General features: G+C 32.1%; 53 protein-coding genes and 1 tRNA gene (1 of these 54 running past the window's edge). 10 read left to right on the plus strand and 44 right to left on the minus strand.

The annotated features are described in order from the left end of the window. Window positions 1-386 precede the first annotated feature (386 nt). A complete protein-coding gene (locus DWV06_RS10155; protein WP_115482079.1) occupies window positions 387-1619 on the plus strand; it encodes an IS110 family RNA-guided transposase in 1233 nt (410 codons plus the stop codon). A 154-nt stretch (window positions 1620-1773) separates the two neighbouring features. Here the strand turns inward: DWV06_RS10155 and leuC are convergent, their stop codons facing one another. Next, window positions 1774-3027: a 3-isopropylmalate dehydratase large subunit gene (gene leuC, locus DWV06_RS10160; protein WP_115482080.1), complete on the minus strand. Its 1254-nt coding sequence runs from the start codon at window positions 3025-3027 to the stop codon at window positions 1774-1776. Window positions 3028-3143: 116 nt separating this feature from the next. On the opposite strand from leuC, the gene DWV06_RS10165 reads away from it, so the two are divergent. Beyond that, on the plus strand, window positions 3144-4052 hold the full coding sequence (locus DWV06_RS10165) for a LysR family transcriptional regulator (protein WP_115482081.1): 909 nt from the start codon (window positions 3144-3146) through the stop codon (window positions 4050-4052). A gap of 78 nt (window positions 4053-4130) precedes the next feature. Here the strand turns inward: DWV06_RS10165 and ilvC are convergent, their stop codons facing one another. The 4 genes from ilvC to DWV06_RS10185 form a co-directional block, all read right to left on the minus strand. After that, on the minus strand, window positions 4131-5141 hold the full coding sequence (gene ilvC, locus DWV06_RS10170; protein ID WP_115482082.1) for a ketol-acid reductoisomerase: 1011 nt from the start codon (window positions 5139-5141) through the stop codon (window positions 4131-4133). Window positions 5142-5204: 63 nt separating this feature from the next. Further along, window positions 5205-5717 carry an acetolactate synthase small subunit gene (ilvN, locus tag DWV06_RS10175; RefSeq protein ID WP_115482083.1) on the minus strand — a complete coding sequence of 171 codons (513 nt, stop codon included), beginning with the start codon at window positions 5715-5717 and terminating at the stop codon, window positions 5205-5207. A 158-nt stretch (window positions 5718-5875) separates the two neighbouring features. Then, window positions 5876-6760: an AraC family transcriptional regulator gene (locus DWV06_RS10180; protein WP_115482084.1), complete on the minus strand. Its 885-nt coding sequence runs from the start codon at window positions 6758-6760 to the stop codon at window positions 5876-5878. A gap of 72 nt (window positions 6761-6832) precedes the next feature. Then, window positions 6833-7789 (minus strand): Na/Pi cotransporter family protein, encoded by a 957-nt coding sequence (locus tag DWV06_RS10185; protein ID WP_115482135.1) that lies wholly within the window; start codon window positions 7787-7789, stop codon window positions 6833-6835. Window positions 7790-8074: 285 nt separating this feature from the next. Between DWV06_RS10185 and DWV06_RS10190 the strand changes: the two genes are divergently transcribed. Then, window positions 8075-8476 carry a hypothetical protein gene (locus DWV06_RS10190; protein WP_115482085.1) on the plus strand — a complete coding sequence of 134 codons (402 nt, stop codon included), beginning with the start codon at window positions 8075-8077 and terminating at the stop codon, window positions 8474-8476. Between the two features lie 158 nt (window positions 8477-8634). Here DWV06_RS10190 and DWV06_RS10195 read toward each other — a convergent pair whose 3' ends face one another. Continuing rightward, window positions 8635-9156, minus strand: a complete 522-nt coding sequence (locus DWV06_RS10195) for an acyltransferase (protein ID WP_115482086.1) — start codon at window positions 9154-9156, stop codon at window positions 8635-8637. A 467-nt stretch (window positions 9157-9623) separates the two neighbouring features. Here DWV06_RS10195 and DWV06_RS10200 point away from each other — a divergent pair, with 467 nt between their 5' ends. Then, window positions 9624-10070, plus strand: coding sequence for a hypothetical protein (locus DWV06_RS10200; RefSeq protein WP_115482087.1), 447 nt, complete (start codon window positions 9624-9626; stop codon window positions 10068-10070). A gap of 159 nt (window positions 10071-10229) precedes the next feature. On the opposite strand, the gene DWV06_RS10205 is transcribed toward DWV06_RS10200, so the two are convergent. The 15 genes from DWV06_RS10205 to DWV06_RS10275 all read right to left on the minus strand — a co-directional run bounded on the left by DWV06_RS10205 (window position 10230) and on the right by DWV06_RS10275 (window position 26523). Continuing rightward, window positions 10230-11240: a GGGtGRT protein gene (locus DWV06_RS10205; protein ID WP_115482088.1), complete on the minus strand. Its 1011-nt coding sequence runs from the start codon at window positions 11238-11240 to the stop codon at window positions 10230-10232. A gap of 14 nt (window positions 11241-11254) precedes the next feature. After that, the gene (locus tag DWV06_RS10210; RefSeq protein ID WP_115482089.1) at window positions 11255-11947 is read right to left on the minus strand and encodes an iron-sulfur cluster assembly scaffold protein; all 693 of its coding nucleotides are present in this window, start codon (window positions 11945-11947) and stop codon (window positions 11255-11257) included. 193 nt (window positions 11948-12140) lie between these two features. Continuing rightward, window positions 12141-12800, minus strand: coding sequence for a hydrogenase nickel incorporation protein HypB (gene hypB / locus DWV06_RS10215; RefSeq protein WP_115482090.1), 660 nt, complete (start codon window positions 12798-12800; stop codon window positions 12141-12143). Window positions 12801-12863: 63 nt separating this feature from the next. Continuing rightward, window positions 12864-13214 carry a hydrogenase maturation nickel metallochaperone HypA gene (locus DWV06_RS10220; RefSeq protein ID WP_115482091.1) on the minus strand — a complete coding sequence of 117 codons (351 nt, stop codon included), beginning with the start codon at window positions 13212-13214 and terminating at the stop codon, window positions 12864-12866. A 26-nt stretch (window positions 13215-13240) separates the two neighbouring features. Beyond that, on the minus strand, window positions 13241-14812 hold the full coding sequence (locus DWV06_RS10225) for a putative ABC exporter domain-containing protein (RefSeq protein ID WP_115482092.1): 1572 nt from the start codon (window positions 14810-14812) through the stop codon (window positions 13241-13243). Continuing rightward, complete coding sequence (locus DWV06_RS10230; protein ID WP_115482093.1) at window positions 14812-15513, minus strand: ABC transporter ATP-binding protein; 702 nt, start codon at window positions 15511-15513, stop codon at window positions 14812-14814. Before DWV06_RS10230 ends, DWV06_RS10225 begins: the two co-directional genes overlap by 1 nt. 93 nt (window positions 15514-15606) lie before the next feature. Next, on the minus strand, window positions 15607-16272 hold the full coding sequence (locus tag DWV06_RS10235) for an acyltransferase (protein ID WP_115482094.1): 666 nt from the start codon (window positions 16270-16272) through the stop codon (window positions 15607-15609). A gap of 26 nt (window positions 16273-16298) precedes the next feature. After that, window positions 16299-18302 (minus strand): DNA topoisomerase, encoded by a 2004-nt coding sequence (locus tag DWV06_RS10240; RefSeq protein ID WP_115482095.1) that lies wholly within the window; start codon window positions 18300-18302, stop codon window positions 16299-16301. Between the two features lie 81 nt (window positions 18303-18383). Beyond that, complete coding sequence (locus DWV06_RS10245; protein ID WP_115482096.1) at window positions 18384-19739, minus strand: ATP-binding protein; 1356 nt, start codon at window positions 19737-19739, stop codon at window positions 18384-18386. A 144-nt stretch (window positions 19740-19883) separates the two neighbouring features. Next, window positions 19884-21890: a methyl-accepting chemotaxis protein gene (locus DWV06_RS10250; RefSeq protein ID WP_235828939.1), complete on the minus strand. Its 2007-nt coding sequence runs from the start codon at window positions 21888-21890 to the stop codon at window positions 19884-19886. A 222-nt stretch (window positions 21891-22112) separates the two neighbouring features. Beyond that, complete coding sequence (gene asd, locus DWV06_RS10255) at window positions 22113-23198, minus strand: aspartate-semialdehyde dehydrogenase (protein ID WP_115482097.1); 1086 nt, start codon at window positions 23196-23198, stop codon at window positions 22113-22115. A 131-nt stretch (window positions 23199-23329) separates the two neighbouring features. Then, entirely contained in the window at window positions 23330-24721 is a 1392-nt protein-coding gene (argH, locus tag DWV06_RS10260) for an argininosuccinate lyase (protein WP_115482098.1), read from the minus strand. 101 nt (window positions 24722-24822) lie between these two features. Next, on the minus strand, window positions 24823-25440 hold the full coding sequence (locus DWV06_RS10265; protein ID WP_115482099.1) for an epoxyqueuosine reductase QueH: 618 nt from the start codon (window positions 25438-25440) through the stop codon (window positions 24823-24825). Further along, complete coding sequence (locus DWV06_RS10270) at window positions 25433-26041, minus strand: 4'-phosphopantetheinyl transferase family protein (protein WP_115482100.1); 609 nt, start codon at window positions 26039-26041, stop codon at window positions 25433-25435. The genes DWV06_RS10265 and DWV06_RS10270 overlap by 8 nt, the downstream gene beginning before the upstream one ends. A 23-nt stretch (window positions 26042-26064) precedes the next feature. Next, window positions 26065-26523: a hypothetical protein gene (locus DWV06_RS10275; protein ID WP_115482101.1), complete on the minus strand. Its 459-nt coding sequence runs from the start codon at window positions 26521-26523 to the stop codon at window positions 26065-26067. Window positions 26524-26713: 190 nt separating this feature from the next. On the opposite strand from DWV06_RS10275, the gene DWV06_RS10280 reads away from it, so the two are divergent. Further along, window positions 26714-26786 (plus strand) — tRNA-Thr (locus DWV06_RS10280). A gap of 52 nt (window positions 26787-26838) precedes the next feature. On the opposite strand, the gene DWV06_RS10285 is transcribed toward DWV06_RS10280, so the two are convergent. The 15 genes from DWV06_RS10285 to dapF form a co-directional block, all read right to left on the minus strand. Then, complete coding sequence (locus tag DWV06_RS10285) at window positions 26839-27414, minus strand: serine O-acetyltransferase (RefSeq protein WP_115482102.1); 576 nt, start codon at window positions 27412-27414, stop codon at window positions 26839-26841. Window positions 27415-27443: 29 nt separating this feature from the next. Continuing rightward, the gene (locus DWV06_RS10290) at window positions 27444-28508 is read right to left on the minus strand and encodes an acyltransferase (protein WP_115482103.1); all 1065 of its coding nucleotides are present in this window, start codon (window positions 28506-28508) and stop codon (window positions 27444-27446) included. Window positions 28509-28688: 180 nt separating this feature from the next. Continuing rightward, window positions 28689-28916 carry a hypothetical protein gene (locus DWV06_RS10295; RefSeq protein ID WP_193726016.1) on the minus strand — a complete coding sequence of 76 codons (228 nt, stop codon included), beginning with the start codon at window positions 28914-28916 and terminating at the stop codon, window positions 28689-28691. A 12-nt stretch (window positions 28917-28928) separates the two neighbouring features. Continuing rightward, on the minus strand, window positions 28929-29768 hold the full coding sequence (locus tag DWV06_RS10300) for a mechanosensitive ion channel family protein (RefSeq protein ID WP_115482104.1): 840 nt from the start codon (window positions 29766-29768) through the stop codon (window positions 28929-28931). 35 nt (window positions 29769-29803) lie between these two features. Beyond that, window positions 29804-31912 carry a 1,4-alpha-glucan branching enzyme gene (gene glgB / locus DWV06_RS10305; RefSeq protein ID WP_115482105.1) on the minus strand — a complete coding sequence of 703 codons (2109 nt, stop codon included), beginning with the start codon at window positions 31910-31912 and terminating at the stop codon, window positions 29804-29806. A gap of 83 nt (window positions 31913-31995) precedes the next feature. Continuing rightward, window positions 31996-33231, minus strand: a complete 1236-nt coding sequence (locus tag DWV06_RS10310; RefSeq protein ID WP_115482106.1) for a DUF1015 domain-containing protein — start codon at window positions 33229-33231, stop codon at window positions 31996-31998. 171 nt (window positions 33232-33402) lie between these two features. Further along, window positions 33403-34566, minus strand: a complete 1164-nt coding sequence (locus tag DWV06_RS10315) for a phosphoglycerate dehydrogenase (protein ID WP_115482107.1) — start codon at window positions 34564-34566, stop codon at window positions 33403-33405. Between the two features lie 18 nt (window positions 34567-34584). Further along, window positions 34585-35667 (minus strand): 3-phosphoserine/phosphohydroxythreonine transaminase, encoded by a 1083-nt coding sequence (gene serC, locus DWV06_RS10320; protein ID WP_331463313.1) that lies wholly within the window; start codon window positions 35665-35667, stop codon window positions 34585-34587. Between the two features lie 29 nt (window positions 35668-35696). Further along, window positions 35697-37379: a biosynthetic-type acetolactate synthase large subunit gene (ilvB, locus tag DWV06_RS10325; protein ID WP_115482109.1), complete on the minus strand. Its 1683-nt coding sequence runs from the start codon at window positions 37377-37379 to the stop codon at window positions 35697-35699. 47 nt (window positions 37380-37426) lie between these two features. Then, window positions 37427-39091, minus strand: a complete 1665-nt coding sequence (gene ilvD / locus DWV06_RS10330; RefSeq protein WP_115482110.1) for a dihydroxy-acid dehydratase — start codon at window positions 39089-39091, stop codon at window positions 37427-37429. A gap of 50 nt (window positions 39092-39141) precedes the next feature. Continuing rightward, window positions 39142-40227 carry a 3-isopropylmalate dehydrogenase gene (gene leuB / locus DWV06_RS10335; RefSeq protein ID WP_115482111.1) on the minus strand — a complete coding sequence of 362 codons (1086 nt, stop codon included), beginning with the start codon at window positions 40225-40227 and terminating at the stop codon, window positions 39142-39144. 250 nt (window positions 40228-40477) lie between these two features. Further along, entirely contained in the window at window positions 40478-40786 is a 309-nt protein-coding gene (gene yajC, locus DWV06_RS10340; RefSeq protein ID WP_115482112.1) for a preprotein translocase subunit YajC, read from the minus strand. A gap of 108 nt (window positions 40787-40894) precedes the next feature. After that, window positions 40895-42022, minus strand: coding sequence for a tRNA guanosine(34) transglycosylase Tgt (gene tgt / locus DWV06_RS10345; RefSeq protein WP_115482138.1), 1128 nt, complete (start codon window positions 42020-42022; stop codon window positions 40895-40897). A 359-nt stretch (window positions 42023-42381) separates the two neighbouring features. Continuing rightward, on the minus strand, window positions 42382-44148 hold the full coding sequence (gene argS / locus DWV06_RS10350) for an arginine--tRNA ligase (RefSeq protein ID WP_115482113.1): 1767 nt from the start codon (window positions 44146-44148) through the stop codon (window positions 42382-42384). Window positions 44149-44228: 80 nt separating this feature from the next. Continuing rightward, window positions 44229-45074, minus strand: coding sequence for a diaminopimelate epimerase (gene dapF / locus DWV06_RS10355; protein ID WP_115482114.1), 846 nt, complete (start codon window positions 45072-45074; stop codon window positions 44229-44231). Window positions 45075-45251: 177 nt separating this feature from the next. On the opposite strand from dapF, the gene DWV06_RS10360 reads away from it, so the two are divergent. Next, a complete protein-coding gene (locus DWV06_RS10360) occupies window positions 45252-46142 on the plus strand; it encodes an AraC family transcriptional regulator (RefSeq protein WP_115482115.1) in 891 nt (296 codons plus the stop codon). 66 nt (window positions 46143-46208) lie between these two features. Continuing rightward, window positions 46209-46961: an exodeoxyribonuclease III gene (locus DWV06_RS10365; RefSeq protein ID WP_115482116.1), complete on the plus strand. Its 753-nt coding sequence runs from the start codon at window positions 46209-46211 to the stop codon at window positions 46959-46961. A 51-nt stretch (window positions 46962-47012) separates the two neighbouring features. Here the strand turns inward: DWV06_RS10365 and DWV06_RS10370 are convergent, their stop codons facing one another. After that, window positions 47013-48065: a lactonase family protein gene (locus tag DWV06_RS10370; RefSeq protein WP_115482117.1), complete on the minus strand. Its 1053-nt coding sequence runs from the start codon at window positions 48063-48065 to the stop codon at window positions 47013-47015. A 156-nt stretch (window positions 48066-48221) separates the two neighbouring features. Between DWV06_RS10370 and DWV06_RS10375 the strand changes: the two genes are divergently transcribed. The 3 genes from DWV06_RS10375 to DWV06_RS10385 all read left to right on the plus strand — a co-directional run bounded on the left by DWV06_RS10375 (window position 48222) and on the right by DWV06_RS10385 (window position 51148). Further along, window positions 48222-49583, plus strand: a complete 1362-nt coding sequence (locus DWV06_RS10375) for an MATE family efflux transporter (RefSeq protein ID WP_115482118.1) — start codon at window positions 48222-48224, stop codon at window positions 49581-49583. 142 nt (window positions 49584-49725) lie between these two features. Continuing rightward, complete coding sequence (locus DWV06_RS10380; RefSeq protein ID WP_115482119.1) at window positions 49726-50235, plus strand: flavin reductase; 510 nt, start codon at window positions 49726-49728, stop codon at window positions 50233-50235. Window positions 50236-50257: 22 nt separating this feature from the next. Beyond that, on the plus strand, window positions 50258-51148 hold the full coding sequence (locus tag DWV06_RS10385; protein WP_115482120.1) for an RluA family pseudouridine synthase: 891 nt from the start codon (window positions 50258-50260) through the stop codon (window positions 51146-51148). Here the strand turns inward: DWV06_RS10385 and DWV06_RS10390 are convergent. From DWV06_RS10390 to DWV06_RS10420, 7 genes are all read right to left on the minus strand, one after another. Then, the gene (locus DWV06_RS10390; RefSeq protein WP_115482121.1) at window positions 51129-51629 is read right to left on the minus strand and encodes a heme-degrading domain-containing protein; all 501 of its coding nucleotides are present in this window, start codon (window positions 51627-51629) and stop codon (window positions 51129-51131) included. The genes DWV06_RS10385 and DWV06_RS10390 overlap by 20 nt on opposite strands. Window positions 51630-51643: 14 nt before the next feature. Further along, complete coding sequence (gene trpS / locus DWV06_RS10395; RefSeq protein WP_115482122.1) at window positions 51644-52648, minus strand: tryptophan--tRNA ligase; 1005 nt, start codon at window positions 52646-52648, stop codon at window positions 51644-51646. Between the two features lie 49 nt (window positions 52649-52697). Next, window positions 52698-53258 carry a DUF5662 family protein gene (locus DWV06_RS10400; protein WP_115482123.1) on the minus strand — a complete coding sequence of 187 codons (561 nt, stop codon included), beginning with the start codon at window positions 53256-53258 and terminating at the stop codon, window positions 52698-52700. A gap of 45 nt (window positions 53259-53303) precedes the next feature. Further along, the gene (locus tag DWV06_RS10405; RefSeq protein ID WP_115482124.1) at window positions 53304-54020 is read right to left on the minus strand and encodes a TraX family protein; all 717 of its coding nucleotides are present in this window, start codon (window positions 54018-54020) and stop codon (window positions 53304-53306) included. A 1-nt stretch (window position 54021) separates the two neighbouring features. Next, window positions 54022-55890: an alpha-amylase family glycosyl hydrolase gene (locus DWV06_RS10410; RefSeq protein ID WP_115482125.1), complete on the minus strand. Its 1869-nt coding sequence runs from the start codon at window positions 55888-55890 to the stop codon at window positions 54022-54024. Between the two features lie 157 nt (window positions 55891-56047). Next, complete coding sequence (locus DWV06_RS10415; protein ID WP_115482126.1) at window positions 56048-57109, minus strand: NAD(P)H-dependent flavin oxidoreductase; 1062 nt, start codon at window positions 57107-57109, stop codon at window positions 56048-56050. A 1-nt stretch (window position 57110) separates the two neighbouring features. Next, on the minus strand, window positions 57111-57671 hold the 3' end of the coding sequence (locus DWV06_RS10420) for an acetyl-CoA carboxylase carboxyltransferase subunit alpha (RefSeq protein ID WP_331463314.1). It continues 1176 nt past the right edge of the window; only the last 561 of its 1737 coding nucleotides appear in the window; the start codon falls outside the window, past its right edge; its stop codon occupies window positions 57111-57113.

Raw genomic sequence — 57671 nt, forward strand, 5'->3', positions numbered from 1 at the left:
TCCTTGTATGATATCTTTATAGGTTAAAGACGAGCATACTTTTTCCTTTCTTTTAATTTATATATTTTAATAATAGCTAATTCTTACTTCAATCGGTTTGTTGATACCCATGATATAATCAACTTAGTGTCGATCAGGTACATAGTTCTTTTTTTCCTTGTTGAACCAACATGGTTACTTCATCCGGAGTCTGTTCCCCTGGGCTGGAAGTTAACTTCAAACCAACTGGCTGTTTGTCTAAGTTCATGATCTGCCTTTTTAGCAGTGAGGTTCGCATCGGATCATCTTAGACCGAATTCTTATATGCAAGGGTGCTGATGCTCCAGTTTTCATGGGTGTTACCAAACCGATTGACCTACAAATTTATTACGAAAGAAGGTGATATTATGAACCCACTTTACGTCGGTATTGATGTCAGCAGCAAAAGTAACGTTATTTATTTTATGAAACCAGATGGTTCAAAGCACAGCAACTTTCCTGTTGCAAATTCTTTGGATGGTTCCAGACTACTTGTAAAAAGAATCATCTCTGCAATCACTTCTGAATCCCTTTCAGACGTTGTCATAGGACTAGAAGCAACTTCTGTCTATGGTGATAATCTGGTCTGCTTCTTAAGGGAAGATGGTTCTCTCATGCCATACAATAAAAAGATTTACGTTCTAAATCCTAAACAGGTCAAAAAATTTAAAGAAGCTTATAATAACCTGCCTAAAAATGATTACATAGATTCTTTTGTTATTGCAGACTGCCTGCGTTTTGGAAGAATCAACAATGAGGTCTACATGGACGATTACCGCTTCAAAGCTTTACAGAACCTTACCCGTGCCCGTTTTTTCGCTGTTCAAAACCTCACAAAGGAAAAACAGCGTTTCCTCAATCAATTATTCAAGAAGTATTCTTCTTTTACACAGGAGAAGGTATTTTCCGATACCTTCAGCACTACAGCACTGGCCATCTACGAAGAGTTTGACTCTGCTGATAAACTGGCATATATGGACTTACATGACCTTACCGAATATATTAAAAATAAAGGTAAGAACCGCTTCTCTGACCCAGATGCGGTAGCCAAAGCCATTCAGAAAGCTGCCAGAAGTTCCTATCGTTTACCTAAAACGGTAAATGATTCTGTGAACCAGGTGCTTTCTATTTCCATAAGCTCTATGAAAGCCTTACAAACTCAGATCAAAGCTTTTGATAAGGCAATAGCTGAACAGATGGAGTTAATCCCTAATACCTTGATTTCCATCAAAGGAATCGGTCCTGTTTATTCAGCCGGTATCATCGCTGAAATCGGTGACATTAATCGGTTCCACAATCATGCTGCACTTGCAAAATACGCAGGTCTGGCATGGACACAACATCAGTCCGGTGAATTTGAAGCAGAAATAACACGACAAATTCGTTCCGGCAACCGTTACTTAAAGTACTATCTCGGTGAAGCTGCATGGTCTCTTGTAAGATGCGATACAGAGTACAATGCTTTTTATCATCTCAAATTTAAAGAGGTGAACCGATTCCAACATAAACGTGCACTTGCATTAACTGCTCGTAAATTTGTGCGGTTAGTCTTTCGACTGCTGAAAGACAATTGCCTATATATCCCACCAGAGAATCGATAAGGCTCTGGTAATGCTACGCCCTGCTTCTCGAAAAAGCGGAATCGACAGGGCTTAGGTAGGTGTTTTGCGCCTTTCAGAAAATACTGAAAAAATATCATTATTTTTCTTATTTACTTCTTGACATAACACCGCTGGACTCCAATCTAATTCCTATCTATTTTGGTGCTACAATTTCACCAGTTATTGCACTTGCAGCTGCTACGGCAGGACTTGCCAAATATACTTCGGACTTCACATGCCCCATTCTTCCAACAAAATTTCTATTTGTAGTAGAAATACATCTTTCTCCTTCTGCAAGAATTCCCATATAACCACCAAGACATGGACCACAGGTTGGTGTACTTACTACAGCTCCTGCTTTTATAAATGTTTGAATCAAACCTTCTTCAATTGCCTGCATATAAATTTCCTGAGTTGCAGGTATAATAATACACCGAACATTATCTGCAACTTTATTTCCATCTAAAACTTCAGCTGCTATTCTTAAATCACTAATCCTTCCATTTGTACAAGAACCAATAACGGATTGATCGATCTTCACAACTCCTACTTCATCAATCGTTTTTGTATTCTCAGGTAAATGTGGAAATGCAACTGTTGGTTTTAATTCACTTAAATTAATCGTATATTCTTCCTCATACTCAGCATCTTCATCCGCTTCATAAATTATGAAATCTCTTTTTGAATGTTCCTTCATATAATCTATTGCTAATTCATCCACTGGAAAAATTCCATTCTTACCTCCAGCTTCAATAGCCATATTTGCAATCGTAAATCTATCATCCATGGATAGATTTTTTATGCCTTCTCCTACAAATTCCATGGAGCGATAAAGTGCACCATCTACTCCAATCATTCCAATAATATGAAGAATCACATCTTTTCCACTTACCCACTTGGAAGGTTTTCCAATCAAATTAAATTTTATCGCTGAAGGTACTTTGAACCAGGCCTTTCCAGTCGCCATCCCTGCCGCCATATCAGTACTTCCAACACCTGTTGAAAAAGCTCCTAACGCACCATAAGTACAAGTATGTGAATCTGCACCTATTATAACATCTCCGGCCACTGTAAGCCCTTGCTCCGGTAATAACGCATGTTCAATTCCCATTTTTCCGACATCAAAAAAATTACTAATTTCATGTTTACAAGCAAATTCTCTAACACATTTACAATGCTCAGCTGACTTAATATCTTTATTCGGCACAAAATGGTCTAATACAAGTGCTATTTTATCTTTATGGAAAACTCCATGTACATTCATTTTTTCCATTTCGTGAATTGCAACTGGTGATGTAATATCATTTCCTAAAACTAAATCTAAATCTGCTTCTATTAACTGACCCGCTTTCACAGTTTCTAAACCTGCATGTGCAGCTAAAATTTTCTGTGTCATTGTCATTCCCATAAGTAATCCTCCATTAACTTTTTTTATCTATTGCTATCTTATCATAGTTCTTGCTATAATTGAAATACATATTATGTATATTTATTATAACCTTATGTTATAGAAAGGAGATTGCTATGAATCAGCAATTATCATCTTATAAAGTTTTTTATACTGTTGCAAATACCGGAAATATCTCACATGCAGCCAAGCAATTATATATCAGCCAGCCTGCAATTAGCAGAACTATTCAAAGATTAGAACAATCTCTTGGTGTTATCTTATTTTCTCGTAACTCAAGAGGGGTGCAATTAACTTCAGAAGGCCTTCTCCTATACAATCATGTAAAATCTGCCTTTGATACTCTGGAACTTGGTGAAAAACAATTGCAACGTGTTTCTGATTTAGGTATTGGACAAATACATATTGGCGTAAGTACTACTTTATGTAAATACGTCTTACTTCCATACTTAAAAAAATTTATCGAGAAATTTCCTCATGTTAATATAACCATCGAATGTCAATCAACCAATCAAACATTAGAATTAATAGAACAACAAAAAATTGATGTCGCATTAATTGGGAAGCCTTCTTCTTTAAAGGGGCTCGACTTTATTCCTATTGGTGAAATTGAAGATATTTTTGTAGCTACAAAAAATTATCTTCATTTTTTAAACGAACGTGAAACTATCAATCAATCTACAAAAAAACAAAAAAACTTTTTTGAAACTGCCACTTTAATGCTTCTTGATAAAAATAATATGACTAGACAATATATCGACGATTATTTTATTAAAAACCAAATTAAAACAAATAATATACTTGAAGTTACATCTATGGATCTACTGATTGAATTTGCGAATATTGGTTTAGGTATCGCCTGTGTGATTAAAGAATTTGTAAAAAAAGATTTACAATCCGGTCATCTCATTGAAATTCCACTAAATATTCCCATACATAAAAGAGAAATCGGATTTGCATATCTTAACCAAAATAAACTTACTCATTCATTGGAACAATTTATTTCTTCTTTAACAAAAATATAGTAATCTTATTATATAATAACAAAAAACATATGGAACTTATTAACTAAGTCCATATGTTTTTCTTTTGTTTCATAATAATTAATTATCAATCAGTTTGTTGCTATCATTCCAACTATATAATTTACGAAGTTCTGTACCAACCTCTTCTAATTGATGAGTTGCTTCTCTTCTTCTCGTGGCTTTAAAATTGGGGCAACCCACTTGATTTTCTAATAACCAATTACGTGCGAACACACCTTGTTGAATATCTGATAAAACCTGTTTCATCGCTTTTTTTGTTTCATCGGTAATAATCTTTGGACCTGTAATATAATCTCCATACTCTGCAGTATTAGAAATTGAATATCTCATACCTTCAAATCCACTTTCAAATATTAAATCTACGATTAATTTCATTTCATGAATACATTCAAAGTAGGCACTTTCTGGTTCATAACCAGCTTCAACCAATGTTTCAAACCCACATTTCATAAGTGCAGTAACTCCTCCACAAAGAACAGCTTGTTCACCGAAAAGATCTGTTTCTGTTTCTTCTCTAAATGTTGTTTGAAGAACACCAGCTCTTGCTCCACCAATCGCTAAAGCATAAGCTAATCCCATATCATGAGCTTTCCCTGTAGCATCTTGAGATACAGCAATTAAACATGGAACGCCTTTACCTTCTTGATATTGACTTCTAACTGTATGTCCAGGTCCTTTTGGTGCAATCATTACAACATCAACATTTTTAGGTGCAATAATCTGATTGAAATGAATTGCAAAACCATGTGCGAACATAAGCATATTGCCTTCTTCTAAATTTGGTTCAATTGATTCTTTGTATAATGCTGCCTGTTTTTCATCATTGATCAAAATCATAATAATATCAGCTTTTTTTGCAGCTTCTGCTGCTGTATATACTTCAAACCCTTGAGCTTCAGCCTTTGCCCATGATTTACTACCTTCATAAAGTCCAATAATTACATTGCAACCTGATTCCTTTGCATTTAAAGCATGTGCATGTCCTTGGCTGCCATAACCAATGACAGCGATTGTTTTTCCCTCTAATAAAGATAGATTACAATCTTCTTGGTAAAATATTTTTGCCATTTGTTTTTCCTCCTAAAATAATTTTCTTTCAACTATATAGTTAAAGGTATTTGCCTCTAGCTTTTACTTTTGTAGATCAGCTGGAAATTGAACATCTTCTTTACCGCGAGATAATCCTGTAAGACCAGTCCTTGCCAATTCTAAAATTTCATATCCTTTCACAAGTTCCAAAAATGCATCTAACTTACTTTGATTTCCTGTAAGCTCCACAATCACAGAATCACAAGCCACATCAATAATCTTTGCTCTGAAAATATCTACCACAGTCATAATTGCTTGTCGATCTCTATCCGTAGCACTCACTTTTACTAAAATAAGCTCTCTACATACCGAGTCCTCTTCTTCTAATCTTTTTATATGTAAAACATCTTCTAACTTTCGTAATTGTTTTTCAATTTGTTCCAGTATTCTCTCATCACCACTTGCAACAATAGTTAATCTCGTGAAGCGGGGATCCGATGTAACCCCAGCGGAAAAACTATCAATGTTATATCCTCGGCGACTGAATAATCCTGAAACATGGCTTAAAAGACCTGGTGTATTTTCAACTAATACTGATAATATTTGTTTTCTCATAACAAATCCTTCTTTCTTGCTCATGTATTCCTTGCATTAAAAATTATTCTAACAATTATTAATTTCTTTGTCAAGATAACACGTTAAAATCTTGAAGCTTTTTTAATTAACCTCTAGTTTGTCCAAACATATAATTATATATTACCGTAAGTTATAAATTATTTCACTGAATCTGCACTCTTACTATCTATTCTGCATGTTTTCCTATATTTTCTGGGTGACATCCCAACGTACTTTGAAAATAAAGCATAAAATTGATTGGGATCACCATAACCTACTCTAATTGCAATTTCTGTAATAGTTAAATCGGTTTCTTCTAAAAGTGTTTGTGCTTCACCTATTCTTCTGTTAACTAAATACTGCATTGGAGAACTTCCAATTTGTTCCTTAAATACATGAGATAAATAATACATATTCATATAATATTCTTCACTCAATTCTTTTAAAGATATATCTTCACTAAGGTGTTCATCTAAATACTGTTTTATACTCTTACATAGTTCCTTTTTATTTTTCCTTTTTGGCGTAGATTTTTCTTCTATAACATTTACATAAGGATAAATAATGACTAATAAAGAAATCATCAAATGAAAACATGCCTCTTTCGATGTAGAATTATTTTTCTTATAAAGTTGATGCATTACTTCAAAAATTCCATTTATTTCTTTATATTGTTCTTGACAATGATATATTGTAGCAGCTTTTTCTGATATCAAACAATTTTTTGGTAATCCAGGTAATTCTATATCAGTTAATTCAATCCAATACATAGATATATCTGTGAAAAATTCAGGACTTGCTTCATGAACCACATTGGCATTACAAATCATTACATCTCCTGTCCGTACCCAAAATCGTTCTTTATCAATCATATAATATGCTTCACCTGAAATAATAAAATGCATTTCAACGTGATTTTCATGCTTATGCTTCATTCTAGGTCTAGAGTTTTTTCCTCCAATACTTTTAACAACTCTAAGAAATTTTGGGGGCTTTTGGGTAGGAATCAAAAAATGATTATTATCTTTATTTAATATTGTCATTTACCTATACCACTTTCTAATTATAATAATAAATTATAACAGATTATAATAGTTAAAAGCAAAATTATTTTATCACACAATTTTCCTTTCTTTTACAAAAAATTTAGTTATATCTACCAACTGGGAAATGAATGGTAATAATATCAAGGTATTAACAATATTGAATACCGTATGAAATATGGAAATTTGAATACTATTAATTCTTGAATGAGCAAAATCTGGATTTAAAGTAAATATCAATATAAAAACCGGACCTATTATAATAGCCCCAAGCAAATTAAATAGTAAATGAAAAACAGCAGCTTGTTTTGCGGTTCTATCCGTATTGATACTCGATAATAAAGCTGTAACACAAGTGCCAATATTTTGTCCCAAAGTTATAAATATAGCTGTATTCCATCCAACGAAACCATTAATAGCCATCGTTTGCAAAATACCTACACTAGCTGATGAACTCTGTATAAGTGCTGTTACAATTGCACCAGCTAATATTCCTAATAATGGATAAGTACCAAGTAATTTAAATGTAGAATAAAAAATTGAAATATGTTGTACAGGTTCCATTGCATCCGACATAAAATTAAGTCCTATAAACAAAATTCCAAATCCAACACTAATTTCAGCAATAACTTTTTTTCTGTCACTTTTTGCAAACAAAAGAAAAAATGAACCTAAACCAACTATTAATGGTGCAATGATTTCAGGTCTAAAACAAACAGTCCACTCACTTAAAGAAATTAACCAGGCTGTTATTGTTGTTCCAATATTTGCTCCCATAATCACACCAGCTGCCTGAGTCAAATTCATAATTCCTGCATTCACCATTCCTACAACCATAATTGATGTAGCAGAACTGCTTTGAATTAGAGCCGTAACAATTGCGCCTACAGCAATCCCCTTATAATGATTTGTAGTAATACTACTTATCATAGTTTTTATTCGATTTCCTGATAAATTTTCTAAACCTCCTGCCATAATTTGCATTCCATACAGAAACATACCTAGGCCACCTAAGAAACTAAAAGTCATTATAATATATTCCAATTTGCTCCTCCATTTCTTTCATTTATTAATATTTTTAAAAAAAACAATATATTTTGTAACTAACTTTAATTTATTTTAAAACTGTTCTTAAGGAATTATTAAGATTGCTTTATACATACAGTTTCTTATTTGGATATTATTGACATCTTTTCTTTTTGATGTATAATGAAGTACATCAATTCAGTAAACATAATGTTTACTTATTGTTACTATGAACATGCATTTTTGCAGGTTCATAAATAAATAATTAATTAAGAAAGAGGTAGAAACATGAAAAAATTATTTTTAGTACTTGCATTTTCAACCGTATTATTATGTGCATGCGGAGACAAGGAAAAAACAACCGAAACTAATAGTACTTCAACAGTAGAAGATGCTAACAAATCTACAAACGATTCAACTACTAAAACTCAAACAAATGATATTTCTGACACTTCAAACAACAAAACTAAATCTAACAAAACGGAAGACGCAAGTGTAACTAAACCAGAAGATAGCAAAAAATCTGATGAGAAATCTAATGAATCAAAGGATTCCAATACCACTTTAGATTCTAAAGATAAAGATTCCAATGCAACAAAGAATTCAACAGATAAAGATTCTAAGGCCACTTTAGATTCTAAAGATTCTAATGCAACAAAGAATTCAACAGATACAAAATCTGCTGAATAATTAATTATTTTATATAGAAGGCATGATAAGCTCTCATTATCAGCCTTCTATATTTATATCCTAAAAAGCTTTTGATATGTCTATAGTTAATATAATTATTTTTAAGCAAAAAAAGAAGATACAAGATTTATTAAAAACTTTTGTATCTTCTTTTTTATTTATAAGGCGTATTTCTTGTTTAAATACTCTCTTTTCTCATTAGAATCCATGTGCTTTGTATAATCACATTTATCTTTGTTCTTTTCATAATATTCGTCAATTGTTTCAATTACTCTAGCCGGTACTCCAGCTACAATTGTATTTTCAGGAACATCTTTGGTTACAATAGCACCACAACCAACTACACTATTACTACCAATTGTAACTCCTGGCATAAGAATACTATTTAACCCAATATGAACATTATCCTTAACCACAATTCGACCGAATAAGTCTGCATTCTTTAGTCTTCCATCATTCCTTAAAACCCAAGCTCCTCCATCATGGGTTATAAACTTAACCCCTTCTGTAACTCTTACATTATCACCAAGTTCAATTAAATAAGGTTCTGATCCCCAGATAACATTTTTATGTAGCTCGCAATTTTTTCCAATTGTTATTCCTTTGCGTCGTAAAATATTATTTACCTTTTCTCCTTTGGCGAGATCAAACGCTATTTTCTGCATAATTTTTTTGACCATATTTATCCCTCCATTGGAAATATATTACTATGTTATTACGTTTTTATCAAGTATCCTTAATTAATCTTAAATAATCTTTAATAATCTTTAAAAATTAACAAGAAACAACTTAATCTATATTTAGTTAAATAAAATGATTTTAAATAAAAACGATATGTTTTACATTATTTCATCTATTTGTCTACTCTTTTTATACAACAGTACATATAACAAATCTATTTTATTATAAGTTAATAATTTCACCTACTAAATATCTGTTATGGAAAAAGTAAAGCACTTAACAATTTTTATTTACAATATTATTTATATTTTCTATTATTTATTTATAAATCGATAAAGACCACAAAATCTAATTACTTAAAAGTCGATTTATATAAATAATTTAATTATAAAACTAAGTTATGAATATTGACTATATACTTTTTCATTTGTATAATACATATAAAATTATAGAAAGGTTATTATATATGGTAAAATTAATTAAATCAATTGCACTAACTCTTATTATTATGTTCTATGCAACTACATTTACTACTTTTGCTTCATCTAATTGGCAATGTGTGGAAGATCATTCATTTGGAAACACGATATACAAAGAATTCATGTTCTCTCCTCCTCATATTATTGACTATGGCGGAAAAGATGGTCTTCCAAATAATGCTACTCAAGGAGGATTCCTAGTTCACGAAGGGCAAAAGATTGTTGTTTCTATACAATTTAGTGATATCGCTGATTGTAATGGTCATTTATATAATCAAACTACTGGAAAATTTGTTTACTCTGAATTTTTTGGAGGAAGTAATTGTCCTCAAATAGTTATGACCGCTTCACAGACTGGATATTATGTTCCTGTTATAGAATGCTTAGAACGTCCATCTTTAGCAGTTGAAAGTTATATCGTTACTGTATACTAATAAATTAATTAGAGGACACAAAAATTCAAACATACCTGAAAAGCTATACATATAGAAAAGATTTCAAATAAGAATGAAGATATATACTAAAAAACATTAGATGTGTACCACAATGATACACACCTAATGCTTTTTTTAACCGTTATATTATGAACCTTTTTAGAACTTACCTTCGTTAGCTGCTTCTTCAATCGATACAGCAACAGCAACTGTAGCACCAACCATAGGATTATTACCCATTCCAATAAGTCCCATCATCTCTACGTGCGCTGGTACTGAAGATGAACCTGCAAACTGAGCATCTGAGTGCATACGTCCCATTGTATCTGTCATACCATAGGAAGCTGGTCCTGCCGCCATATTATCTGGATGAAGTGTACGTCCAGTACCACCACCGGATGCTACTGAGAAGTACTTTTTACCTTGCTCAATACACTCTTTTTTGTATGTACCTGCAACCGGATGTTGAAAACGTGTTGGATTGGTTGAATTACCTGTGATAGATACATCAACACCCTCTTTATGCATAATAGCAACACCTTCTGTTACATCATTTGCACCGTAACAGTTAACTTTTGCTCTTAAACCTTTTGAATATGATTTTCTATAAACTTCTTTCACTTCACCTTTGTAAAAATCCATATCAGTTTCTACATATGTAAAACCATTAATTCTTGAAATTACTTGCGCAGCATCTTTTCCAAGACCATTTAAGATAACTCTTAAAGGTTTTTTACGAACTTTATTTGCTTTTTCAGCAATACCAATTGCTCCTTCTGCTGCTGCAAATGACTCATGTCCTGCTAGAAACGCAAAACATTCTGTTTCTTCTTCTAATAACATTTTTCCTAAATTACCATGTCCAATACCAACCTTACGTTGATCTGCAACAGATCCAGGAATACAAAATGCTTGTAATCCTTCCCCAATTGCTGCAGCTGCATCAGATGCTTTTTTTGCGCCTTTTTTAATTGCAATAGCTGCTCCTACTATGTATGCCCAACATGCATTTTCAAAACAAATTGGTTGAATACCTTTTACTTGGTCATAAACATTTAGACCTGCATCTTTCGTGATTTTTTCAGCTTCTTCAAGTGAAGCGATACCAAAACTATTTAAAACTGAATTAATTTTATCAATTCTTCTTTCATATGATTCAAATAATGCCATTTTCAATTTCCTCCTTACTCTGCTCTAGGATCAATGATTTTAACTGCATCATCAACTCTACCATATTGACCTTTAGCTTTTTCCCAAGCTGTGTTTGGATCATCACCCTTTTTAATGAAGTCTGTCATTTTTCCAAGACTTACAAATTGATATCCGATAATTTCATCATCTTCATCAAGAGCAATACCTGTAACATATCCTTCGGCCATTTCTAAGTAACGAGGTCCTTTTTTCAAAGTACCATACATCGTACCAACTTGAGATCTAAGACCTTTTCCTAAATCTTCCAGACCAGCACCAACTGGAAGTCCATCTTCTGAAAAAGCACTTTGTGATCTTCCATAAATAATTTGTAATGCTAATTCTCTCATAGCTGTATTGATTGCATCACAAACTAAGTCAGTATTCATTGCTTCAATCAAGGTTCTTCCCGGCAGGATTTCTGATGCCATTGCAGCGGAATGCGTCATTCCTGAACATCCAATCGTTTCCACTAACGCTTCTTGAATAATACCATCTTTTATATTTAAGGTAAGTTTACATGCTCCTTGTTGAGGTGCACACCATCCTACCCCGTGAGTTAAACCGGAAATATCTTTTACTTCTTTTACTTTTGTCCATTTTCCTTCTTGAGGAATTGGCGCACAACCGTGATTAACACCTTGTGCTACCGGACACATTGCTTCAACTTCGTGTGAATAAATCATGTTAAAACTCCTTTCAAAACCTTAAATTTATCATGAGGAAATTTCCTCGCCACTGTAATGGTATTCATATTTAAAATACACATTCAATACCACATCACAAAACATTTTCTCACAAAACGACAAAATAGTCTAGTGATTTTTAAATTTTCATCAATTCATTTATAATATAGGATTTAACAGAATATTATAATTTTTATTGATTGACTCTCTCTTTAAGAAAATTACACCATTCTGAAATACCTTCACCTGTTTTACAAGAAATTTCAAAAATCTTCACATCCGGATTTAATGCTTTTACTCTCTCATATAGTTTTTCTTTATTAAAATCAAATACTTCAACCGTATCAACTTTATTAATAAGTAATACATCACTGACAGAAAACATAAGAGGATATTTTAATACTTTATCATCCCCCTCCGGAATACTTAAAATCATAACTCTCAAATTTGCTCCAATATCAAATTCAGCAGGACAAACTAAGTTCCCAATATTTTCTACAAATATTAAATCTAATTCCTCTTTCATTAGTTCATCAAGAGCAGGAGTAATCATTGGAGCATCCAAATGACAAGCTCCACCTGTGCGAATTTGAACAACCGGAATATCTTGTGCTTTCATTTTCTCTGAATCTACCAATGATTCAATATCACCTTCTATTACACCGATTTTTATTTCATCTCTTAAATTTTTAACTGTCTGTAAAATAGTACTTGTTTTTCCGGAACCAGGCGATGCCATCAAATTTATCATATAGGTATTTTTCTTTTTCAGATCTTCCCTAACAATATCTGCTTGATTATCATTGTCTGATAAAATGTTTTGTTTGATGTCGATTAGTTTAATGTCACTCATAATCTAGTCTCCTTTTCTTTGAATTATTAATAAGTATTTAACTAATAAATAATATCACATATTTTAAACAGCTTCCATGCTTTCTATATAAAATTCTCTTCCAGTCAGCAATTTGCAATCCATATTCCCACAAGATGGACACAATATTTTATCATCTGTCTTAACATTGTATTCAAATTCTGTTCCACACTCTTTACAAGCAAAAGAAACCGGTAAATACCTTATTTGAATCTTCGCACCTTCTGCAGGTGTACCTTCACTAACATATTCAAAATATCTTTGTATCCATTCTTCTTCATAATTTTGCATTTTGCCAACTACTAATTGAATGGATAAGATTTTTTCTAAATTCATTTCTTCTTTTTTTTGTAATACAATATCTAATAAACTTTTTGTGACTGCTAATTCATGCATATCAACCCTCCACTTAGATAGATATTTTAATTAACGGTTTCCATTTTATCAAATAGTACAACTGCACCCATTGCAATAGCCAAAGTCAGGCCGAGCATTACTACAAGTAAAACAAAAAAAGCAATTTTCAATCCCATTGCAATACCAGTTAAAACTGCTGCTAAAACCGCAAGTCCAATCACAATACTTTGCATTAATAATTTTATCAAGCTCTTTCCAAACGCTCCTAATGTTTGTCCTACTAAAAATTCTGACAACATTTCAGTATACAATTTATTTGCCTTCAAACACATAATAATTATGATAATAAGAATTGTATTTATGAAACTAATTTTTAAATAAATTGCTGCTGGAATTGTAATTAACAATCCATCTACAAAGGCTCTAATATGCTCAATCATTGTAGCATACCATACTTTACGAAAAGGATTGTCCGGTATCAAAAACGTATACGGATTCTCTAACTCTTTTGACCATCTTGTGGCATAACCACTAAATATAATCATAATATATGCTGCAACGCCCAGGATTACAAATTCCTTAACTTTAATCATTTCAGGATTATAATGAGCAAATACTGCGATACCAATTCCGGCTGCTAACGCAACTAATGTATTACCTCCAAATATAAAAAATTTATTTTTCTTATATTCCAAAAGCTGTCGATAAAAAATAGCTTTCGCAAAATTTCCTTTATAATTTATTGTTGCATTATTAAATTTTTTCTTTTTACCTAATCTTCCAACTTCTCCTCGTTTCTTCTTATTCATTATATCTTGGTAATCGTCTGCAAACTTCATGGCATCTTCATAATATTCACCATTACATTTCATTTTATAAGCATATAACGTCAATAAAATAGTAGTTAAACAATACAAAACTGTACAAACTATATTCAATACAGTAGGGCCAATAATAATTAATCGGATAATTGCAATACACCACCCAATTAACGGAACGCATTGAATCCAAGGTATTGATAAAAATTTCTGAACACTGGAAATAGAAAAACCGTTCAATGAGACTACATAAAATCCTGCTAATACAAATATTATCATAATTCCATATAATAAAATAGGTAATTTCTTTATTATTTTTTCTGAAATAGTCTCATTCCCATATAAACTAATCATGATACTGGCTTCTAAAACATTTTCAATCATAACAGAAAATAGGAAATATAATAACATTCTCCATAAAGGAATATGACAATAGATACTTCCCAAAAAAACTAACCAAATTCCTAAAAGGATACCTAAGGCAATGCTTTTTACCTGTGCAAATAATAAAACCTGTTTTGGTGTAACAGGAGCTGTAAATACAAATTGTACCTCACTGGGGCGAAAAAGCAGTCCTTTCCTTTTTGTATAAGAAATCATATTTGCTGGTATTATAGCAAACATCAGAATTGTAAGTGCTGCTGCAAACCCCTCGGGTTCATCAAAATGAAGCGACTTAAGTAATGATCCCATTCCAAACACCATTGAAAATAAATACCAGCCTATAAATATAAGATATACATATGTAACCGGCTTCTTTAAAGCTTTTATCGTTCTATTTTTTAAAGTAGTCTTATATAAATACACAAATCCATTCATTATTTCTCACCGCCTGTAATATTAAAAAACAAAGTCTCTATATCTTGTGCTTGTGCATCTACTTCATCTTTATTATATTGTCCAATAACTTTCCCTTTTGACATAACAAACATAATATCCCATAAATCTTTCACCATTTCTAACATATGGGTGCTGATTAAAATAGTTGCATTGCTTTGCTTCAATTCGTCTACTACTATTTTTAGTTCTTTAATCGCTGCAGGATCTAATCCTACCATGGGCTCATCCAACATGATTACTTCCGGTTTGATTAATAAGGCACAGCATATACTAACTTTCTGCATCATTCCTTTTGATAATTCATTCCCTAATTTATCTTGTTTATCAATTAATTCAAATCGTTCCATCAAACGGTTCAATTCATCATCGGTTACATTAACGTTATATGCCCTTTTGATATATTCAAAATGCTCTCTAACTGTTAACGCTTCAAACATAGATGGAATTTCAGGAACATAAGCAAAAACTTTTTTCGCTTCTATAGAATTTGACGGTTTGTCTTGAATTTTAACTGACCCTTTAAAGCGAACTAATCCGGCAATACTTTTAATGATTGTAGATTTTCCAGCACCATTGGGACCAAGTAATATACCAACTTTTCCATCCGGAACCTTAAAACTCACTTGATCTACCGCTATAACTTTACCATACTTTTTTGTTAAATCTTGTACTTCTAACATATATATCCTCCTATTTTAAAATTTTACGCATATACTATTGTGTTATACAATTAATACAATAGTACATGCGTTTCTCTTCTTTGTCAATATTTGTTATCGCTTCTTTATCATTTCTCCTTGCTTTTTATAAATACTACCAGCCGGTATCACTCCTCTTACCATTGATACCGGATATATATTACTATTACTTCCTACTACTGTTCCCGGATTTAAAACGGAATTACAACCAACTTCAACACAATCACCCAACATCGCACCAAACTTTTTCAGTCCTGTTTCTATTTCTTCTTTTCCACCTTTTACAACTACAAGTGTTTTATCTGATTTTACATTTGAAGTAATGGACCCTGCCCCCATATGAGCTTTATAACCCAAAATTGAGTCTCCGACATAATTGTAATGAGGCACCTGTACTTTATTAAAAAGTACTACATTCTTTAACTCAGTAGAATTCCCTACGACAGCACCTTCACCAACAATAGCATTTCCTCGAATAAATGCGCAATGACGAACTTCCGCATTTTTCCCAATGATAGCCGGTCCATTGATATATGCGGTAGGTGCAACTTTTGCAGTTTTTGCGATCCATATGTTTTCTTCTATTTTTTCATATTCAGATTCTTTTAATTTGGGACCGAGTTCCAGAATGAACTGATTGATTTTAGATAATGCTTCCCATGGATACATAAGACCTTCGAATAATTCCTTTGCTATTGTTTCATTTAAATTGTACATATTCGTTATTTTACACTGTTGCATCTTAACTCTCCTCTACTAATCATAATTTATTTCTTTTTAGTTTTATAATTAACCGATATTTGGTCAAATAATCCTCTTAACATATATTGATTATTTATACGCAATACACCTGCAGTCCTTGATTCTATAAATTGTTTTAATTTTATCATATATTCTTCGGGTGTGATTTCTCCATTCGCCACATAATTAAGTCCTTTCTCCCAACTTGCAGTAAGCTCAGGATTCAATAATGATTTTATTGATGTATATACAACATCATAAATCATTTCTCCTATCTGGGTCGGAGTTATAATTTGAGTTTTTTTGTTCAAAGCAATATATTTGTTATTAATTAGCTTTTTTAATATTTCGGCTCTTGTGGCACTTGTTCCTATCCCACTACCTTTTATCTGTGCTCGGAGCTCTTCATCCTCAATTAACTGACCGGCATTCTCCATTGCAAGAATCATTGAACCTGAATTATATCTTTTGGGTGGTGAAGTTTCTCCTTCCTTTATATATAATTCATTTATTGGCAAAATTGCTCCTTTTTTTAAAGCTTTTAATGCATTCATAAAGTTCTCATCACATTTTGACTCTGCTTCTTCCTTTTCCTCAGTCTGCTTCTTGTTAAAAGATTTCTCTAACACTTTTAAATATCCTGGCGATACCAGGATACGAAAATTTGAGAAGAATTTCTCCGAATCTAACTTCAGAACCAAACTGACTTTTTGATAAACTGCAGCAGGATAAAAACAACTTAAAAACCTTCTTACAATTGTTTCATATATATTTAAACCCTGCAATGATAAACTTTTTAAAGCTCCTAATCCTTGCCCTGTTGGTATAATAGCATAATGATCTGTAATCTGTTTATCGTTTACATATCGTGTTTTTGCTATATTTTTATATGATCCGTTTTCTAATATCTCAGCAGCATATTCACTTCCATATTTATAGTTTAAAAGACCATTCAAATTTTTATGTATTTCTTTTGCAACTGCAGTAGATAAAACTCTTGCATCCGTTCTTGGATATGTTACTAATTTCTTTTCATATAGTTCCTGAACAACTCTGAGAGTCTCGTCAGGACTTATCTTAAAGAACTTGGAGCAATCATTTTGCAGCTCTGCCAAATTATATAATAAAGGGGGATTTTTATTCTCTTTTTTCTTTTCAATTGAATCAACAATTCCTTCCGGAGGCTGTACATTTGAAAGATTATCTATTAGTTCTTGTGCATTTTCTTTCTCTTTAAAACCGTTTTCTTTATATAAAAGCTTAGATTGAAAATATTTTGATCCTTCAACCGCTCTCCATTCACCCTCAAACTCTGTTCCTTCAAACATACTTTTTAATAGTACCCGATAAAAAGGTGTTTTCACAAACGCTCTAATTTCTCTTTCTCTTCTTACTACCATTCCTAAAACACATGTCATAACACGTCCAACAGATAGAACCGTTCGATCTGTTCTTAAATAATTTGATATCGTATTTCCATACTTCAATGTTAAAAGTCTGGAAAAATTTATTCCCATTAAATAATCTTCTTTCGCTCTTAAATAAGCAGCTTCTGATAAATTATCATATTCTGATAAATCTTTGGCAGTTTGTATTCCTCTTAGAATTTCTTCTTCGGTTTGAGAATCAATCCATACCCTCTTTCTTTCTTTACCTGATATATCAGCCATTTGTTCTACTAAACGATAGATGTATTCTCCTTCCCGCCCGGAGTCAGTACATACATAGATACAAGAAACATCTTCTCGATTAAGTAGACCTTTTACTATTTCAAATTGCTTCTTTACCGAAGGAATGACTTCATATCTAAAATTTTCAGGTATAAATGGTAATGTTTCTAAACTCCATCGTTTTAATGCTTTATCATAAGCATCCGGATAACTCATCGTAACCAAATGTCCAACACACCAGGTAATAATACTTTCTTCTGACTCTAAATAACCATCATAATTTTTTGTATTTAATTTTAAAGCCTTTGCAAATTCCTTCGCAACACTTGGTTTTTCCGCTATATATAAAGATTTTGACATTTTGTTCCTGCTTTCAATTTTTTTACATAAACATAAAAAGAAACAACAGTTTCCCAAATATGGTATACTGCTATTTACTTTTTACAATTGGTTCATATTAATCAATACTATTCTAGAATCAGCTTTTGCTACTTTTTTTAATTTTGTATCAAATTTAGCTGAAAATAAATAGTAATAATCTGCTGAGATCTTTGCCTTATCCATACAATAAAATAAATGTTCACACATATCATAAGTCATTTCTAATTCCAGCAAATTACATTGTCCAATCAAACTATGACCATCTTTATCTTGTGCAATTATGTGTATGGTGCCTTCTTTACCGACCCAGCTTCCCATTTTTTCTATTTTTATTGGTAACTTGCCTATTTGATTCACTAACTTTAGATATTCACTACATACTTGTACAAAATAACGTTCTGTATATTCCATCAGATAAGGTTCTATGAATCTTTCATAAAACTCTTCAGGCATTAATAATTCTCTTGCAGATAAATGTGGATAAATAAACCTATACCAGAAATTTATAAAAGGATTTTTAATCTGATATACACCTTTCATAGTGTGTTCTTTCCCCTTCGTCTGGTAAGAATATATTTTTTCAATAACTTCAAACTGCATTAAATTTTTCATATACACACTGATTTTTGCTCTTGAAAAACCAGTATATTTATAGATATCATTTAGTTTGATTTTTCCAGAAGCTATCGTATAAAGAATTGTATTGTATATCGATATTTCTCTCAATTCTTGTGCAATATATGACTCAGCTTCTCCATATAACGGTCCTCTATTATTTAATATTAGATTACATACATTTTCCTTTATACTGAACCCTGAATTCCAATGCTTCATATATCCAGGAACACCGCCTAAAATACCATAGGTAATAATACATTCTATTACGGAATACTCTTTAAAACTCTTTACCGTATCAATAAATCCAAATTCTTTTACTTTAAGCAGATTAATTCTAGATGCACAATTTCTTAAACATGATACCATCTCCTGTTCAATCCAGCTAATAGAAGAGCTAATTAGTATCACCATAACAGGTCCCGGATATAACTGTTTATTTAAAAGTTTCACTAAACTATCTACGAAAGATTTATCTTTTTTTACAATAAAATGAAATTCATCAACAATTAAAACTAATCTGGACGCATCCCCACTTCGAATTCTAGAAAAAATCAAATCAAAAGTCTTTTCTTTTAATGATATTTTAAATTGTTGCTCAATCTCTTCAGCAAACATCTTTTTCTGTTGTAATTCTGATGCTTGTCTGGACTGATAATATACAAATTTTTTATCTTCACAAAATTCTTTTATCAATGTAGTTTTTCCAACTTCTTTTCTTCCATAAACTACTACTAATTGATTTCCATCTTTTTTAAAACATTCCTCTAAAAACTTTCGTTCTGTATTTCTTCCTACCATGTTACACACTCCATAGCTATACTTCCCTACTTCATTAGTATATCAAAAAAAAAATGATTTTACAATTTTTTTAATTTAAAACAACTAGTAATGCACAAAGATCAATAATTCTCTCGTTTTGAATTATTGATCTTCATAATTTAACTATATCGTTTGAAACTTATTTATTAGTACTTGTAAATTCTGAGCTAGTTTAGCCAGATCTTCACTGGATTTAGCAATACTTTCTGCCGATTCCGTTTGTTCTTCCATCGTACTGGTTACTTGTTGGGTAGCCGCAGAATATTCTTCTGCTATAGCAGATAAGTTTTGTAATGTATCTTGTATTTCATTTTTCATGGTAGACATTTCCTGTCCTGAATCATTTAATTGACCAACTATTTTACTTGATTCTAATATTGCTTCTCTAATTAAAAGAAAGTTATTTTTACTATTGATAACACTATCAGTCTGCTCTTTTATAACCTTTGACATTTTAATAATTGTCGCTACCGCTTCTTGTGAATTCTCTTGTAATTCCTGTACCATTTGATCTATATTTTTTGTTGACGCTTCAGACTGTTCAGCAAGTTTTCTTATTTCTTCTGCTACAATAGCAAAACCTCTACCGGCTTCACCAGCTCTTGCTGCTTCAATGGCTGCATTTAAGGATAACAAATTCGTTTGCTCTGCTATAGAAGATATCACACTACTTGCTTCTCCAATTTTAGTAGAACTTTCATTGGTCTTTACAATAACTTCATGAATTTCCTTAGAAGCTTTATTATTTTCTTCTGTTTTTTTAGACAAGTGTTCTATTTCTATCAATCCTTGTTTTAATACTACTTCAACTTTTTCTGTCGCTGCATTTAATTCTGATAAATGTTTTTGATCTTTCTCAATGACTTCTCCTAATAAATCTGCTTTGGAAGAACCTTCTTCCGTATTTTGTGCCTGATCAGAAGCTCCTTTTGACAATTCGGTTATTGTATAAGATATTTCTTCTGAAGTACTTGCTGATTGCTGAGATGTTGCTGTTAATTCTTCTGATGCAGCTGCTAATGATTCTGAAGAATTGCTGATATCACCTACAATTTCTCGAATACTATCAGTAATACTTTGAAGTGCTTTTGATAAAGCACCAATTTCATCTTTTCTATCAACATATTTTTGTTCCAAATTAACCGAGATATCTAAATCTGCTATTTTTTTTGAATGATGAACTGTTTTGATAATTGGCTTTGCAATGGTTGTTCCAATTAAATAGGCAAGCCCTATACTTAATGCCATAATAATTACTGCCGACAAAAATATTTTATTCTGTAAAACAGGTAAGGAAGCTAAAACCTCAGTTTTGCTTGCAGTAATAATGAAATACCATTCTGTTCCTTCAATTGGTTCATAACCTGCATATAAACTTTCTCCATTATAATTATATGTACTAATACCATTCTTTTCTTTTAATATTTTTTCAAATAATTTTGACACAGATAATAAACTATTGTCTTTTTTCACTTCTTCTATTGGATTAAATTGATTCAATACTTTTTCTCTATCAGGATGAGCGATTATGGTTCCCTTACTATTAATAATGTATCCATATCCTTCTTTTCCAAAACCCGAACTATCTACAATCTCACATAGAGCGTTACCATCTCTGCGCCCAACTAGGGCTCCTACCACTTTGTTATTTTTATAGATAGGTACTGCTATCATAATTACAGGTTCATTTGTAACCTTACTAATTAAAACATCCGATATATTTGCTTCGCCATTTAATGCTTTTTGGAGATATTCCCGATCACCTAATTCACTTTTAGAACCATCAGAATAAGTTGCTTTTCCATCCGTTTGAACGATTGCAATATCCAAAAATTCCATTTTATCTAATTGTGATTTTATAACCTTTTGTTGAACATTCCAATCCATACTCTGAATCGTATCATTCATTGCCAGCATTTCTAAAGTACGTTTTTGAATTTCCATTCTGCTGACTATTAATTTAGCTTCCTCATATACTAACTCCAAAAGTGAATTTTCGGCTTGTTTCCTTATAACCTGAATAGAGCTGGTTAACGCTATGTATCCTAATACCATAGATACTAATAAACTTACTCCAATAAAACTAATAATTAACTTTGTTCTAATACTCTTCATGTAAATTTTTTTCATTTAAACCTCCATTAATACTAATTAATTTGTAATAAAACATCACTAGCTGGCAGAAAATCCCAAACAATTAATTCCAATTATCGCCATTGTATTTACACATTTTGCATTTTTCACTATATATTACATCATTTGCTAATTATTTGCAAGCTATATTTGAAATTCGAAATTCTTCAAAAAAATAAAAAAACATCACAGTTTTCACACTGTGATGATTTTTTATTTTTATTTTGACTGAATATATCCTTGTGATTTTAATAATTCTGCACACAATACAGCCCCACCGGCTGCTCCACGTAAAGTATTATGTGATAATCCTACAAATTTAAAATCATAAATCGAATCTTCTCTAATACGCCCTACTGAAATACCCATGCCTTTTTCATATTTAACATCTGCTTGAACTTGCGGACGATTATCTTCCTCTAAATATTGAATAAATTGTTTTGGAGCACTCGGTAATTGTAGTTCTTGAGGTACACCTTTAAAATGTACTAATTTCTCTATAAGTTGTTCTTTCGTAGGCTTCTTTTTAAATTTAACAAAAACTGCCGCTGTATGTCCATTTAAAACGGGAACCCGAATGCATTGACATGTAATTACAGGTGAAGAGGCCGGCTCAATTACACCATTCTCAATTTTCCCCCAAATTCTTAAAGGTTCTTTTTCTGATTTTTCTTCTTCTCCACCAATATAAGGGATAATATTCTCTTTCATTTCTGGCCAATCCTGAAATGTCTTTCCTGCTCCTGATATAGCCTGATATGTTGTAGCAACCACTTCATAGGGTTCAAATTCTTCCCATGCTGTTAATACTGGTGCATAGCTTTGAATAGAACAGTTGGGCTTTACAGCAACGAAACCTTTTGTAGTTCCTAAACGCTTTTTTTGAAAATCAATCACCTTCATGTGTTCCGGATTAATTTCCGGTATAACCATAGGTACATCCGGTGTCCATCTGTGCGCACTATTATTTGAAACAACTGGCGTTTCTGTCTTTGCATAAGCCTCTTCAATTGCTTTTATTTCATCTTTAGACATATCAACTGCACTAAAAACAAAATCCACTTTAGCAGCAACTTCTTCTACTTCATTTACGTTCATGACAACAATCTTCTTTATACTTTCGGGAATAGGAGTTGTCATTTTCCAACGATCCCCGACTGCTTCTTCGTATGTTTTTCCAGCACTTCTTGGACTTGCAGCTATCGTTGTAACCTGAAACCAAGGATGGTTCTCTAATAAAGAGATAAAACGTTGCCCTACCATACCTGTACCACCAAGGATTCCTACTTTTAATTTCTGATTCATTTTTTATTCTCCTTGTCTAACCTAAATCATTCTGCAACAAAAAACATTTATAAAATTTTGTTTTTCTGCCGCGCACATTTGTCTTTCTATAAGGTATAGTATAACATATATACAAAAAATGCAAGTATTTTTTAATGATTTTGCCAATCCTTATTTAAATACTCTTTATGTTTTAGTATTACTTGGTTCATTGCTTTCTTGCTTGGCGCACCAATCGTTAGTCTTTTATTTACACATGATTCTAAACTAATAGCTTCATATATAGTTTCATCAAACACAGGATTTATTGTCTTATATTCTTCTAATGTCATATCTTCTAATGTAATATTTTTTTCCAAACAATATAAGACCAATTGTCCTACAATACTATGTGCGTCTCGAAATGCAACTCCATGATTTACAAGATAGTCTGCCGCATCTGTAGCATTGGTAAATCCATTCATAGCACTTTTTGCCATAATAGCTTTATTGAATTTCATGGTACGAAGCATTCCCGTAAATAATAATAAACATCCTTTTACCGTATCGATTGCATCAAAAGTCAATTCTTTATCTTCCTGCATATCTTTATTGTAAGCAAGTGGAAGCCCCTTCATAATAGTCAAAACTGACATTAATGCTCCATAAACTCTTCCTGTTTTTCCTCGTACTAATTCTGCAATATCCGGATTTTTCTTTTGTGGCATAATACTGCTTCCTGTGCTATATGCATCATCTAGCTCTACAAATTGATATTCGTTAGAGTTCCAAATTATTATCTCCTCAGAAAATCTACTTAAATGCATCATAATGGTTGACATTGCCGACAAAAATTCGATGATATAATCTCGATCTGAAACGGAATCCATGCTATTTAAAGTAGGACCTGTAAATCCCAGTAATTGCGCAGAGTAATCTCTATCTAACGGATAAGTAGTACCTGCTAATGCACCTGAACCTAAGGGACAATAATTCATTCTTTGATAAATGTCCTTCAATCTCAAACGATCCCTTTTAAACATTTCAAAATATGCCCCCATATGATGAGCCAGTGTTATCGGCTGCGCCTTTTGCAAATGTGTAAAACCAGGCATAAATGTATCCGTATTATCTTCCATAATTTTTAATAATATCTCTAATAATTCTTTTACTAATTCGTCCATATATAATACTTCTAGTCTTGTATATAGTTTCATATCTAATGCCACCTGATCATTACGACTCCTGCCTGTATGAAGTTTTTTTCCAGGTTCCCCAATACGTTCGATCAGCGTCGCCTCAACAAAACTATGAATATCTTCATATTTAGAAGAAATTTGTATTATCCCTGTTTCCACATCTCTTAGAATTCCCTCTAAACCATCTATAATTATATTCTTTTCCTCTTCAGTTAAAATCCCCTGTTTCGCAAGCATAATTACATGTGCTTTACTTCCTTCAATATCTTGCTTATAAAATTTTTGATCGAAAGAAATAGATGCATTAAAGTTATAAACTAATTGATCTGTCTCTTTGGTGAAGCGCCCGCCCCATAATTGTGCCATATTATTACCTCTTTTCTATTTTCACTCTTTTCATTTCTAAACTATCGTTTAGAATAGCATATTATTTATATTCTTACAATAACGACATTATATATACTTTTTCATGAAATCCTATTATACGAAAAAACACAACCACAATAATTCTGTCGATATAACCCATATATATTAGAAAGTTCAACAGAACGTTTATAACCATTTTTCTTTTTAAAATCAGAACATAAATAAGGAATATTAAATTCATTTCCTAATTTTTCTCCAATCTCATTTAACTTCTCAGCATTTTTTAAAGGGCTTACCGAAAGTGTGGTCGTAAAATAATCAAATTGTTTTTCCTTAGCAATTTTTGCGGTCTCTCTTAATCTCAAATCATAACAGGAAAAACATCGAGAACTGCCTTCCGGTTCGCTTTCTAATCCTTTTACTACTTCATAAAAGTCACGTGGCTGAAATACCCCTTCTATAAAAGAAATTGGATTATGAACAGGAAGTTCATGAATAAATATTTGTTGTTCCTTAACTCTTTTTGTATATTCTTCTTCCGGATAAATATTAGGATTATAATAAAAAACGGTAATCTTAAAATAATTAGATAAATACTCTAAGATATAAGAACTACAGGGAGCACAGCAACTATGTAACAAAAGTGTCGGTGTTTCTTTTTTAGACTTTAGTTGTTCTAAAAAAATATCCAATTCCTTTTGATAATTTCTTTTATTCATAAGTTCCTCCTGCATTCCAATGTTCAATTGATAGTTCTGATTTACGAAATGTACATACAGATAAAACAAATTTTCCATCTTCTAAAAAAATTTGGTCAAAATAACTATTGGATTGATTACTCTTTATTTCATTATCGTCTAATATTTCAAAATTAACTTTGTCAATAGGATACGTAAGTCCTTTTCCAATTGCTTTTATATAAGACTCTTTTAATGTCCACAATTGAAAGAATTTCAAATTTTTTGAGTTTGCACTCTCTACAAATTCTATCTCCTTATCTGAAAATACCCTTTTTAATACTTTAGTTGGATATTCACGAACATTTTCTACGTCAATTCCTATCGGTCCATTTGAAATACCGCAAGCAATGTAACCATCACAATGACTAATATTATAATGAATATATGGAAAGTCTTTTAAAAAAGGCTTTCCATACAAATCTTTCTCAATCATAGATTTATGAAACGATATCTCAAATTCTTTTTTCATTACATATTTCAAAATTTCATTAACAGAATCTCTTTGATATTTCAAATAATTTTTTGAATCGTGTCCTTTCTTATTACAAGAATATAAATAAATTTTACAATTACTATGCATAAATTCTCCTAATTAATATATGTTTACATTTCTTTCCTTTTTTGTAATTTGCGTAACATAGCAGTAGCAATTAATAAAATTGCTCCTAAAGTTGTCAATTTTACGTCTTTCATTACTAGTCCTGCCACAACTTCTAAAATCACTAAAATAATTGGAATAAAAACACTAGCTTCCGACAATAAATAACCAATTCCCAAATTTAATAATAATACTATCGCTAATAGTGGAAAATCAATTTCCAACATAGATTTTCCAACAACTAGTTCACCCAAAAATAATACTACAATTGCTGAATAAGTAATAATCAAAAATGTGGTTCTATCAAACTGTGCTCTTTCTTCTTTGCTGCGCTTTTTAGCCTTGTGCTCTGGAACAACATCATTCATATCTAATATCTCAATCTCTAAATCTTCTTGTTCCTCATGAACTGAAATCCCCTCATTTAACTTCATTTGTTCTTGATCTTGATTTTTCGTTTCCATTTTCTCACCTCAATATTATTATTGTCCATTAAATAAAAATCTTCTTTCGTAAACATATACATGAATTATATCAATATCTCAAAAAAAGAACAACTTTTTTTTAAAAATAACTTGCATTATCTTACAAAAATATATATAATTACAAATGTTCCATTTGAATCGTTTTTTATGAATTCAATAATACTTGTATGCTTCCCTAGCTCAGTTGGTAGAGCAACGCATTCGTAATGCGTAGGTCGTGGGTTCGAGTCCCATGGGGAGCTGTCAAAAAAGACTATGATATATTTATTCATAGTCTTTTTTCGTTCTAAGCTTCTATTGATGGTATTCATGGTAATTTAATAGACCATGGGAACCTTTTTCATTAATAATTTTTGCAGGTGCTCCTGCAATAGTAACATTATCAGGAAAATCTTTTGTTACTACTGCATTTGCTCCGATTGCAACATGATTTCCAATACTAATCTTTCCAAAAATTTTCACTCCCGGACCTATGTAACAATAGTCTCCAATTGTAGGACAAGCATCTCTTTTTCCCGCTTGAGAACCAATATTTGTTCCAACATGGATTCTACAATTTCTCCCGATTTTACAAGAACCATTAATAATTATTGGCCCTATATGACCAATTGATAAGCCGGGATCGCATGAATTTATAGGTATATTAAATCCTAATCTTATTGAACTATAATGAAATCTTGCTTGTAAATATTTACAAAATATTTTAGAAATCAATCCCTTCTTACAATTACTATAATATTCATACTTTCTTAACAGCCTTTGAAACTTCCAAACTTCGTCACCAAATAATTTGGGTTTTTTCCCTTTTTCCCCTAAAGCAATTCTATCTTCTTCTAAATACTCTAAATAATCTTGCTTTGATTGAATCATTTATACTCCTCCTTACTTATTAAAAATTTTTACATTACTGTTTTTTTGAGTATAGGAATACGTTTCATTATAGTTACTATAACAAAACTTCCAACAGCATCAATAATAACAAATAATGGGACTGCTAACCATGCTGAAAACCTTAGATTATTCCATATACCTAATTTATAATACAACATATTAAAACAATCATGACATAAATACATCCCAAATGTATGTTGTGAAATACTCGAAATAAGTGCACACTTCTTTTCGCTTATTTGTATATTTTTAAATCTTTCTTTTACAAACATAAATACTGCTATACTATAGAATATAATAAATACAGTTAAATTATCTTGAAAAAATGCACCATTTTGATTTATCTTTACATCAAAATACCAAGATCCATATATAGTAGCAAAAACACCTAATAGACCTAAAATGTAACTTCCTCTTCTTAACCTTTTTGTAATTTCATAGGTTCCGATATAATGACCTAATACAAAGTAGAAGACATACCCCGAAACAAATGTTAGTTGAAACTTGTTCATAATTAAGGATGTTTCCTGAAGAAAACCATTATGAAAATAACCTAAATATGGTACAATCCCTGAAAAAACAAAAGATAATAGTAAAAAATACTCTAATTCCTTTTTCGAAATTAATGCTAACATTCTCTTTAAAAATGGAGTAATTATGTATAATCCCACCAACATATATAGATACCAATATTGTGCATGTCCCTCAATTGTTCTCTTGGCTACAATAAGAATCGATTCTGGTCGACCAGACAATATAGCAGAATTTGTTGTTGCAACTGCATAAATAAATGACCAAAATAAAAAGGCAATAACCAAGCGTCCTATGTACTTTCTAAACAATGTAGATATTTTTATTTCTTTTTTAGGATTCAAAAAGAAATATCCACTTATCATTACAAAAATCGGTACAGAAAATCTTGACAAACTAACATAGATATTGTAAACATTCCATTCAGGAACACCTTTATCAAATAGATTTTGAAGTTGTGATCCTACATGTATTGTAATTACAGCAAAAATCGAAATAATTCTTAGTACATCCATATAAATTACTCTATTGTTTTTTCCCATTCGCTTTACCTCTTATCACTAATTTGGACTTGTATCTCTAAAAGATACAAGTCCTATGTTAACCTATTACAAATCAAAATTATACCATTATCCGTGTAATATGTAAAGCCATTATGGTAATTCAAATCTACTGAATCTACCTTATTTTGAAAATTAGTTTCCGTTACATTTAAGTAATATTTATTCAAACTCAACAATTACAAAATAACCTTTCTCTGTCTGTTTAATATCTATAATTTTTCCTTCTAACTTATCTAACCTCTCATTAAATGTATAATTACCGGACATGGCAACTGCCGGCACTATTGTATAATAATAGCTATTTGGGAGTTTGGATTCTTGTACAGTAACTGTTTGTCCAATTTTTACAAGCCCCTGTCTTTCCATTTTAAATTCCATACTCCTCATAGTCCATCTCCTTTATTTATTTACTTTTATATCTAATAAGTTATGTGGTATTTTAATATCTTCCTTATCAAAAGCTAATTTCATCTCTTCTGTAATCCTCCATTTTGCAGGCCAGTAATCATCAGTCAATACCCACATTCTTCCTGTTATAATTACTGCACTCTGCGTCAATTGGTCAACAAAAACTTCTATTGGTTCTTCCAAAAGAACTTTTTCATCCTGAACTAAAAGTTTTTCAATAATATTTTTTGCTTTTTTTAGATCTGAATCATAAGAAATACCAACAGATACTGAAACCCGCCTTTTATCTTGATTTGTTGCATTCGTTAAACTTGAATTTGATAATACCCCATTAGGTATTACAATAATCTTATTATCAGGAGTAAGTAATTTTGTATAAAAAATTTGTATTTCCTTTACAGTTCCCTCGTTTTTATTCGTGTCTTCCATAATATAATCACCTACTTTAAATGGTTTTAATATTAATATCAAGACTCCTCCTGCAAAATTAGACAAACTTCCCTGAAGTGACAAACCAATTGCCAAACCTACAGAACCTAATAGTGCAATAACCGAAGATTTGGTAACTCCAAATCTTCCTCCGATGATAAGGATTAATAAGATATATAGTAATATTTTAAGGAGCGAATCTAAAAATTGTATTACTCCTTGTTCTACATTTGTTCTCAGTAATGACTTTCTTAAAATATTTCGAGTAAATTTAATTAATTTAATTCCTATAATATAAATTATTATTGCTATTACGATCTGCAACGCAAAGTCTGTTACAGCTTGTAAAAACCTTTTATTATTTATAAAATCCAATACTTTTTGTACGGTTTCTAAAAACATTGTACTTTCCTACCTTTATCTTTCTAATATCTAGTTTAGTTTGTTCTTTTTAAGATCAACATTGCAATTGGCGGTAATTTTATACAAATTGAATTTTCTCTTCCATCACATTCTTCAGGTGCTGATTTTATAATTCCTCTGTTTACAATATCAATCCCATCAAAAGTTTCCGCATCACTATTAAATATTTCTTTATAATTACCTTCTATCGGAATACCAATTTTATACTTTGAATAAACAGAAGATGAAAAATTACAGATTACTATTAAATTATCTTTCTCATCCTTTGATTTTCTTAGAAAAACAATTATATTGGTTTTTGATGATATGTTATTTATCCATTCAAAGCCATCTGTTAAATCTTCTAGTTGTGAAAGAGCCGGTTCGCTATGATATAACTTCATAATTTCTTTCAAATATTTCTTAATTTGTAATGTTTCCTCACCTTTTTTGAGCATTTTTCTTCCAGGATGCATCATCATATAACCTATGGATACTTTAAAATTAGCCAATTTTCTTTCGCTATCACCGGGCATAGAATCTAGTAACGACTTATTGCCTGGTAAGCATAGTAAATATTTCTCACAATAAGCATAAAGCATACTTAATGTTAGTTTTTCATACATATTGGAACGATAAAAAGGATCACAAAACATATATTCTAAAAAATCATTTGTCCAGCCCATATTTTGTTTGAAATCAAAACCTAAACCATCATTTTCTAAACTTTCTGTTACTCCTGGCCATAAACTATCATCTTCGGCTAACATAACGACTCCATCCGTCCTCTTTTTTATAGTCTTATTAAGCAGCTTTATAAATGCTACTGCTTCAAGATCTTCATTACCTCCATATATGTTCGGAACCCATTGTCCCGCTCTTTTATAGTAATCTAAATATAACATTGATGCTAAAGAACACAAACGCAATCCATCAATATGAAATTCTTCAATCCAATATAAAGCATTAGCCATTAAAAAATTTTGCACCTGACTTCGAGCATAATGAAACATAGGTTTTCCATTTTCTCCATGTTTTCTCTTTCTTAAATCGTTATCTTCATACAAACAAGATCCATCAAATTCTCCAAGTCCATAATATTCATCCGAAAAATAGGAAGGTATCCAATCTAAAATCACACCAATTTCATTTTGATGTAATATATTTACAAACTCTTTTAAATTATTTGATGTACCTAATTTACTTTTTGGAGCATAATAACTGATAACATTATTTCCTTGATCAGTTTCCATTATTGTACTGCACAAAATATGAGTATATCCCATTTCTTTCGCATAATCAGCAATTTCTAAAGCTAAATTCTTATAGTTAATAACATCCGATCGATTTGAAGAAATCCAATCCTCTAATTGTATTTCTAATATAGACATTGGTTTTTCATATACACTATTTTTTATTCTGGAACAAATCCATTTATCATCTTCCCAAACAAAATTATCCGATGATACGATCACAGAAACAATATCATAACAAATATTCTTTAATTTAAAACCATAGGGATCAATTTTATTGATAATATAATTACCCGTTTTTTTTATTTCAAACTTATAGCATGATTTCTCGTTAACATCCGGTAAAAACAGCTCAAAAACACCTGTATTACCAATTCTATGCATTTGATGAATTCTTCCATCCCATTGATTAAATTCCCCAATAACGCTAACCCTTATCGCATTTGGTGCCCATACAGTAAATACTGTACCTTTTATTCCTTCTATTTCTAATAAATGTGCTCCAAGTTTTTGATAAACATTATAATCAGTCCCCGCTCCAAATTCCTCAAAATCTTCTTCTGAAAATGGAAGTTGAAAACTATAGGGATCTCTTTGTTCAATTATTTCTCCATTATCAGTTTCAATTACAAATACATAGTCCGGTATTTTTCTCTTTCTAGGAAGCAATACACTATAAAACCCCGCATCGTCAACCAATTCCATGGAATATTTTTTCTTATCCTTTAGATCTTTTAATGCTACTTTTGTTGCATAAGGAATAAATGTTTGAATTATTATTCCTTGCTTTATCACATGTGGTCCTAAAACATCGTATGGCATACACTCCTCTGAATATACTATAGCTTCAATTCTAGGCCAATCCATTTGTTCGTACAGTTTTTTGTTCATATGCACTCCTCCTAATGATAAAGATATAAAATATCCGAACTCGGATTTTATCCTTATGTATTTATAAGAAAAATGTACTTAAGTTAAATCTGATGTATAAATAAACCACTTCTTAACTTCGGCTCAAACCAAGTGGATTTTGGAGGCATTAATAATCCTGCATCGGAAATTGCAAATAATTCTTCTATAGAAGTGGGATACATTGCAAATGCTACAACACAATCATTCGCTACTCGCTTTTCCAATTCTGTAAGTCCCCTAATTCCACCAACAAAATCAATACGATTATCTGTTTTTGGGTCTTGTATATTTAAAATAGGCGCTAATACTTCTCTTTGCAATATAGAGACATCCAAACCATCTATTGGATGATCGGACATAAACTCTTTTCGCAATTTCAGCTTGTACCATTCATCTCCTAAATACATAGATATTTCACCTTTGTTTTCCGGTTTATATTGTACGTTCCCTTTTCTTTCTATTTCAAATTTATTGATAATTTGATTCATAAATTCTTCTTGGTTTAAACCATTTAAGTCTTTCACAACACGATTATAATCCATTATCATCAACTGATCATCAGGGAAAAGTACAGACAAGAAATAATTAAATTCTTCCAATCCTGTATATTCTTTATTTTCTTCTCTTCGATTTAACCCGACTTTTACTGCTGAAGCGGCTCTATGGTGACCATCAGCAATATAAATACTATCGACTTCTTCAAAAGCCTTCGCAATACTCTGTACTTGATCTTGCTTACTGATTACCCAAACGGTATGACGTACACCATCCGGTGCAACAAAATCATATAAAGCTTGTTCTTTCTTTACAGTATCTACAATTTGATTAATCACTTCATGAGAACGATAAGCCAAAAAAATCGGTCCCGTTTGAGCATTACATGTACCTACATGATTAATACGGTCTATTTCTTTTTCTGCTCTTGTATTTTCGTGCTTTTTAATTACATTGTTTAAATAATCATCGATTGATGCGCAAGCAGTGATACCTGTTTGAGACCTCCCATTCATTGTTAACTCATATATATAATAACAAGGCTGTTCTTCTTTTATAAATTCTCCATCTTCCACCATTTCCCACAATAAATCATGCGCTTTTTGGTATACCTTCGGATCATAAGTATCAACACTATCATCAAATTGTGTTTCCGCACGATCAATGCGAAGAAAAGACATTGGTTCTTTCTTTACTTCTTCTATTGCTTCATTTCGGTTATAAACATCATATGGTAAAGCTGCAATACGTTGCTCTAATCCTTTTTTGGGTCTTATACTTTTAAATGCTTTTATTTTTGCCATTCTAAAATGTCTCCTTTAACTATACTATTTTTCTTTCATTCTATTTTACTATAATATGTTATTTTTTACAATCTTCCCCATAGCTCAATCATTATGTAAAAACAGAGCATATAAAGAATTCTCAAGATTCTTTCTATACCCTGTTTCTATCATAAATAATTTTCTGAACAATTATTTTACTACACGAATTCGTAACACTTCTTCAATATTTTTAATCTCATTTAAAACATTGTCATTAACAACTTTATCTAAGTCTAATATAGAATATGCTGAATCGCCTCTACTTTTATTCGTCATATTACAAATATTAATATCAGCTTTTCCTAAAATGGTTGTAAATTGGCTAATCATATTTTTAATATTCTTATGGAAAATAAGAATTCTTGACACATCTGTACAAATACCCATATTACAGCTTGGATAATTTACAGAATTCTTAATATTTCCGTTTTCAAGATAGTCTTTTAACTGTTTTACCGCCATCTTAGCACAATTTATTTCTGACTCTTCTGTTGAAGCTCCTAAATGTGGTGTTGCTATGATACCTTCTACTCCTGCAACTGTTGGATTCGGGAAATCAGTAACATACTTTTTAACTTTACCATTCTTTAATGCTTCTACCATATCTTCTTCATTTACCAATAAATCACGAGCAAAATTTAATATAACCACGTCATTTTTCATCAAAGAAATTGCTGACTTATCAATCATTTTTTTAGTAGAGTCTAATAATGGTACATGAATAGTAATAAAATCACATTCTTTATAGATTTCTTCTACATTTTTAATATGTTTAATAGATCTTGATAAACTCCATGCAGCATCTATAGAAATATAAGGATCATATCCATAAACTTCCATTCCAAGATTTGTGGCCGCATTAGCTACACGTACACCAATAGCTCCCAAACCAATAATACCAAGTTTTTTACCACTAATCTCTCCACCGGCAAAAGATTTTTTCGCTTTTTCCACTACTTTCTGGATATTAGGATCTTCTTTATTTTCATTTACCCAGCTGATACCGCCAATAAGATCTCTGGAAGCCAGCAACATCCCTGCAATAACAAGCTCTTTAACTCCATTTGCATTTGCACCTGGTGTATTAAATACAACGATTCCTTTTTCTGCACATAAATCAGATGGGATATTATTAACGCCTGCACCTGCTCTGGCTACTGCTAAAAGATTGTCTTTTATTTCCAATTCATGCATATTGGCACTTCTTACCAAAACAGCCTCTGCATCTTTATAATCATCTACTTTTTCATACTTTTCATCAAAATAATCTAACCCAACTTGTGAAATTGGATTTAAGCAATTATACTTAAACATATCTACTCTCCTCAACTTTTATGCATTTTCCTCTTCGAATTTTTTCATAAAATCAACTAGTTTTTCAACACCTTCCATTGGCATAGCATTATAAATACTTGCTCTCATTCCACCAACACTTCTGTGTCCTTTTAAATTAACAAATCCTGCTTTTTCTGATTCTTTAATAAATTTTGCATCTAACTCATCATTACCCGTAACAAATGGTACATTCATAATAGATCGATCTTCTTTTACAACAGTTCCTTTAAACATATTACTTTGATCTAAGAAATCATATAACAATGCAGCTTTCTTATCATTTATTTCTTTCATTTTTTCAAGTCCGCCTTGTGCTTTTAACCATTTAAATACTTTACCACAAATATAAATTCCATATGCAGGTGGTGTATTATATAAAGATTTTGCATCTACATGAGTTTTATATTTCATCATAGTTGGTGTTCCCGGCAATGTATCGTCTGTTACTAAATCCTCACGAATAATAGCTACAACAACACCTGCTGGTCCAATATTCTTTTGTACACCGCCATAAATTAAACCATATTTAGAAACATCTACCGGTTCAGATAAAAAGCAAGAAGACACATCGGAAACTAGTGTTTTCCCTTTGGTATTTGGTAACTCTTTAAATTTTGTTCCATATATTGTATTATTTTCACAAATATACACATAATCTGCATTTTCTGAAATATTCAAATCTGAACAATCCGGTATATAAGAAAATGTCTTATCCTCGGAAGATGCTATTTTATTAACCGTTCCATATAATTTCGCTTCATTATAAGCTTTCTTTGCCCATTGACCTGTTACAATATAATCGGCAACTTTATTTTTCATTAAATTCATAGGAATCATTGCAAACTGCAAATTTGCTCCGCCTTGTAAAAATAAGACTTTATAGTTGTCGGGGATATTCATCAATTCACGTAAATCTGCCTCTGCTTCTTTGATAATAGTATCATAAGCTTTCGAGCGATGACTCATTTCCATAACCGACATTCCGGTTCCCTTATAATCTAACATTTCTTCTGCTGCTTCTCTTAGTACAGATTCCGGTAATACTGCCGGACCTGCTGAAAAATTGTACACTCTACTCACTTTCATTCCTCCTAATTATTTTTTCATTTTTATTGCTTTATTTTTAAATCTTCATCAGTGAAAACTTCGCTAATAGCTGCGCCAGGCGCTACCATTGGCCATACCTTTTCATCTGAATCGATCATGCAATCAATAACAACGGGTTCATTCAATTTCAAAGCATTCGCAAAAACTTCTTTAAATTCTTCTATAGAATTCACACGAAAACCTTTTGCTCCCATAGCCTCAGCAAACTTCACAAAATCTACTTTATCATCTAATATTGTTGACGAGTATCTCTTTTCATAAAATATAGACTGCCATTGTCTTACCATGCCTAATACATGGTTATTCAGAACTACCTGTATGATTGGTATATTTAATCTTGTTGCAGTAGCAAGCTCATTCATATTCATACGAAAACATCCATCGCCTGCTATATTAATAACTGTTTTTTCAGGAGCTCCTATTTTGGCTCCAATACATGCACCAAGACCATATCCCATGGTACCTAAACCACCGGAAGTAATAAAAGTTCTCGGCTTTGTGAATTTATAATATTGAGATGCCCATATCTGATGTTGGCCTACTTCTGTCGTAATTACTGTTTCTTCATCTGTCATTTTATAAATTTCTTCAATAACAGACTGTCCCGACAATTCACCTTTCGGATATTTTAACGGATACGTTTCTTTATATTTTTTTATATATGCAATCCATTCTTTATGATCTTGCTGTTCTAATTTTTTATTTAATCGAATTAAGATTTCTTTTATATCACCGATAATACTGGAATGACTAATTATATTTTTATTAATTTCTGCCGGATCTATATCTATATGAAGTATTTTTGCACCTTTTGCAAATTTTTTTTCATTTCCTATGACTCTATCACTAAAACGTACACCAATTCCAATTAATAAATCACATTCACTCACACCATAATTTGAAGTTTTGGTCCCATGCATTCCTAACATTCCAGTATAAAACTCATCTGTACCAGGATAAGCACCTTTTCCCATTAACGTATCGGTAACAGGAGCATCCACTTTATGAACAAATTCAAATAATTCTTCTGCTGCATCTGAAATAACGGTTCCACCACCAACAAATATAAATGGTTTTTTTGATTTAAGAATTAATTTAATAGCTGTTTCCAAATCGTCTTCTTTTATTGTCTCAGTAATACGATTCACTTTTTCTATTTCTATTCTCTTATATTCTGTCTTATTAGCGGTAACATCTTTCGTAATATCTACCAAAACCGGACCCGGTCTTCCTCTTTTCGCAATTTTAAAAGCTCTTCGAATCGTATCAGCCAAAACAGAAATATCCTTTACAATAAAATTATGTTTTGTAATTGGTGTTGTCACACCTGCGATATCTATTTCCTGAAAACTATCTCTTCCTAATAATGATGTTCCTACATTTGCAGTAATTGCTACTAAAGGTACTGAATCCATATAGGCAGTTGCAATTCCTGTAACAAGATTAGTTGCGCCCGGTCCCGAAGTTGCTAAACATACACCAACTTTTCCGGTCACTCTTGCATAACCGTCTGCCGCATGAGAAGCACCTTGTTCATGTGATGTCAAAATATGATTAATTTCATGACTATGTTGATACAAAGCATCATATATATTTAAAATTGATCCACCAGGATAACCAAATACTGTATCAACGCCTTGTTCCTTCAGGCATTCAATTAAAATTTCCGAACCATTCAATAACATACAGTAATCCTCTCTTTCTATCTGAAGTAAGTACTACCTTTATACTATTATTTCTTATTTAAAATAGCTCCTTTATTTCCTGATGTAACCATAGATGCATAACGTGCCATATATCCAGTAGTAACTTTTGGTTCTCTCGGATGCCATTTTGCTCTTCTTGCTTCAAGTTCTTCATCTGAAACGACAAAATCTAATTTATTTTCCGGAATATTTATTTTAATAATATCCCCTTCTTCTACCAATGCGATATTTCCTCCAACTGCCGCTTCCGGCGATACGTGACCAATTGATGCGCCTCTTGATGCTCCTGAAAAACGTCCATCTGTAATTAAAGCAACACTGGAACCTAATCCCATCCCGGCAATTGCAGAAGTAGGATTTAGCATTTCACGCATTCCTGGACCTCCTTTCGGCCCTTCGTAACGAATAACAACAACATCTCCAGCCACAATTTTGCCACCCTTTATAGCTTCAATTGCATCTTCTTCACAATCGAACACTCTTGCCGGACCTTCATGTACCATCATTTCAGGCGCTACTGCTGAACGTTTAACAACACCGGAATCTGGGGCCAAATTACCTTTTAGTACTGCAATTCCTCCCGTTTTACTATAAGGGTTCTCTGCCGGACGGATTACTTCTGTATTTATATTGTTACACCCTTTAATATTTTCTCCTACTGTTTTCCCGGTAACTGTAATCAAATCGGTATATAACAAATCTTTCTTCATCAATTCGTTCATAACAGCATAAACCCCGCCAGCTTCATTTAAATCTTCAATATATGTGTGACCGGCTGGTGCCAAATGACATAAATTTGGCGTCTTTGCACTTATTTCGTTGGCAATGTCTAAATTTAAATCTATCCCAACTTCATTCGCTATAGCGGGTAAATGTAGCATACTGTTTGTAGAACATCCTAATGCCATATCAACTGTCAGCGCATTCATAAAGGCTTTTTCTGTCATGATATCCCTTGGACAAATATTTTTTTCAAATAATTCCATAACTTTCATTCCTGCCTGCTTTGCTAAGCGTATTCTTTCGGAATAAACAGCCGGAATCGTTCCATTTCCTTTTAATCCCATTCCTAAAGCTTCTGTTAAACAATTCATACTATTGGCTGTATACATACCAGAACAAGAACCACAAGTAGGACAGGCTTTATTTTCATATTCTTCTACTTCTTCTAAATCCATGTTACCGGCAGCATATGCTCCAACTGCCTCAAACATACTAGATAAACTTGTTTTTTCTCCATGTACACGACCGGCTAACATTGGACCTCCAGACACAAATACTGTCGGTACATTAACACGTGCAGCTGCCATTAACAGACCAGGTACATTTTTGTCACAGTTAGGTACCATAACAAGTGCATCAAAAGCATGTGCAATTGCCATACACTCTGTAGAATCTGCAATTAAATCACGCGTTGCAAGAGAATATTTCATACCGATATGTCCCATTGCAATACCATCACAAACTGCAATTGCCGGAAATACAATAGGAGTTCCTCCTGCCATTGCTACTCCCTGTTTCACTGCATTAACTATTTTGTCTAAATTTATATGTCCTGGAACGATTTCATTATAAGAACTAACAATACCTACTAATGGACGTTCCATTTCTTCTTTTGTCAAACCTAAGGCATTAAATAAAGATCTATGAGGTGCCTGCTGCATCCCTTTGGTAACTGAATCACTTTTCATTTTTATCTTCTCCTTATACCTAAATTTATTTATAATCAAATTTTATCTCTTTATCGAATTCGTTCTGTAATCAGATCTCCCATCTTTATGGTTCCGACTAACGTTTTCCCTTTAGACATAATATCAACGGTACGATAACTATCTATTAGAACTTGTTTAACTGCCGTTTCTATTGCATCCGCTTCTTTTTCTAAATCAAAAGAATAACGTAACATCATGGCAGCAGACAGAATAGTCGCAATAGGGTTTGCAATGTCTTTTCCCGCAATATCCGGTGCAGAACCATGACTCGGTTCATATAAGCCTAGTTTACCTTCATTTAAGCTGGCAGAAGAAAGCATCCCGATAGACCCTGTAACCATACTTGCTTCATCAGACAGAATATCTCCGAACATGTTCTCTGTCAGGATAACATCAAATTGCTTGGGGTCTTTTACTAATTGCATTGCACAATTATCAATCAACATATGTTCCAACATTACTTCCGGATAATCTTTTGCAACTTCTTCTACAACTTTTCTCCATAACCTAGAAGAATCCAATACATTTGCCTTATCAACACTGCATACCTTCTTCCTTCTTTTTATAGCAATTTCGAAGGCACGTTTCGCAATTCTTCTAATTTCTTTCTCATCATATGCTAACGTATCAATCGCTTTCTCTATACCATTTTCTATAAATGTCTTCCTTTCACCAAAATAGAGCCCGCCAGTCAATTCTCTCATGATAACCATATCAAAGCCATTCCCAATAATTTCATCACGAAGTGGACACGCTTCCTTGAGTTCTTTATATAAATAAGCAGGTCTTACATTCGCAAATAAATTTAATTCTTTACGTATCTTCAATAGTCCGGCTTCCGGTCTTTTCTCTGGTTCCAGCTGATACCATGGAGATGATTTCGCATCTCCACCGATAGAGCCCATAAGAATTGAATCACTATTTCTTGCTTCCTTTATAGCTTCTTCTGTCAACGGGATCCCATGAACATCAATAGAAGCTCCACCTAATAAAATCTCTTTATATTCAAATGAATGCCCATATATGGCACATACTCTATCTAATACTTTCCTAGCTTCTCTTGTGATTTCCGGTCCTATCCCATCACCTGGAATAATTGCTACTCGATAGTTCATGAAATCCTCCCTTTCCATTTATCTTAAATTTGTCTTTATCTCATCATCACATTAAACAACTAAATTATAGCACTTCATTCTCTTAAAGTCCATTGTTAATATAATATATTATTTGTTTATAGATTTCAACTGTAATAAATATTTTCTGTCATTTTTTTGTCAAACTGTCTTTTTTCGTTCAAGATTTTGTTAAAATTGACTTTTGAGTAAAGTAAAACAGCATTCCCTTAAGAATGCTGTTTAAAAAAATTTATTCTACTTCTGGTTTTTCAACTTGCGCAATCGCTTCTTTTTGCATTGGTATACGACAATTTTTATTATTTCCAAATTCAACAATAATAGTATCTTCTGAAATATCAATGACAATACCATAGAAGCCGCTGGTTGTAAGAATCGTATCTCCATTGGCTATCTCAGAAAGCATCTGAGCTTTTCTTCTCTGTTCTTTCTTTTGAGGACGAATCATCATAAAATATATCAGAGCAAACATTGCTACAATCCAAAACAACATGCCATAAGTTCCCCATGCTGACGTATTTGAATTTGCTAAAACAAACATCGGTTTCCCTCCTAATTTCCTTTTCCTATTCTTTGACATAATGTCACTACAGCCATTTTACACAAAATAGTCGGAATCAGCAAGTACTTTTTGGAAATTTCTACTTTTTTATATTTGTGTCATTCGTCTGATTTTCTCAGTTTTATATTTTTTATAATTTCCTTGTTCGATAGCTTCTCTAATTTCTTCCATCATCGTATTATAAAAATATAAATTATGCATAACGCATAGTCTCATACCAAGCATTTCTTTTGCCTTTAATAAATGACGGATATATGCTCTGCTGTAAGCCTGACAGGCCGGACACTGACAGCCTTCTTCAATGGGCCTGTCATCTAATTCAAATTTCTGATTAAATAAGTTGATTTTCCCATTATTTGTATATAGATGTCCATGACGACCATTACGGGTCGGATACACACAATCAAAAAAATCAACACCTCTATCAACTGCTTCTAATATATTGAACGGAGTACCGACTCCCATCAAATAGGTCGGTTTATTAATTGGTAAATGCTCTACTGTTGCATCTAGAATATGATACATTTCTTCGTGTGTCTCTCCTACTGCCAGACCACCTACCGCATAACCGTCCAAATCCATTTCTGCTATCCGTTTCGCATGTTCAATTCTAATTTCATCAAATATAGCTCCTTGGTTAATTCCAAATAGTAACTGTTTTTTGTTGATCGTATCTTCTAATTGATTTAACCGGTTCAATTCATTCTTACAACGCTCCAGCCATCGAGTGGTCCGTTCTACAGAACTTTCTACATATTCTTTCGGTGCTTTACTTGATGGACATTCATCAAATGCCATAGCTATCGTAGAAGCTAGATTTGATTGAATTCTCATGCTCTCTTCAGGTCCCATGAAAATTTTTCTACCATCTACATGTGATTGAAAATAAACACCTTCCTCTTTTATTTTTCTAAGACTTGCTAAAGAAAAAACCTGAAATCCACCTGAATCTGTCAAAATAGGTTTGTCCCAAACCATAAATTTATGGAGTCCTCCCAATTGTCTCACTACCTGGTCACCAGGACGTACATGTAAATGATAAGTATTTGATAACTGCACTTGTGTCTTTAAAGTTTGCAAATCTTGCGTAGATACTGCACCTTTTATTGCCGCTGCTGTTCCTACATTCATGAACACCGGTGTCTGAATCGTTCCATGTACAGTTTTCAGCTCTCCTCGTTTCGCCTTACCATCTTGCTTTATTATTCGATACATCTTCTGCTCCTTTTTTTCTAGCTGATGTTCATTCGTATCTTCTTCCACAACAACGCTTTGAACAAAAACTATTTCTATACTTCCCTCCTATTTTATCGAAAACTAAAGATGCATGCAAGTAGTTTTCTAAATGACAAAAGACCACGTAATTTACGTGGCCTTTGCTGGAATGACTAATCAATCTATATAGATTTAACTAGCTGGTGAAATTAAATTGCATTCCATGCTTTGAAAGAATGAGTATGATAAAACAAAAAAAGCGACTGAGTTTCAATCTCAGACGCCTTTGTCTTATAATGTTATTATATACAATGATATGATAAAGTCAACCCCTAATCTATTTTTAATTAAAGTATTTTTTACATGCGATCAGGAGCTGAAAATCCTAATAAATCGATATTGGTTTCCAAAACTTTTTGTGTTAATTCAAGTAATTTAATCCAACTAGCTTGTTGGATATGATTTTCTTCACTGATTATTTTGGTCTCATGATAAAAACGATTAAATGCATTCGCTATGTCATAAATATAAGAACAAATCTTATGTGGTGCAATTTCTTCAAAACTATTTTCAATAATACTATTAAATTTTGCAAGTTCTAGCATAAGACTCTTTTCACTATCACTTGCGGCAGGTAAAACGGAAGCTTTTGAAGCATCTCTTCCCCCTTGCATATATTTACTAAGTATAGATTTAATACGTACAATCGTATACAAAATATAAGGCCCTGTATTTCCTTCAAAAGATGTAAATCGGTCTATATCAAATATATAATCTTTGCTAGCCTGATTCGATAAATCTCCATACTTTACAGCGGATAGAGCAACAATTTTCGCAGTTTTTCTTGCTTCCTCTTCTTCTACTGCATGATTTTGTACAATCTTTTGATACATTTCATCATTAATACTTTCAATTAATAATTCCAAACGCATAACTCCGCCTTCTCTGGTCTTAAAAGGCTTTCCGTCTTTTCCATTCATCGTACCAAATCCAAGAAATTGCAGCTTCGTATCTTCTTCTACTAATTTTGTTTTTTTGGCACATCGGAATACTTGTTCAAAATACAATTCCTGACGCTTGTCCACCACATAGATTATTTCATCCGGATTAAATAATTTCATCCGTTCAACAATTGTAGCCAAATCTGTTGTATTATATAGAGAAGCTCCATCTGATTTTAATATCATGCAAGGTGGTATTTCTTTCGTATCAGTCTCTTCTTTCACATCAACTACCAATGCACCATCGCTAATGTGTGCATAACCGTTTTCCTTCATATACTTCACCATATCAGGAATATACGGCTGGGCATCTGATTCCCCTTTCCACAATTCAAAAGATACATTCAAATTTTCATAGTTTTTCTTCAAATCGTTTACAGAAACTGTAAGAATATGCTGAAGAAGTGCCTGATAACCACGTTTTCCATTCTGAAGCTGGAACGTTGCATCCATAGCTTCTGCTTTATATTCCGGATGTTCTTTCGAATACGCACTTGCAGTCGGATAAATCTCCTCTAATTCAGCAATCGTAAAAGGAGCTTCTTTGGGGTAATCGCCGTCAAACTCATCCTGAAAATATACTAAATCTGGTTTACGTTTCTTCAACTCTGTTATGATCAATCCCATCTGAAGACCCCAATCACCAAGATGTACATCACCGATCATATTGTGTCCTACAAATTTGCCAATCCGCTTAACACTCTCACCTATGATTGCAGAACGAAGATGTCCTACATGAAGCGGTTTTGCAACATTGGGACCTCCATAATCTATGATAATTGTTTTTGGATTTTCAACTTTTTCACATCCCAATCGCTCATCCATCTGCATCTTTTCTAAATAATGAGATAAGAATTTAGTATCTAATTTCATATTTAAAAAACCTGGTTGTACTGCTGATACTTCAGAAAATATCATGCTTCCATTTATATTTTCAGCTACTTCATTTGCAATGATAATCGGCGCCTTCTTATATTCTTTGGCGGCAGATAATGCTCCGTTACACTGATATTCACATAAATCCGGTCTATTTGATAAAGTCACCTTGGCATATTTCTCATCATACCCACTTGCTCGAAATGCAGCAACGACTTCATTGGTTATAAAATCAAGTATTTTTCTCATTAGAGCCTCCTATGTTTTTATAATTAAAAATACCTTTACATCAAAGTATAAAGGTATTTTCAAAATTTGTAAATATTCATTTATGCAAAAAAGTCTTCCGCTAATGTAAATGTTCCTACTGTACCGACTGTTCCTGTCATGAAAATTTCCATATCCTCCATTATCTCAACACAAAGACTTCCTCCCTGCATATGAACCATGACCTTAGAATTAATCAAACCCATACGATATGCTGCTGCAGCTGCCGCACATGCACTGGTTCCGGAAGCTAAAGTATATCCTGAACCTCGTTCATAAATTTCAATTTTTATATTATCTCTATCTTGAACTTCTAATAATTGCATATTTATTCGGTTAAGAAAACAAGATGCACCTTCTACATAAGGTCCAAGTTCTTTCGCTTTTTGACTCGTAACCTCTTCCGCCATAATAATACAATGAGGATTACCTAAAGAAAGACATGTGGTATTATAATAAGCATCTTTAAATTTCATGCGTTGATTCACAATTTCCCCTAATTCACTTATTAATGGGATTTTTTTTGTAGAAAAATCAGCTTTTCCCATGGAAACTTTCATTGTAGTACCTTCTTCGTCCATAAATTCAATTTCCACATCTCCACTACGAGTAGTCAATGTAAATTTTTTCTCATTAACATAACCTTCATCTAATAAATACTTAGCAAAAATACGAACACCATTTCCACTGATCTCTGCTTCACTTCCATCTGAATTGTATATTTTTACTTCAATTTTATCCTCATCTGTTAATGGACCATACAAAAGCCCATCCGCACCTACTCCAAAATTCCTCCGGCAGATCATTTCAATTTTTCTGTCTTGTAGGTGGATTTTATTTTTATTAGGATCTAAAACTAAATAATCATTTCCTAAACCATGATATTTTTTTAATTGTATTGTATTCATCTTAATTCCTCCTATCCATCTCACACAATTTATTATCTAATTATATTATATCAATCATTTTCACATATAATAGTGAATAAATTGCTTGAAACATTGCAAAAAATGCTCTATATTATAGATTAAGTAAAAAACTAAATTGTTTTTGATACCTGCGTTAAAAGAATGGGAGAATATTATATGAGTACTTTAATTGACAATCAAAAAAAAGGTTATTTATATGAAAATTTTCGGCTTTTTCATCTCAAAGACAAATCGAACCAAGAATTTGAATATCACTTTCATGATTTTGATAAGATAATAATTTTTTTATCCGGAACGGTTACTTACCTTATTGAAGGAAAAGCTTATTATTTAAAGCCATGGGACATTTTACTTGTGAATCATCATGATATACACAGACCCATAATCGATGCTGCTAATACCTATGAAAGAATAATCATCTGGATCAAACCGGATTACATAGAACAGCAAAAAAATAATTCTACTGATATTACTGCCTGTTTTACGAAAGCAATAGAAAAAAGTTTCAATCTAATTCGATTAGAATCTGATCTTCTACAAAAAATACAATACCTTATTAGTGAGCTTGAAACAGCGCTGCTTTCTGAAGAGTTTGGTTCTGATCTTTTAAGTAATTCTCTCTTTATACAATTTATGGTTTACTTAAATCGTATATTCTTAAGGGAACAATATACCAATGATACTTCTTTTTTAAAATATGATAAACAAACAGAAGAAGTCATTCGCTATATTAATCAACATCTATCTGAACCATTATCGAACCAAAAATTAGCTCATGAATTTTACTTGAGTAAATATTATTTAATGCATAAATTTAAAGAAGAAACCGGTTACTCTATCCACAATTATATTTTACATAAAAGGCTTCTTCTTTCTGTAGAATATTTAAAAGATGGGATTCCCGTAATGAAAGCCGCCCAATTAAGTGGTTTTGGAGATTATTCCAGCTTTTTGCGCTCGTTTCGAAAACTTTTTCATAAGTCTCCAAGAGATTTCATGAATTCTAATGAAATGAATGTTTCCAATAATAACAAAAAACTATTATGATTTAAGCAAAAGATGTTATAATTTAATAATCATGTTATAATACTTTAAAAACAGGAGGACATTATTATGAAACTAATTTCGTGGAATGTAAATGGTATAAGAGCCTGTATGCAAAAAGGATTCTTGGATTTTTTCAAAGATATAGATGCAGATATTTTCTGTATACAAGAAACCAAACTACAGGAAGGACAAATAGATTTAGAGCTGGAAGGCTATTATCAATACTGGAATTATGCTATAAAAAAAGGATATTCCGGTACTGCTATTTTCACTAAGACAAAACCAATTGATGTGTCTTATGGTATTGGTATTGATGAACACGATCAGGAAGGAAGAGTAATTACTTTAGAATATAAAGAATTTTATATGATTACGGTTTATACACCAAATTCACAATCAGAATTAGCTCGACTTGAATATCGCATGAAATGGGAAGATGATTTCTTACATTATCTTAAATCATTAGAAGAAAAAAAACCTGTCATTTTCTGTGGTGATTTAAATGTAGCTCATAAAGAAATTGATTTGAAAAATCCAAAAAACAATCGAAAAAATGCTGGATTTACAGAGGAAGAACGTAGCAAATTCACATCTATAGTAGAGGCTGGGTTTATTGATACATTTCGATATTTCCATCCTAAGAAAGAGGGGATCTATTCTTGGTGGTCATACCGTTTTAAAGCAAGAAGTAAAAATGCAGGATGGAGAATTGATTATTTTTGTACTTCTTCTTCGTTAAAATCAAAACTCAAGGATGCTAAAATCCATACTGAAATTTTAGGTTCTGATCATTGCCCGGTTGAGTTAGTAATAGAATAAGCCGCAGTGTCATTTATGACTTTCTGCGGCTATACAATCTAATAGTCCGAACTATTCTTTTACTTTTATAATTTTAATACAATTTGGTGTCTCTATAGAAATAGGTTTCCATTTCCAACTAAAATATTTATTTTCATAATCAACAGCAAAAGTCATAATTTGATTGGATTCATGATTCAAAGAGACAATGTATTTATTATTAGGTAATATTCCTACATCTTTTGGATAATCTCCACTAATCGGAAGACTGCAAACCGTTTGTAATGTTCCATCTGATTGATTGATTTCAAAAATTGTAACGCTATTATTACCAGCATTAGTGCAATATAAATACCTACCATCCTCTGAAATTTTCATAGCAATTGAAATAGAATTGCTTCCCGCATTTTGAGATATTGTTGATATTGTTTGAATTAATTCAAATTTTGGAATTTCCCCATCTCCTTCATAACTATAAACATGAACACATTTTTTGGCTTCGCAATTCAAATAAGCATATTTACCATTATTACTGAAAATAATAAATCTTGGCTGTGAATCTAATTCACATCTTAAAATATCTACTAGTTTTAATTTCCCATTTGCTCTATTTAATCCATATATTTTAACATGTCCTACTCCCATATCAACGACCAATAAATATTTTTGATCCGGTGTCATAGTAACACTACTGATATGTGTACTTAAATTTCTTTCTGTGACCGTACCAAGTCCTTTATGGAATATTCCGTCAGTGATTTGATCTAAACCACCATCTTCCCGCAAACGTAAAACTGTAACTTTCCCATCATGATAACCTGCAACAAATAAAAATTCATCTTTTGCATCTGTAGAAATATGACAACCTCTCATTCCTTCAATAGATCTCTCGTTAATTTTTTCCAAATCACCATCAGGTAATATTTTATATGCTTCAACTCCCATGTCACAAATAGAATATAAATATTCTTTATTATTTGATATCGCAATATAGGATGCATTATTGATAGGAATCGTCTTTCGTTCAATTAGTCTTCCATTTTCAATATCCATATCATAAATATAGATTCCTTTACTATCTCCATGAGTATAAGTCCCAACATACGCTACATATTTATCTCCCATTGGATTTCCTCCTATCGTTTTTCTATTCTCTTTTATTCACTTATCTTAGAATAGCATAATCTTTTTGTTTTGTTAAGATATTTTAGAATATATCTTGCAATCTATTTCCATATCTACTAAACTATTTTTATTCTTATGAAATTAGGAGACTCTAAAATGACAGATCAAAACACGAAACAAGATAATAAAATGGGAATTTTCCCAATACCAAAATTACTTTTGAGTGTTTCTATGCCTATTGTTCTATCCATGTTAATTCAAGCACTTTATAATATATTCGATAGTGCCTTTGTTGCTCGTATCGGCCCCAAGGCTTTAGCAGCTGTTTCATTAACTTTTCCAATTCAAATGCTTATGATATCTGTTTCAGTTGGAACCGGAATTGGAATCAATGCATTATTATCCAGAAGTCTTGGTGCAGGCAATACAAAAGCTGTTAATTTGGCAGCAGGTAACGGAATTTTTTTGAATATGATCAATTATTTGTTATTTTTAATTATAGGTATTACTTGTTCAACTATCTATTTCAAAATGCAGGTTAATGATCCTGCCATTATTTCTTATGGAAAACAATACATGTTAATATGCACTACTTTTTCTTTCAGTATTTTTTTACAAGTAACTTTTGAACGTTTATTGCAAGCCACCGGAAAAACAATATACTCTATGATTTCACAGGGTACAGGAGCAATTGTTAATATAATATTGGATCCGATTCTTATTTTTGGTTTATTTGGATTCCCTAGACTTGAAGTGACTGGAGCAGCAATTGCGACATTGATTGGACAAACTTTTGGAATGTTGATGAGTTTCCTTTTTAACATTACTAAAAATAAAGAAATTAATCTCTCTTATAAAATATTTAAAATAGATATTTCTACTATATTTACAATTTATTCGGTAGGATTTCCTGCTATCATTATGCAGTCTCTTACTTCGCTTATGACTTTGGGACTAAATTATATTTTACTTATGTTTTCAACTACTGCAGTCTCTGTTTTTGGTATTTATTATAAACTACAGAATTTTATTTTTATGCCTATCTACGGATTAACAACCGGAATGATTCCAATCATTGCATATAATTATGGTGCTCAAAATAAAAAACGAATATTAGATACTCTAAAATTAAGTACTTATATTTCTGTTGGGATCATGTCTTTCGGTCTTATATTTTTTCAATTAATTCCGTCAAAATTATTATCAATTTTTAATGCATCCTCTAAAATGCTTAATATAGGAATTCCAGCTCTTCGTATCATTAGCTTAAGTTTTATTTTTGCAGGTATATGTTTGACCATATCAGCTTCTTTTCAGGCATTAGGCAATGGTCTTTACAGTCTTCTCGTATCAATTGTACGACAAATCCTGTTCCTTCTACCGGCTTCATTTTTATTTGCCAGTTTTTTGGGGCTAGAATCTCTATGGTTTGCATTTCCAATCTCCGAAATAGCTGCACTAATTTTTGCAATGTATCTTTTTAAAAGAATTTTTAGGAAACGATTAAAAAATTTATAAAAGATTTTAAGCAAAAAAGCTGATTAATTCATAAAATATTTAGGAAGAACTTAAAAATATCTGCTAAAGTTGTATATCTTGTATTTTATTTTAAATACTATTATAATGATTTTAATTTAAATATTTTATATAGGAGGTTATTATGTCAAATTTTAAGGAAATAAAACCAGAAGAACTTCAATCTAATCCATTTGAGATTATTGGAAAAGAATGGATGCTTGTGACTGCACAAAGTGGAGATAAAATAAATACAATGACTGCCTCATGGGGCGGTGTCGGTGTAATGTGGGGGAAAAATGTAGTTTTTGTTGTAATCCGTCCTCAGCGTTTTACGAAAGAAATTGTAGACTCTGCAGAAACCTTATCGCTTTCCTTTTTTGGTAATGCATATCGAGAAAAACTAAATTATCTTGGTACTGTATCCGGTCGCGATGAAAATAAAATAAAGAATTCTGATTTAACTGTAGCTACTATGGATTCTACTCCTTACTTTGAAGAAGCTCATACAGTTATAATTGGAAAAAAATTATTTGCTCAGCAATATGATTCTCAAGCTTTTCTTGATAAATCATTAGAAAAACAATGGTATCCGGATAACGATTATCATATCATGTATATTTGCGAAATTGAAAAACTTTTAGTAACTGCATAATAATAAAACAGGATGGAGCATTATGGAACGTATTCTTCAATATGAAATTACAAATGAATATGATGGTATCAGCATCAATGATTTTTTACTACAACATGGTTATTCTAGAAAATTGATAACTACTTTAAAGAAAACAGAATTTTCTATTATAGTTAATGGCAAATGGACCTATACAAAAGAACGTCTTCACCAAGGTGAACTTTTAAGAGTATCGATTATTGAAGAGCATAATTCTCAAAATATCATTCCCATCTCTATGCCTTTGGATATTTTTTATGAAGATGAAGATATTTTAGTTGTGAATAAACCATCTAACACTCCAATTCATCCTTCTCAAAATAATTACGAAAATACATTAGCAAATGGGATAATGTATCATTTTAAAGAACAAGGATTGTCTTGTCTTTTTCGATGTATAAATCGTTTGGATCGTGATACGACCGGATTAACAATTATAGCAAAAAATATGCTTAGCAGTTGCATTTTATCCAATATGATGAAAAAACGTGAAATCCATCGTGAATATTTAGCGGTCGTAAATGGACTAATTCCCGCATATGGAACAATAACAGCACCTATTGCACGAACATTCGGTTCAACAATCGAAAGGTGTATCAACTTTGAAAGAGGTGAACCTGCTATCACCCATTTTCGCCGGCTATCTTATAAAAATGGATACGCCCTTGTTTCTATTAAATTAGAAACAGGGCGCACCCATCAAATACGTGTACATATGAAACATATTGGTCATCCATTACCAGGCGATTTTATTTATAATCCTGACGACACTACGATAGGCAGACAAGCTCTTCATTCTCATAAACTTTCTTTCAAGCATCCAATTACCAAAGAATCTTTGAATTTTTTTGCACCACTGCCTTCAGATATGAAAACTATAGCATTCCAGCTTTAATTCTGGCTACTTCATCAACATGCAGGTATTTACTAATACACTTAATCAGTAAATCATGATCTGAAACATGATCTAATCCGGAAACTGTAATCGTTCCAATAACACCTACTTCTTCTATACGTAGCGGGAATCCACCACCACAGGCAGCATATTCTTTTGGATCTAAGCCCATATCTTCTAATACTTCACCATTCTTCTGAAGATTACTATAAACTAAAAGACTGCTTTGTTCTGTCATTTTGACTGTGTTATGTTTTTTTTGTACCCAATTATCATTATTCAGACATCTTCCTGTTGCAAAATACTGAAATGGAATTAATCCATTGTTTAAACGAATGCTGACAGCAACGGAAAGTCCTCTCTTTTTGGATTCAGTAACAATAAGACTACCCAGTTCCCAAGCATCATCATTCGTAAAATGGGTAAATTGTAAAATTTCTTCTTGCATTTCCAACACTTTGATAACTTCTTCAATTGTCATAATAATAACCTCCTTTATCTGGCTCTATCTGGAAATCCAACTTTTCTTTGCACTTTACGTAATGTTTTTATTGCATAATGATTTGCTTTCTCTGCATTTGATTTTATAATTCCATCTATATAACTTTTTTCACTACATAATTCATTAAAACGTTCTTGAACCGGTTTTAATCTAGATACCACAGTCTCTCCTACTGCTGCTTTCAAATCCCCATATCCTTTTCCCTCAAAATCTTTTACAGCTTCTTCAGGTGTTTTTTTTGTACATCCACAATAGATATCAATTAGATTTTTTATTCCTGGTTGTTCATCACGATAAGCGATATTTGCTTCGGAATCTGTCACTGCACGTTTAAATTTTCTAATGATAGTATCAACATCATCCATTAAATATACACTTGCATTGACATTTTCATCGGATTTGGACATTTTCTTAGTTGGTTCCTGTAAACTCATTACTTTGGCACCACTTTTTCCTATATAAGCTTCCGGTATTGTAAAAACATCACCATAGATTCCATTAAACCTCTGAGCTATATCTCTTGTAATCTCTAAATGCTGTATCTGATCAATTCCTACCGGAACTACATCTGTCTGAAATAATAAGATATCCGCAGCCATAAGTACCGGATATGTAAATAATCCAGCATTGATATTATCTGCATGCTTTTTGGATTTATCTTTATATTGAGTCATACGGCTTAATTCGCCCATATACGTATAACAATTTAAGATCCACGCTAATTCTGAATGCCCTGATACATGCGATTGATAATAAATGCAGTTTTTTTCAGGATCTAATCCTGCAGCAATATATAAAGTCAATAAATTTCTTGCTCTTTTTCTAAGTTCTGACGGCTCCTGTCTTACCGTAATAGAATGTAAATCTACTACACTATAAAAACATTCATATTCATCACTTAAAGTGACCCAGTTTTGCAAAGCACCTAGATAATTCCCTAATGTCAAAGTTCCTGTTGCCTGCATGCCACTAAATAAAATTTTCTTATCATTTATCATTCCAATATTTCCTCCCAATTTGCAATTACAAACTGTTTTCAGTTTATCACTATAAATCAGGTAAGTCAACGTGAGTCGTTTTCTTGCCTAATAGTTCTTTTCTTATAAAACTGTAAAGTGCGTCTTCTCCTTCGTTTGCTAATTTATTTAGTAAAAACTCAAGAATGGTTCTTGTTTCATCATGAATCATCGTCTTATCTTTTCCACCTTTATAATATTCCAGTGGAGATGCATCTGTATACTCTTCTTTTTTATACACTTTAGATGCCGCTATACGATCCATTAACATTTCAATTACATATTTGTTTGGCATCTTCATGCCAGTCATCCCTGTTTTAGGAGTCATACCATAATCAATCCAATATTCAAAATGATGTTTGTTACGCCCTTTATGATGTAGCCAAGAAGAGGAATATCCCTTTTCTTCACGTTCGGCATTGTTTGGACTTCTTGTCCCTTGATAATATTTACATCCTACCAAAAATTCGGTTGGAGAAAATTTAGACAAATCGTGAGTTATTCCTTGCCAATATAATCCAACTTTAAAACAGCCCTTCATTACTAACCATTTGTGATACATTACTGTATTTAAATGCTTCCATGCTTTCATTCTATCACTCTCTATACTTTCTATTTTCTTATATTCTATTTAAATTTATATCAATAATATAATTCCATATATTAATAGTAAATGAATTGGATAAAACAAATAAAAACTCCATTTCATTCTAAACCCTCGTTCACCATTATACAGCTCAATAGGTAATAATGACAAGATTGCATAATCCTGAATAAAAAATTCAAAAATCAAATTTGTCTCCCAAAGGTAAGAAAACTGAAACAAACGAATTAGTATTATAGAATTTACAACAAAAAATGCAATGATCCTTTTAATACTATTATCTTTAAATAAATAAAATATAATAATTAAAAGTACGCCTGCCCCTCCATAATCTGTACCAAAAGCTCCGGCTGCAAAAATTAAACTAACAACTCCTAATACTTTAACAACCAACTGTATATTTTCTTTTATAATAATTAAACATAATAAACCCAAAAGTAATGTAAAAAATACGTTTTGCTGTTCCCAATAAAATACTTTTCTATGAAAAGCTAAATCATAAGGAATCTCTGAAATAAGAGCAAACATTAATAATCGCAAGCTATATTTTTTTACATTCTTAGTATGAACAAAACCTTCTGTTATTAAATAGCAAAATATAGGAAAAGCGATTCGACCAACATAACGCATCCAAACTTGCTGTGGAAATACTGTATATCCCAGATGATCAATCAGCATTGTAACAATGGCAATTATTTTAAGCCAAAATCCTGATAAACATCCCTCTTTCGTTTCTATTTTTTGAATCATATTATTTACCTATTAATACAACGATAGTCCTTGCAGAAACTCTCAAAAACTTTTGCTGTTCTAATAATGGCTCCTCTCCTTCATGATAGATTCCATCCTCTTGTGTCTGGCTTGAATCAATAGCAATATACCATTTCATATTACTTGGGAGATTCGGTAGATCAAATTTCATTTCGGTCCAATACAAATTATATGCTACATAGAAGAAATTATCTTCACTTCCATCTTCCTTTTTCACATATTGACCACAATACATAATTCCAAAATGCCGCTTATAATAAGTCATATCCGGATACCACGCTTTAGAACCATGATATGAAATATCGGGATAACCACAAGATTTGTAATCTCTTATTTTCAGCTCTTTGGCCTGATGGAAAATTGGGTGCCTCTTACGAAAAGATATCAATTTCTTTATGAATTCAAGCATTTGTGCATCAGTTTCCTGACCTTTCCAATTAATCCAACCTATTTCATTATCTTGACAATACGCATTATTATTCCCCTTTTGTGTATTACCAATTTCATCACCAGCTAACAAAAATGGTACGCCCTGACTTAAAAATAACATCAACATAGCATTTTTTCTCTGACTTAATCTTAAATTTTTAACTGCTTTTTTTCTACTCGGGCCCTCTACGCCACAATTCCAACTATAATTATAATCATTCCCATCTTTATTACTTTCACCATTTTCCTCATTGTGCTTGACATCATAAGACACTAAATCCATAAGAGTGAAACCATTATGACTTGTAATATAGTTTATAATTGCCTTATCGCTTGGATTTCTTCTAATCTTCGATGAAAAATTCTCTAATTGCTCTTCATCACTTTTTAATAACTTACGTGAAACATAGGCAAAATCTTCATTACATTCACTGATATTTCTAAATTTCTCATCACACTTTTCTATCATGATCCAATCATTTACATATGGCACAATAAGTTTTGCTTTTGTCAATAATGGATCTGATAATATGACTTGATCCGGAACAGAACCACCATAAATATGAAATCCATCTACATGATATTCTAAATGCCAAAATCGTAAACAGTCAATTATTATATTAGGATTTAATTTTTCGTCAAAGTACATTTCCATAAGTACTTCAATTCCATTTTTATGCACTTCTTTTATTAAAGTTTTAAAATCATCAATAGGATTATTTGAATTACAATAGGATGTTTTTGGTGCAAAATAATAACCAGAACCATATCCCCAAAAATTAATTTTAGATTTATCTTCTTCAAATATTTCGCTTTTAGTATATATAGGAATTTCTTCTTTTATGATTTCACAAAACTCATAAGAAGGCATTAATTCTATGACATTTATACCAAGTTCTTTGATATATGGAAGTTTTTCTAGAATTCCTTTCCATGTCCCCCGTTTTTTCACTTTTGAACTATTATGTTTCGTAAATCCCCTTGGATGCAAGCTATAGATAATACATTTATCATAAGGAATTTCAAGAGGCTTATCTCCTTCCCAATCGAATGTACTTTTATTTAATCTACATTTAATATCTTTATTTTCTTTATAAATCCCCCATTTTTCTTTTCCTATAATTTGTACCGCATAAGGATCTTGAACTACTTTTCCATTTACTTCATAATTATAATCGTACTTTTTAAATGATTTATCTAATAATAGTGTATATACATTACCCACACGAAATTGTTCAGGAATCTGAACCTTTCCAAAAGGAACTGTTTCTTGTTTATTATAAAAAAGTATGGAACAGTTCGCGTTCTTGGGCACAGATACCGCAAAATTTATTCCCTTTTCAGTCCATGTAACACCCATAGGATAAGGCTTACCTTTATTTAATTCAGTCTCTATTTCTTGTAATGGGATTGCGTTCATATACTCTATTTCCTTTCATTTATTTATTTTTCATTATAATGGATTTTTTTAGCTATGGCAACCTTGGTTTCCACAAAACAGGAACCATGTTATATAAGCCTAAATTTCTCAATTAAGTGAATCCTGCTTAAATCTGGTTCCTGCATCTTTGTCTTATTCAATTTTGAGTCAGTTCTCGAAAAATATCAGATACATGTTCTAATCTTTCTGCTCTGTATGCATTTGATCCACAAAATAATAATGCATCTTCAACATTTCCTCTTGCAGCATTGAGTAAAGCATCTGTAATACAATAAGGTATTTTGGATGGATTACATTTTTCCAGACACTGGTGACATTTACCTATCTTTCCCGGCTCTTTCTCCTTTTTTTCTAAAAAAGAATTTCTAATTGCCCGTCCTGGCATTCCAACCGGACTTTTTACTATTTGAATATCTTCTTTTTTTGATTTTATATAAGTCTCTTTGTATTTCTCATCAGCATCGCACTCATAGGTTGTAACAAATCTCGTACCCATCTGTACACCGTCCACACCTAAGTCCAAATAATGCAGCATATCTTTTCTGTCATAAATGCCTCCAGCGGCAACAACAGGTATATTTTTGTTATATTTCTGTGCATAGGATGAAGTTAATTCTACAATTTTTTTAATTTCTTCTTCATAAATTTCCTGATTCGAAAAATATTCCAGCTGGTCTACTGAAAAACCTAAATGTCCTCCTGCTTGAGGTCCTTCTATTACTACTAAATCTGGTGCATAATTATATTTTCTATCCCATAATTTCATAATAACATTTGCAGATTTAAAAGTAGATACTATTGGTGCAATTTTGGTTTTAAAGCCCTCAATATATTTGGGTAATTCTGTCGGAAGACCTGCTCCCGATATGATCAAATCTACCCCAGCTTTAGCTGCCGCTTTTACATAATCTTCGTATCTTTTGGTTGCAACCATAATATTAACGCCTACAATTCCACCGTGAGCAATTTCTTTTGCTTTATGGATATGTTTCTTAATTGCTTTTAAATTGGTCTCAATTGGATTTTCATCAAATTCAGGCTCCTGATACCCAATTTGTGCTGTAGAGATAATTCCTATTCCACCTTCAGCTGCTACTGCCCCGGCAAGTTTTGACAAGCTGATCCCTACTCCCATTCCGCCTTGTATTACTGGCACTTTTGCTACCAAATCTCCTATTATTAATGGTTTCAATTCCATTTTATATTCTCCTAAATCTATCATATCGATGGTTTACAATTTGCTCTGGTGTCATCGTGGTCAATTTTTGTAAAAAGCATCTCATTTCAAACCGGATATAATCGGAAATTACTGCTAAGTTCGCTTCGCATACCGGTTCTTTTTCTGGAATTATTTTTTCAATGATTCCAAGTCTTTTTAAATCAGCTGCTGTTATTTTCATTACATCTGCTGCTTCATCTGCTCTTTTTCCATCTTTCCACAAAATAGACGCAAACCCTTCTGGTGAAAGTACTGCATAAATAGTATTTTCCAGCATCCAGACTTCGTTTCCAACACCTAAAGCTAAGGCTCCACCACTACCGCCTTCACCTATAACTATACTTAATATAGGCACTTTAATTCCTGCCATTTCCATTAGATTTCTTGCTATTGCTTCCCCTTGACCACGTTCTTCTGCTTCTACTCCACAAAAAGCTCCCGGAGTATCAATAAAGTTAATAATTGGCCGATTAAATTTTTCTGCCTGCTTCATGAAACGTAAAGCTTTTCGATACCCTTCCGGATATGGCATTCCAAAATT

This window comes from Anaerosacchariphilus polymeriproducens (assembly GCF_003363435.1).
GTDB lineage: Bacteria > Bacillota > Clostridia > Lachnospirales > Lachnospiraceae > Anaerosacchariphilus > Anaerosacchariphilus polymeriproducens.

Excerpts from the sequence above, each read along its gene's own strand:
- DWV06_RS10250 (WP_235828939.1), bottom strand. The coding sequence starts at position 21,890 with ATGAAAAAAATTTACATGAAGAGTATTAGAACAAAGTTAATTATTAGT.
- DWV06_RS10390 (WP_115482121.1), bottom strand. The coding sequence starts at position 51,629 with ATGACAATTGAAGAAGTTATCAAAGTGTTGGAAATGCAAGAAGAAATT.
- leuB (WP_115482111.1), bottom strand. The coding sequence starts at position 40,227 with ATGAACTATCGAGTAGCAATTATTCCAGGTGATGGGATAGGACCGGAA.
- DWV06_RS10410 (WP_115482125.1), bottom strand. The coding sequence starts at position 55,890 with ATGAACGCAATCCCATTACAAGAAATAGAGACTGAATTAAATAAAGGT.
- DWV06_RS10265 (WP_115482099.1), bottom strand. The coding sequence starts at position 25,440 with ATGAATAAAAGAAATTATCAAAAGGAATTGGATATTTTTTTAGAACAA.
- DWV06_RS10205 (WP_115482088.1), bottom strand. The coding sequence starts at position 11,240 with ATGGCATTATTTGAATCATATGAAAGAAGAATTGATAAAATTAATTCA.
- yajC (WP_115482112.1), bottom strand. The coding sequence starts at position 40,786 with ATGTTTGTTTTAGCAAATTCAAATACGTCAGCATGGGGAACTTATGGC.
- DWV06_RS10190 (WP_115482085.1), top strand. The coding sequence starts at position 8,075 with ATGAAAAAATTATTTTTAGTACTTGCATTTTCAACCGTATTATTATGT.
- DWV06_RS10235 (WP_115482094.1), bottom strand. The coding sequence starts at position 16,272 with ATGCAACAGTGTAAAATAACGAATATGTACAATTTAAATGAAACAATA.
- DWV06_RS10375 (WP_115482118.1), top strand. The coding sequence starts at position 48,222 with ATGACAGATCAAAACACGAAACAAGATAATAAAATGGGAATTTTCCCA.
- tgt (WP_115482138.1), bottom strand. The coding sequence starts at position 42,022 with ATGTATCGAATAATAAAGCAAGATGGTAAGGCGAAACGAGGAGAGCTG.
- DWV06_RS10200 (WP_115482087.1), top strand. The coding sequence starts at position 9,624 with ATGGTAAAATTAATTAAATCAATTGCACTAACTCTTATTATTATGTTC.
- DWV06_RS10400 (WP_115482123.1), bottom strand. The coding sequence starts at position 53,258 with ATGAAAGCATGGAAGCATTTAAATACAGTAATGTATCACAAATGGTTA.
- DWV06_RS10310 (WP_115482106.1), bottom strand. The coding sequence starts at position 33,231 with ATGGCAAAAATAAAAGCATTTAAAAGTATAAGACCCAAAAAAGGATTA.
- DWV06_RS10370 (WP_115482117.1), bottom strand. The coding sequence starts at position 48,065 with ATGGGAGATAAATATGTAGCGTATGTTGGGACTTATACTCATGGAGAT.
- DWV06_RS10415 (WP_115482126.1), bottom strand. The coding sequence starts at position 57,109 with ATGGAATTGAAACCATTAATAATAGGAGATTTGGTAGCAAAAGTGCCA.
- dapF (WP_115482114.1), bottom strand. The coding sequence starts at position 45,074 with ATGAATACAATACAATTAAAAAAATATCATGGTTTAGGAAATGATTAT.
- DWV06_RS10290 (WP_115482103.1), bottom strand. The coding sequence starts at position 28,508 with ATGGGAAAAAACAATAGAGTAATTTATATGGATGTACTAAGAATTATT.
- DWV06_RS10380 (WP_115482119.1), top strand. The coding sequence starts at position 49,726 with ATGTCAAATTTTAAGGAAATAAAACCAGAAGAACTTCAATCTAATCCA.
- DWV06_RS10195 (WP_115482086.1), bottom strand. The coding sequence starts at position 9,156 with ATGGTCAAAAAAATTATGCAGAAAATAGCGTTTGATCTCGCCAAAGGA.
- DWV06_RS10180 (WP_115482084.1), bottom strand. The coding sequence starts at position 6,760 with ATGACAATATTAAATAAAGATAATAATCATTTTTTGATTCCTACCCAA.
- argS (WP_115482113.1), bottom strand. The coding sequence starts at position 44,148 with ATGAGAAAAATACTTGATTTTATAACCAATGAAGTCGTTGCTGCATTT.
- DWV06_RS10365 (WP_115482116.1), top strand. The coding sequence starts at position 46,209 with ATGAAACTAATTTCGTGGAATGTAAATGGTATAAGAGCCTGTATGCAA.
- DWV06_RS10405 (WP_115482124.1), bottom strand. The coding sequence starts at position 54,020 with ATGATTCAAAAAATAGAAACGAAAGAGGGATGTTTATCAGGATTTTGG.
- ilvC (WP_115482082.1), bottom strand. The coding sequence starts at position 5,141 with ATGGCAAAAATATTTTACCAAGAAGATTGTAATCTATCTTTATTAGAG.
- glgB (WP_115482105.1), bottom strand. The coding sequence starts at position 31,912 with ATGAACAAAAAACTGTACGAACAAATGGATTGGCCTAGAATTGAAGCT.
- ilvN (WP_115482083.1), bottom strand. The coding sequence starts at position 5,717 with ATGAGAAAACAAATATTATCAGTATTAGTTGAAAATACACCAGGTCTT.
- trpS (WP_115482122.1), bottom strand. The coding sequence starts at position 52,648 with ATGATAAATGATAAGAAAATTTTATTTAGTGGCATGCAGGCAACAGGA.
- DWV06_RS10275 (WP_115482101.1), bottom strand. The coding sequence starts at position 26,523 with ATGGAAACGAAAAATCAAGATCAAGAACAAATGAAGTTAAATGAGGGG.
- argH (WP_115482098.1), bottom strand. The coding sequence starts at position 24,721 with ATGGCACAATTATGGGGCGGGCGCTTCACCAAAGAGACAGATCAATTA.
- DWV06_RS10295 (WP_193726016.1), bottom strand. The coding sequence starts at position 28,916 with ATGAGGAGTATGGAATTTAAAATGGAAAGACAGGGGCTTGTAAAAATT.
- asd (WP_115482097.1), bottom strand. The coding sequence starts at position 23,198 with ATGAATCAGAAATTAAAAGTAGGAATCCTTGGTGGTACAGGTATGGTA.
- DWV06_RS10230 (WP_115482093.1), bottom strand. The coding sequence starts at position 15,513 with ATGTTAGAAGTACAAGATTTAACAAAAAAGTATGGTAAAGTTATAGCG.
- DWV06_RS10245 (WP_115482096.1), bottom strand. The coding sequence starts at position 19,739 with ATGGTAGGAAGAAATACAGAACGAAAGTTTTTAGAGGAATGTTTTAAA.
- DWV06_RS10270 (WP_115482100.1), bottom strand. The coding sequence starts at position 26,041 with ATGCATAGTAATTGTAAAATTTATTTATATTCTTGTAATAAGAAAGGA.
- DWV06_RS10360 (WP_115482115.1), top strand. The coding sequence starts at position 45,252 with ATGAGTACTTTAATTGACAATCAAAAAAAAGGTTATTTATATGAAAAT.
- DWV06_RS10240 (WP_115482095.1), bottom strand. The coding sequence starts at position 18,302 with ATGTCAAAATCTTTATATATAGCGGAAAAACCAAGTGTTGCGAAGGAA.
- DWV06_RS10285 (WP_115482102.1), bottom strand. The coding sequence starts at position 27,414 with ATGATTCAATCAAAGCAAGATTATTTAGAGTATTTAGAAGAAGATAGA.
- DWV06_RS10220 (WP_115482091.1), bottom strand. The coding sequence starts at position 13,214 with ATGCATGAATTAGCAGTCACAAAAAGTTTATTAGATATTGTATTACAA.
- hypB (WP_115482090.1), bottom strand. The coding sequence starts at position 12,800 with ATGAGTGACATTAAACTAATCGACATCAAACAAAACATTTTATCAGAC.
- DWV06_RS10385 (WP_115482120.1), top strand. The coding sequence starts at position 50,258 with ATGGAACGTATTCTTCAATATGAAATTACAAATGAATATGATGGTATC.
- DWV06_RS10155 (WP_115482079.1), top strand. The coding sequence starts at position 387 with ATGAACCCACTTTACGTCGGTATTGATGTCAGCAGCAAAAGTAACGTT.
- DWV06_RS10165 (WP_115482081.1), top strand. The coding sequence starts at position 3,144 with ATGAATCAGCAATTATCATCTTATAAAGTTTTTTATACTGTTGCAAAT.
- ilvD (WP_115482110.1), bottom strand. The coding sequence starts at position 39,091 with ATGAAAAGTGATTCAGTTACCAAAGGGATGCAGCAGGCACCTCATAGA.
- DWV06_RS10300 (WP_115482104.1), bottom strand. The coding sequence starts at position 29,768 with ATGTTTTTAGAAACCGTACAAAAAGTATTGGATTTTATAAATAATAAA.
- DWV06_RS10185 (WP_115482135.1), bottom strand. The coding sequence starts at position 7,789 with ATGACTTTTAGTTTCTTAGGTGGCCTAGGTATGTTTCTGTATGGAATG.
- ilvB (WP_115482109.1), bottom strand. The coding sequence starts at position 37,379 with ATGTTATTGAATGGTTCGGAAATTTTAATTGAATGCCTGAAGGAACAA.
- DWV06_RS10210 (WP_115482089.1), bottom strand. The coding sequence starts at position 11,947 with ATGATTTATTCACACGAAGTTGAAGCAATGTGTCCGGTAGCACAAGGT.
- leuC (WP_115482080.1), bottom strand. The coding sequence starts at position 3,027 with ATGGGAATGACAATGACACAGAAAATTTTAGCTGCACATGCAGGTTTA.
- DWV06_RS10315 (WP_115482107.1), bottom strand. The coding sequence starts at position 34,566 with ATGTTTAAGTATAATTGCTTAAATCCAATTTCACAAGTTGGGTTAGAT.
- DWV06_RS10225 (WP_115482092.1), bottom strand. The coding sequence starts at position 14,812 with ATGAATGGATTTGTGTATTTATATAAGACTACTTTAAAAAATAGAACG.